Genomic DNA, 57671 nt, shown 5'->3' on the forward strand with positions numbered 1-57671 from the left:
CCAGAACACCGTGGGGGCGCCGTCCAAGCCCACCCACTGCCGCCGGCCGATCACCGATACCTCCCCGCCCGTGCGCAACAGGCTCGCCGCCGGGTTGATGACCGTGCGTAGCTGCCCGTGCTGGGTATGCGTGAGCGGCTGCTGGCCATGGGCCGTAATCGATGCCGCTGTCAGGAATACAACGGCAAATATTAATCTTCTCTTCATAAACGCTATACCTTCCATTTGACAATTGACAATTAACAATTAACGATTGACCACTAAAACTAGTACCTAAGCACAAAATACCCCTTCTTGTGCTCCCACTTCCCGCCTACCTTCACCTCAACGATGTAGAAGTACGTCCCTGCCGGCAATTGCTGCTGCCCCGTGCTGATGCCACGGAACACCACCCGGTCGTTGTCGTAACCGCTGGCCTCCCACAGCACCGTGCCGTTACGGCTGATGATGGTCACACGGTTGTCTGCGTAGTCCCGAATACCCTCAATCATCAAGAACTCGTTGATGCCGTCGCCGTTCGGCGACACCGCCTGGTGCACACGGATGGGGAAGCCCGACGACGGGTCCGTCACACGCACGGTCACCGTAACCGGTTCCGCTGCTTCGTGGTTGCCGTCGCCCGTCTGCGTGGCTGTGATCGTTACCGTGCCCAGCCGAAGGATGTTGAGTGTATTGCCGCTTACCGTGGCCACCTGTTCGTCGTCAATGCTTAGTGTTACCGGTAAGCCGCTGCTGGCCGATACATCCAGCTGGATGCTGCCCGCATTGCGGTTCACTTCCGCAGGGGCGTTCAGTGTGATGGATTGGTCTGCTTTCGTAATGGTCAGCGTAGCCGGTTCGTAGGTGAATGCGTAGTTAGACGATACTCCGCCGCTTACCGTGACCGCATAGCTGCCCGGGGCAGCGGTTACCGTAGCTTCCGTTGCCGCGGTGGGCCGGGTATCCAATGCCGAGGCATCATCGCCGGCAACGAAACCATCGTATGAGATGCCAAACGCTGGGTTCTCCTCTCCGTAAGCACGCGTGGCGTCCGATGTGCGCACCGCAAGTGGTGCTTTCGCGATGTGCAGGGTTCTGCTCACCGGTGCTGCCGCCGAGTAATCCGCATTGCCCGCCTGCGTAGCCGTGATAAGGATATCGCCCGCGCCACGGATGGTCAGTCTGTTGTTGTTTGCCAGGGTTACGATGTCCGTCGGCTTGCCGTCTGCATCCATAACCGTGTAAGTTACCGGCAATCCGCTCGTTGACTCCGCGTTAAGTATGACCGCATCATCGCCGTAGGTACGGTCAGCCAATGCACCCAGCTCCACCCACTGCGGCCTGCGGTCGACCAGTTCAAGCCCCACCGATACCGAACGCTCGCCGCCACCGCCGGCGACCACGCCGTTTGCCTGCAGCGTGTGCTGCCCCAGCTCAAGGTTTGCCGGGACCGGCAGCGAGCCGCCGAAGCGGCCGTCCGCACCAACCGGTAAATGACCGACCAGTTCCGGGGTGGAGAACAGGTAAACCGTTACCACCGTGCCCGGCTCGAAGCCGTTGCCGCTCACGTAAACCTGCGTGCCGTTGCCCTTGAGCAGCCGGATCACCGCATCGATCGCCGAAATCGGGATCCGTTCACCGTCCACGCCCAGCGAGGCAAGTTCCATCGCATAGCCGTCGCCGCTCAGCCGCAGGTATTCGCTGTCCACCACTTCCAGCATCACCGCTTCCACCTTGCCATCCGTGATGACCACCGGGATGCCCGGTTCAGGCTCCGGAAGGTTGCCTTCATCATCCGGCACCGGCTCGGTCGGGATGGCCTGCACCGTGCCGCTGGCCGATCCCGTGCCCACCCCGTTCACCGCCGAAACGCGGAACAGGTATGACCGGTTGTTCGTAAGGCCGATCACCAGCGACCGCGTCGCCGCAGAGGGCTCCCGGTCCGGAACAGTCCATGTTGTGCCTCCGTTGGCCGAGTATTCGATTACGTAATTAGTCACTGCGGGAATCACGTCCGCAGGCGCGTCCCATACCAGCATCACCTGCCGGTTGCCCGCTTCTGCATGCAATCCCGTGGGGGCACCCGCAAGGGTACCCACCGTGAAGCGTACCACCGTCTCGTTGCCCGCAGCGTCCGTAACGGTAAGGGTGTATTCGCCAGGCGTCGTGATGGGCGTGCCCGAAGTGTACGGCGCACCGTTCAGTGTGGCTGTACCCTCGGTGAAGGATGCCGAAGCCGCTCCGGCATAAAGCCCGCCGTCCGCAACACCGGTGATAGCCGGTGCGGTCAGATCAATCCTGAAACGGACCGTATCCGCATTGTTGAGGCTGTCCGCCACAACCAGCGTGTACATGCCTTCTCCGGTAACCGGTGTGCCTGACACAAACGCATCCCCGTTCAGCATAGCCGTGCCCTCGGTGAATACCGGGGTAACCTCGTGGTTATACAACCCTCCGTCCTCCACGCCGCTCACCGCCGGAGGCGTGGTGTCCGGGGCGGCCTTATCGATGGTAAAACTGATCGCCGTCTCGTTGCCCGCGGCATCCGTGACCAGCAATGTATAATCGCCCTCTTCGGTTATGGGCGTGCCCGAAGTGAATGCCTCGCCGTTCAATGTAGCCGTGCCTTCATTGAATGCCGGGGTAACCGGGCCGTTGTGAACTCCGCCGTCCGCAACACCGGTGATGACCGGTGCCGTCAGGTCGATCCTGAAACGGATCGCATCGGCGTTGTTGAGGCTGTCCGCCACAACCAGCGTGTACATGCCTTCTCCGGCAACCGGTGTGCCTGACTCAAACGCATCGCCGTTCAGCATAGCCGTGCCCTCGGTGAACACCGGGGTAACCTGATGGTTATACAACCCTCCGTCCTCCACGCCGCTCACCGCCGGAGGCGTGGTATCCGGGGCGGTCTTATCGACGGTGAAGCTGATCGTCGTCTCATTGCCCGCGGCATCCGTGACCAGCAATGTATAATCGCCCTCTTCGGTTATGGGCGTGCCCGAAGTGAATGCCTCGCCGTTCAATGTAGCCGTGCCTTCGTTGAAGATCGGGGTAACATCCGTATTATAAGACGCACCATCTTCCACACCCGTGATCTCGGGCACGGTCTTGTCAACCACGAAATTAACCGTGTCGGCATTGCCAGCAGCATCCGTAACAACAAGCGTATAATTATCCTCATCGGTAATCACCGTGCCTGAAGTGAATGTCTCGCCGTTCAATGTAGCCGTGCCTTCATTGAATACCGGGGTTACGTCCGTATTATGAGACGCACCGTCATCAACACCCGTGATCTCGGGCACGGTCTTGTCAACCACGAAATTAACCGTGTCGGCATTGCCAGCGGCATCCGTAACAACAAGCGTATAATTATCCTCATCCGTAATCACCGTACCCGAAGTGAATGCCTCGCCGTTCAACGTGGCCGTACCTTCGTTGAATGCCGGGGTCACGTCCGTGTTGTATGAAGCCCCGTCTTCCACGCCCGTGATTTCGGGCAGGGTTTTGTCAACCACGAAATTAACCGTGTCGGCATTGCCAGCAGCATCCGTAACAACAAGCGTATAATTATCCTCATCGGTAATCACCGTACCTGAAGTGAATGCCGCGCCGTTCAGCATGGCTGTGCCCTCGTTGAACGTCGGGGTCACATCCGTATTATAAGACGCACCGTCTTCCACGCCCGTGATTTCGGGCAGGGTTTTGTCAACCACGAAATTAACCGTGTCCGCGTTGCCAGCGGCATCCGTAACGATGAGTATATACGCATCCTCATCGGTAATCACCGTGCCTGAAGTGAATGCCGCGCCGTTAAGCGGGCCGTGCCTTCGTTGAAGGCTGGGGTCACGTCCGTGTTATATGAAGCACCGTCTTCCACATCGGTGATCTCGGGCACGGTCTTGTCAACCACGAAATTAACCGTGTCCGCGTTGCCCGCAGCGTCCGTTACCACCAGTGTATATTCATCCTCATCGGCAATCACCGTGCCCGAAGTAAACGCCTCGCCGTTCAATGTGGCCGTGCCTTCATTGAACGTGGGCGTTACATCCTCGTTATAGTATTCACCGTTCTCAACGCCTTCCACCTCAGGCACCGCCTGATCAAGCATCGAAGCATCCGTCACCGCAATGGCACTGTTTCCCGCAACATCCGTGACCGTCACCGACAGCGTCAACGTACCATCCCGAAGGCCGCTCACATCGATGCCGCTGACCGGATCGGTGGTTGTCATAAGCGTACCGGTACCCGTAACCGGTGTGCCGCCGCCACTGCTCGTAATCGCGTAGCTGTAGACCGCACCCGCTTCCGCTTCGCTGAAGGTGAAGCCGATTGAAGCAGCCTCCGTTGCATTGATGACATCGTCGTCAACGCTCACGCTATGGCCGGCAGGGGCCGTGGTATCTATCACGACCATCAACGCATCGGAATATACGCTGGTATTACCTGCCGTGTCGGCGGCTGTAATCTGCAGTTGGTGGGTACCTTCCATCAGGCCCGATACATCCAGGCTCCAGCTGCCGTCGGCATTGGCCGTGGTGTTGGTGAGGCCGCCCTCCAGGTCAGACCGGGCGTGCACCCGTGCATTGGCCTCCACCGAGCCGGCAGCGCCCTGCAAGGTCAGGTCGGTCAGGTTCGTAATGTTGTCCGTATCGCTTTCGCCCGTATCCGAGGCCGCCGCCAGATCCGGCACGGCAGGTTTCGCATGCGGGGTGGTGTCTATGGTGATTTCCAGCGCAGCGGACGCTGCGGAAGTATTCCCCGCCGCATCCGTGGCCGTGGCCGTCAGGTTATGCATGCCTTCCGTCAGCGGCGTGCCGGGCGTATAGCTCCAGTTACCGCTGCCGTCCGCTATGGCGGTACCCAGCTCGCCGTCTACATCGGAGGTGACCGTCAGGGTCGCGTTGGCTTCGGCCATCCCGGTCAGGGTCGGCGTATTATCGTTCGTGATGCCGTCGTCACCTTCGCCCGAATCGGACGCAGGATCCAGCGCAAGGCCCTCGGGTGCGTTCGGCGCCTCCCGGTCTACGACATGGGGTCCGCCGCCGGTAAACGCCGGTACATAGCCGTTGGTACCGTTGCCGTTGCCAAACGCATCGGTGATGCCCGAGTTCGCCTTCACATCCAGCCGCAACGTACCCGCACCGGTGATTCCATCGATGGTAACGGTAACCGTATTACCCGTAGACAACGAGGCATCGGCAATGTTTCCGCCCGGCGAGCCCGTTCGGGTAAGCGTGAAATCATCCACGGTAACGTTATCCGGGGCTTCATTGAAGGTCACCGTAAACTGGATCTCTTCCGCGGATGCCGAAGGTGTGCCGTTCACTGCGACAGCCGTTACCGTGGGCGGCGTCACATCGGCAACCGTGAAATTCCAGGTGGTCAGGTCCGAAATACCGGCATAGGCATTGCCTGCCAGATCGGTAACCGCTCCGCTTGCTACCTGGATATAGTAGCTATTGAGCTCGTTCAGGTCGGCCGCCGGATTGATCGTCAATTGGTTATCCGTAATCGACAGCTGGCCGCCGTGTGCTGCTGCATCGATGATGGCTACCGGGCTATACAACGCGCCGTAGATCACGATATTGCCGGAACCCAACGCGATATTTTCGCTGAAAGTCATCCTGAAATCAGCACCGGGCACGACTGTAGTTGATCCGTCTGCCGGACTGAGGCTTTGCAGGTTGGGGGCAACGGCATCCACGAGCACACCCGTGGTCGCCCCTACACCGTTGAGCGCCCCCGTCAGGAAATTGTTCTCGGCATCGCGCAGGGTTCCCCCATTTGGTTCTACGGCCGCAGCCACCTCAATGCCGTCGTTATCGAGATTACCGGACACAACGGTATAGGCGAAAACGAGTTCCGAACTGCCGCTGCCCGATTGGTAGCTAGCATATACCGTCTCCTCACCCACCGTGAGTGCGATACGCGGCGTACCCCCGCCTGTATCGACCGTGACCGCTTCGTTGGTGTTTACGGTAAAAGAAAGTGTTCCACCCGCCACGTACCAGCCATCCGCAGGCACACTGACACTGCTTACAACGGGCGGCACATCATCGGTTACGGTAATGGTAAAACTCTTCCTGAAGTCCGCCTCGCCGTCGGAGGTCTGCACACAGATGTTATACGTGCCGGGGAGCAGCGGCCCCGCTGTTTCCAATACATTGCCGTTGAGCTGGAAGCTGCTGTTACCGCTGTCGTCCGTACAGGTACCCCCTGCCGTACCGGTGGTGTTGAGTGTATATGTAAAAACCTCACCATCATCCACATCGGTGGTAGACAACGTGCCTACTTCGGTTCCTGCTGCCGTTGCGCTTTGCAGGATGGTGCCGGCACTTAATGTGATATCGGTAGGCGCATCATTCACCGGGGTAACCTGCAACGTAACCGTTTCAGTCGCCGACTGGGCTCCACCGGTTCCCGTATTGCCGCCATCATTGATGGCTACTGTAAGCGTTACATCGGTGGTCGCATTCAGTGCCGTGGTGTAGGTCACGATGCTTGCAGCGATAAACTCATTAACATCTTCTATCGATCCGGTCAATGTAAGGGCACTGCTGGTCCCCCCTACGGTAACATCGGCTCCGCCGGTCGCCGACAGCGACCCGCTCGTAACCGATAAGGTCGCGGTTACCGCAGCTGATCCCGCATCCACATCAGCAAAGCTGATGCCCGTCAGTGCCGATTCAACGTCTTCGGTCACGGCGATAGTGGCCGGTGCCGTTATCACAGGCGCATCGTTCACCGCGGTAACCAGCAGCGTAACCGTTTCGGAATCCTGTTGAGCCTCACCGGTTCCCGTGTTGCCGTTGTCATTGATCGACACGGTCAACGTTACATTGCTGGTCGCATTCAACGCAGTGGTGTACGTCACGTTGCTCGCAGCGATAAACGTATTGACATCCGCTATCGTTCCCGTCAATGTCCGCGCACTGGCGGTGCCCCCGACCGTAACACCGGCCCCCGTAGTCGCTGACAGCGAACCGCTCGCAACCGCTAAGGTCACGGTTACGTTTCCTGATCCCGCGTCCACATCGACAAAGCTAATGCCGATGAGTGCCGCCTCAATATCCTCAGTCACGGCGATGGTGGCCGGTGCCGTTATCACAGGCGCATCATTCACCGGGGTAACCGTAAAGCTAATGGTGCCATCGGCAGGTCCGGTGTCTGCTGCATCACGTATACGGGTGGTTATCGTGAAGTTCTGGTCGTTATCGGCCGATGGCGTGAAAGCCACGGCCGCCAGCGCTCCATTGACATCGGCAACAGAACCGGTTACCGTCCATACTCCGGAAGCAAAGGTTGATGTTGCCGAACCGTAAGTCCCTGTGCCAAGCGAACCTGCCGCCACATTGCTTAATGTTAATGTTGCCGTAATGGTTTCGCCTGTATCAGGGTCGGTGACTACCATATCATCCAACGCCACGGCGCTGCCGCCTTCTGTTGCACTTTTGCTTTGGGTAAGATTGGTGGCTGTTGGGGCATCGTTTACAGCAGTAACACTTATGGAGATTGTTCCATCTGCCGGACCTGTATCCGTTGCATCGCGTATACGGGCAGTTATTGTAAAGTCTTGGTCGAAATTGGCCGCAGGGCTAAAAGCTACAGCAGCCAATGCTACATTTACATCGGCGACAGAACCGCTTACCGTCCATACGCCAGAAGCAAAGGTTGACGTTGCCGAACCGTAAGTTCCTGTGCTAAGCGAACCTGCCGCCACATTGCTTAATGTTAATGTTGCTGCAATGGTTTCGCCCGCATCAGGGTCGGTTACTACAATATCATCTAATGCGACAGCGCTGCCATCATCTTCTGTAAAGCTTTTGCTTTGGGTAAGATTAGTGGCTGATGGAGCGGTGTTTACCGGAGCAGAACCCGCCTCAATTTCAACTTCAAAGATGAGGTCTTTATCATCATGAGCCACACTGCCAACATACATACGACCACCTGGGTAAAAGCTCTCAAATGCAGACTGCAATATCCATTTACCGAAATTGAGCTGAGCCCGATTGTCATCGACTCCTTCAAAACTAAATGTATAAAACTGGCCATTGCTAATTGCGATATTCTGACTGGATACATCTACAACAGTAAAATTTGTACCAGATATATCCTCTACAATAGTGCTCTGAGGTATTGTAACCGTCCCCAATACATCTCCAGACAAGCCATTTCCCTGTCTGATAGTAAGTGTTAGATCTTGAGGGTAGAGACTCCCATTATATCTACTTAGGAACTTTATTTTGGATAACGTACCATTCCCACAAGCTGTAAAACTTTGCCCAAAATGGGCTAAATCATTTGTCATCTCGTTTGCTGCATCTGCTATTGTTGCAGAAATTATGCAATCATCGCTTGCCGCAGTAACACTAACCATTTTGGTTGCGGCAGTACTGTTATCGGTACCATCATTTACTACAAAAGAAACAGTGCGGTTAGCCGTATTAGGATTATCTGACGTATTGTTATAAGTTATAGACCTTAAAGCCGTCTGCCATTGTGCCAATGTTGCTGTGGCGCCGGCAGAAGTTAGTGTAAGTACGCCCGCATTATTACTACTTATTGTAATATTGCCCATAGTAGCGGGATTGCTGGTAAATACCAATACATCCTGCCCGCTTTGAAAATTGCCACTAATACTTACCGTTGCAGAAGCTAAAGTTGTATTGTCTGTATCTGTTACCGTTAACGCGTTATCTATGGCAATGGCAGTGCCTTCTATAAAGGCTGTGGTGCCAGCGCTGGCGGTTAGGGTTGGGGCGGTATTTACTGGTGTTGCTGTTGCTGCGCCTATCTCAATATCGTCAATCCTGAAATTCTGAAAAGAAGTGCCCGTTGCAGCAAACTCTATTCTGATTTCATCCACATTTCCAAAAGCAGGTATAGAAGTGAACTCATCTGTGTACATTACCCCTGTACTCATATCATTCCTACTGAGGCTTGCCCCTGACACGAGTACCCCGTCTTTATATCCGTTATATACGATATCCCAGTCAGTAAAGTTTCCAAACGGTTGGACTTTTATAGACCTAAATGAAAATTCGCTTCCGTCATTGGATTTGATGATAGCCCGAGCCAGATTCGCATTGGGACTGGTTCCTACTCCCTGGATAATAAGCAATTCATTACCGCTGATTGAGGTTCCTACTACCCGAGCTGTATGGCTTGGATTCAACGTCTCTGAGGTAATGTCAAAGCACTGAACCGTAGCAGTAGCTGATCCCGTACCCGAATTTAATTCGGTAATCGAACTATATAACCCCTCAAAATCAGTGACACCTATAGAAGGTGCGCATGCAGTTGGTGCTGCTGTTGCCGTTCCTAAATCATCTACCTGTAACTGGTCAAATCTTAAGTACGTTTTTCCTGCTCCCTCTCCCGTACTGCCGGGATTGCTCGCAACATTACCATCTATATTTCCGGTAATTATCAGCTTTGTGGCAACCGGCAGGCCACTGATATCAAGATTAGCTATACCTGCTGCAGATTGTTTAGGAACATCATATACTGTAACTAAACCACCGTTATCCGTAGTGATAAAGATATCCTGCGTATGAGAAGTTGTCAAATTCCATAAGCTAATAGATTTAGGTTTAAAAGGTGCATTTCCTGAAAAACTAAATGTTGTTTTGGTTTCTATATAAGTATTTCCACCTTCATTATATAAGTAATCCCAGATTACGTTGCCGGTATAACCGCTTTCTCCATCCGCAGTCAGCACATAATCAGTTCCATTGGCATATACATTAAATTGGGCATTGGATGATGAATTATAAATACCACTTGTAGGTGCACCGCTTCCAGTTATATAATTAGATTGGTCAAATATAATGGTAGTTGTCTGTAGCACCTCCGTAAAATCCTTCATCGCTACAGAATTCGCCAGCGGCTTCGCTTCTATATCTCCTTTTTGTATTTCTAAATCCCAATCGCCGTTAAAAGCTGCATTTCCCGTCCGGTTATCCGAAGCAGCCACATCCGCATGGGTATTGCTTTTGATGATTTCCAGAAACTCATCCCCGGCTTCGCCTTTGCCCAGTTCGCAACCATATAACAGGAAGTCGCCCCCCGTTTTGATCGCCCCGTTTACCACCCGCGCAAACTCCGGGTGGCTTTTGAGCGTGCCCCCATCTACCGGTGTGTTGCCCAGCAGCAGTTCGCCGGCACGGGCATGCGAGAAGAGGTGCACCGCATGCAGGTTTTCATAGTGTTCCAGCGTTTCTAATAGGTATACCAGGCCGTCCGTACCCTGCGGTATTTCCACCAACTCCACGCCCGGTTTCACCAAACGGCTAAACTGCCGATAGTCTTTGATGTTCCGGTCGACAACCAGCAGTTCCTTTACCGGAGATTTGCGGATAACCAGCTCGTCCCCGCTTACCAACGGCTGTGCCGGAGCATTCCCCGCATGGACCTTGCTGTAATTAAACGCACTTTTTGGCAGGCCGACCAACGCCGGATCAACGAGGTAGGTTTTATTGCTCCCCGAGCCATAAGCCCCCCGCCGGCCACTGTAATACGCCGAGGCTGCTGCACTGAGCGAAAGCGGACTGGCCACCATGGCCAGTTGTATCAAAGCTGTACTGAATTTCTTGCTTTTCATTGTACGATTGGTCAAACTCATCGTCGTAAGTTTCGTCTATCCGGTTGTTTGTTGTAGGTTATTTCCTTTCGGTGCGATTCCGAAATCGTTCTCGTGTGCGTATTGGATCTTCCACCCAGTGAAACCTAATACCTGGTAAATCGATATTCTTCACATGGAGGATACAGCAGAAACTGGTGGGTAGATGTTACATGCATAAACTAGGCGGATGTATGTTTGTTTACTTCATTAATTGTTCCGTTGAGCCACCACTCCGGCTACCCCTCAGTATGATTATCTGGCGATTTGGGATAGGTGACTTTTCTATTACAATTATCAGAAAACTTTTTTTAATAATTGGAAATTTTTTTTTTCAAAATGATGCATAGGTTTCACCACGTCTGACCGCGACAGTGATGTCAAAACAACCGGCCAGCCCTTTCGAAGTCTTCGACCGCTGATAGGGAAATTTTGACGGAAAAGTCGGGGTGCGTGGTATTAATTGGAGATTTCGGAGCTTATGACCGCCGGATTCGTCAAAATCCCCAGCGTCATTTCTGGCAAAGCGTCCTATGGCACAGTGCACTCTCCGAAGCCAGTTAGGACTCCATTTCATTACTCATGCTGCTAAGATAGCGTTTTTTACAGCAATCCCTGTTTCCCACCGAACCGGTAACGCAGCCCGATTTCGTGGGTGGTGTTGCTGATACGCCGGTCTAGCGGCTCGTTTCTTTCGGTGCGATTACATTCGCATCGCTCCCTGCCGTATCTTTCCAGAATGCCATTTCGCTGTACTTTTGGAATAAATCCGGCGGCAGGATAGACCGCCGCTGCTTAAATTCCACTTTGCGGGCCACGGTGTGCAGCCCTTTTACGCCCAAGGTATAGTCAAATTCGTCGTGCGAATAGTCGATGTTATCGAAATCATGCTGATATGGCTCCATCCCCGTAAACCCATAAATCAGTTTCATCGTCCGTTCGGGAAAACGGGCTAGCAGCTCATAATCCACCAACAGCAGCCGATCCGCATACTCGCCGTAGAAGGCTTCCTTAAGTGCAGTGAGCGCGATGCCCACCACCCCATTCAGCAGGCTCTCGCAGCGGGTGTATACCGTAGCCCGGTTGCCCGCGGAAAACATCCGGCTGTAATCGAAGGGGTTCTTGCGGTAGATTTTCTCGAAGCTGTCCATGATCCATGCCGGATCGCGCACGAGACAGATGATTTTAAAATCGTCAAACAGCTCGACCAACTGATGCATGCGGGCTGTCCACAGGCGGTTGGTATCGAAAATGACGTCCTTCGGATTATCCTGGTAATAGGCATTGAATAGCGCTGAACAGATGGCTTTCCGCTTCTGCTCGTCGAAAAACGAGTAAAATTCGCTGCCGGCGCCGATCTGCTCCAGGCAGCCGTTGATAAGTGAGGCTACCGGACTGCTCATCGCAGCATGTACACCGGGATTCTGGGTGAGTATACCCGATAGCAATGTCGATCCCGAGCGCGGCAAGCCCGAGATAAAATGTAGCTGTTTCATGTAGGTAGCGTTTCTGTAAGCAGCCGGCTTGCCGGGTTGCTATTCAATAATGAGGTTAAATAGGAGGCCAATTGAGCCGCGGAATTTTCGAGCGCGTCCGTTCCGGTATCGATGACCAAGTCGGCATCGATGGGTTCTTCATACGGGTCATTTACTCCGGTGAGGTTGGCCAACCGATCCGGATGGCCCGCCGGCAGTGCTGCCCGCGCGTAAAGCCCTTTGGTATCCCGTTGCCGAAGCACGTCCAATGCACACCGGAGCCATACCAAACGGGCGCCACAGTTTTCGCTGAAATAAGCACGAGTAGCTCTATAAGGGTTGATAACAGCCAGGAGTACCACATCGGCATCGGTTTCATTGGCTAGGTGCGCCAGTCGCCGCAGGTGCTCCAGCCGGTCGGCTTTGCTGAACCCGAGGTCGGCGGAAAGCGTTTTCCGCAGGTCGTCACCATCCAATACAACAACCTTGTAACCTAACGCAATCAATTTTTCACTGGCAAGCGCTGCCAATGTCGTTTTACCAACACCTGAAAGTCCAGTAAACTGAACTATATGTTGCATGCGCTTGAAACGGTTGTTGATTTACACCCGCTGGCAATCGTGGTAAATGTAAGATACATAGCCGTAGCTTTCGTGTTTCATCTTAGTATTGGCAGTTCCGATTAAGCCATCATCTACCAGCTTCCGCCTCCCAATATCACAGCCATCTCTTCTTGGATTCGGTATAGGTGACTTTCTGATCGCAATGATGGTAATTTTTTCTAATATTTCGAAATTTTTTCAAGGGAAATTGATTGGAATGGGCGGGCACCGGGTTTGGCACCGGCAGTGCTCCGGCCTGTCGCGCGGGTAAGGTTGGGCGCGGCGCGGTACGCGGGTTATCCAATCTGCGCGGACTTTCTTGACGAGTAAAACAAAATGAACGCGAATTACCGCTAGGTAAAACCTGCTACTGACCCAAATTCACAAAAAACTGGACCGATTCACAAAATCCATTAACATATGGAAAATATTCGCTAAAAATCACTCAATGTATCGTTAGTGCATTATTTTGCTTAAAATAAGTTTGCTATCTTGGCCTTAGCAGTACACGCCACGCTACCCATCGGAACAGCGTCTCGGAGCGTGCCTTTTGCTTTTACAAGGGCCCGAATGATTGTCATCACCACCAAAAAGAGCGTACGAAAACCAGCGGATTCCTTCGTGAACCTCTCAGGGATGGACCATGAGTTGGCGTGCAATATCTTAGGGTTGCCGGATGAAACGGGGCTTGATGAAGAACGAACACCCAATTAAAGAAATGGAAGAACTGAAATCATATTTGAGAAAATTAATCAACTTCACGGATGAAGAAATGGAAATGTTTAAATCGTTGTTTTCTGAAGCCCAACTTAAAAAACACGATTATTTTGCACGGGAAGGAGAATACTCCTCAAAATTGGCTTTTCTTTCCAAGGGTGTAATGCGGGCGTTTTTCCGAAGCAATTTAGGAAACGAATACAATAAAACATTCTTTACACCTCCTACTTTTGTAGCTGCTTATTCTTCTGTTACGACAAAACAAAAAAATCTCATTAATATTCAGTGCCTAACAGAATGTTCGATATTGGTAGCCGATTTTGACAAAATAACTTCGCTTTACAAAGATTTCCCTAAAATTGAAAGTCTTGCCAGAGTATTGGCGGAATACAAGTTCGCCATAAAAGAAAAAAGAGAAATTGAACTTGTAACGCTCGAAGCAAAAGAACGCTACAACATTTTCAGGCAAGAACATCCTGATTTAGAAAATCAAATCAGTCAGTATCATATCGCTTCATACTTGGGAATCTCACCAACACAATTGAGCCGGATAAGGGCTAAAAAGTAAAATCTTTACATATGTAAATGTTTTTCGCTTTTCTTCTTGTGAACTTTGCAGAATGATATTAAGCGGAAATAAAATGACTATTAGCATACTTGCCATCATATTTCTTTTGACCAATGCGGTATATGCACAAAGCAATAAAATTTTATTTGTAATGAGCGCAGCAGATACCATTGAGTTGAACAACGGAGAAAAGCTCAGACAGACAGGGGTGTTTTTGAATGAATTTTATCTTGCATGTAAATCAATGATTGATGCCGGATATACCGTAGATTTTGCTACCCCAAATGGAATTGTTGCAACCATTGATGAAGAAAGCATTGATGATAAATATTGGAAGAAAAACTTAGAATTAAAGGATGAAGCACTGACCTTTATTAAAACTAATGACTTATTCAACCACCCAAAAACACTTGAAGAAGCTATTGATGCAAAATCAGATTACATTGGTTTGATAATTCCGGGAGGACAAGGCTTAATGGTGGATTTGATGGCAGACAAAAACACACCGATCCTTTTAAAATACTTCGCAAAAGAAAACAAGCCAGTAGGGCTTATTTGTCATGCCCCAAGTCTTATTTTAACGATACCAAAAGATGAAAATCCATACGTTGGTTTCAAAGTCAATTCAGTTTCATCGTTTGAGGAATTCGTTATTGAGCGTTTTATAATGAAGGGGAAACCTGAAAACAGGAAAATAGCAAAAAAACTGAAAAAGTTAGGGTTAAAGTACAGAAGCGGTCTGCCGAAGTCAGACTTCGCAATAAGAGATAGAAATTTAGTAACAAGCCAAAATCCATTTTCCGGACGTTCATTTAATAAATTATTTTTAGAAGCACTGACTGATTATTTAAGCAAAGAATAGCCTGGGCTCATTCGCTGACCAGGCAATCAGATTCAATAAACGTTTGCAACAACTCGACGTACCAACGGTAACGTACAACCAAAACCCTTGTGAGCTGGGCCTGAAGGCTGATCTTGCATATCGCCACTTCGTTTATATTTTCCTTTGATTTTGACTTAAATTCGAATACCTTTGGGTATCCAATTGGCCCGTAGGTCGACTTGCCGGTCCAACTGAAATGATGCGAACAGAAAACCATGTTGCCGAAGAAACCTTGATCCGACTACGTGCCGGCTCGCGGGTGGATTTCATGGTTGTGTACGACCAATTCCAGAAAGGGCTGTTTACCTTCGCATACCATTACCTCCGGGATAAAGACCTCGCCGAAGACGTTACGCAGAGCGTGTTTATGAAAATATGGGAAACCCGGCATCGCATCAACCCGGCGCTTTCCTTTGCCGGTTACTTGTACCGCATCACGCGGAATGAGGTGTTCAATGAACTCAAGGCCATCGCCAACCGTGAAAAGGCAAAGGCCGGCATGGCTATGGCCACGCCGGAACCCCTGGCGCTTTCCGTGGATACGATCGTTGAGCAACGGGAATACGAGGAGCTGCTGGAGGAAGCCGTTCGGGCGCTCCCCCCACAGCGGCAACGGATTTTCAGGCTTTGCCGCCAGGAGGGGCTGACCTACCAAGAGGCCGCTTCGCAACTAGGCATCTCGTATTACACGGTGAAGGAACACATGACGCTCGCCATGCAGGCAATCAAAAACCACCTCGGCCGCAATGCGGTGTTCATATTCTTTCTGGCCACCGTCTACGGCTCCACCTGAATGGTTTCGCCCGGCCGGAATGTGTATGATCGGAACGGCGTTCCTCCACGCAGTAGGTTAGCGGTCAGTTGGGATCCAGACCGTTCGATGTGGATATCAAACGGCCGTACCCCGAACGCGCCCACATTCTGGAGTTGCATGTGATCCCAGTCATCGGGCAACTGTGGTGTCATCGAAAACCGGTGGAAACCCGTGGGCCGTATCCCGAAGATACCTTCGGTAAAGATGCGGCAATACAGGGCGCTCTCTGCCGATAGGTGGCGCTGGCTACCTTCGGGCCACGCTTCGATGGGATAGGGCACGTGATCGCCCAACAGCCTCGTGGTCGAATAGTGATTGAGGTAGGTCATCGCCTTTTCGATTTCGCCGGCAGCGAAGATACCCCGGAGGGCGTATAGCGTTGATCGGTCCCAAAAGGTTTCGGTACCAGCCTGCGTCAGCAACCCGTCGGTCGTCCACAGCCGCGGCGAAAGCAGCGCATCGATGGTTTCCGGTGCGCGGTCATAGATGCCTACGGTAAGCGGGATGCTTATCCACGAACGCAGCACATCGTTACCGGCATAATAGCGGTACGTATCGAACCCTTCTACCGTGGCACCGAAATGTTGCTCGATGGCAGTACGGATGCGCTTGGCTTGCCGTCGATAATTGGTAGCAACCCGGCGCGGTAGTCGTAACTCCTCGGCCAGGTAAGCGGCGGAAATCAACGCGTCGTAGTAAAGCGATGAGGTGCACAGGTTAGCATCGCCCGCCGGAAAACGGCCTTCCAGCTCGTCGCTGTCGGAGGCGACCACACCATCTGCATTGATTTTCCGCTTTGAAAACTCCAGGCACCATTCGATCAAAGGCCACAACTGCTCAGCTTCTTCCCTATCGGCCCGTGCCAGGGCGTATCGCGCTGCGCCGTAGGCGATCATCGCCGCATCACCGCGGTCGCCGGCGCCGCCCCACACGTCGTCGCCCTCGGCGATGATGGAGCTGGGTATGGGCTTGTACTCGGGGTTCATGAACCGCGCAAAATGGCGGAAGGCGTTCAGCGCCGAGGCATTGCCGATGTCGTAGTGCAGGAACGGGAAAAAAGGGTTGATGTATTCGGCTTGATCATTGGCCCAAATGGCCGCGTAGTACGACTCGCCGCCGGGGCCGTGCATATAGCCCCCTTTGGTGTTGAAAATACTTTCGGCTGCTCGGATCTTGGCAAAGGCAAATGCGGTATTCAACGTCTCATCGGGCGAATGGAACACCAGCTTGGACCACATCTCGGCAACAAAGGCTGCGCGTACCTGTTGTGCCGCGTCAACGTTGGGTACAATGGCTTGCTGGTCGTCGCTATGGGCCTGGATGGAAGCGTCGAACATACAAACCTCGCCGGGTTTAAGGTAATGCACCCCGCCCGACGGGATATGGAGCTGGGCAAGGAGCGTGTAGCTGCCGGACACCCCTTTTTCGGGGTCCGTATGATAGATGGTGTGCTGAACAGGCACGGTCACCTCGATGACACGATCGGTAATGTTTTTCAACGTATAGCGTTCGTAAAAAACCGGTTGGTCCATCGCCGGGAAATAGGTGCGGGTGAGCGCCACGAGCGCCGGGCCCCGGTCGGTGGGCTCATCGCCGGCCCCCAGCTCGCTCTCTACGGTGAGCAGGCCATTGAGGCGCATGGACTTGACGGTCTCGCGGTTGAGCGACCGGCCATTGACCTGCAACTGCGACACGAAGTCGATGCCAAACCGACGCATGAGGCTGGCGTGGGTATTGTTGGGGATGGTGCGCAACATGGGCCATACGAGCGACCGCTCCAGGCTGAAAGACCCATCGGCATTGACGCCGTAGCGCAGCACCGCCGACAGGTACTGGCCGCTCATTTCGATGTGGTCGTAATGCGGAATGCGGCCATCCACGTTCCATCGGATGCCGCCGTCGATATCGATTTGCCAACGTTGCTGCGCGGTAAGCCCCTCGGGCATGCTGCAGGTTCCTAAGAAAATTAAAAGATAAGCGATTGGGTTCTTCATTACTGTTTATTGTCGTTGATGATTACAGGAAGTGGGCCGTTGCCCCGCACCGTGACGTCGGTGCTGTGTTCTACCAGCACGGCACGGTCGCTGCCGCTGACGGCGTTGTGGGTTACCGATGCACCATCCGTGCCCGATACGTAGATGGCCTGCGCTCCGGTGGCTTGGATGACGTTGTTGCGGATGACAATGTTTTTGTTGAGCGGCGGTGGTGGACCGTCGATGCCCGACACGGCGATGTTGATGGCCGTGCCGGTCTGCCTGCCGTGGCCGTAGCCGCAATCCACGATCCAGTTGTTTTCGATAACGACGTCGGCCACCGGCCCGCTTTCGCGCCAGCCACTTTCGGCGCCAAGCTGGATGGCTGTACCACTGCTCTGCTGGATGGTATTGCCGACGATACGTACCCGGTTGGTTTTGATGAGGTACGCCCGCGCCAGGTGGCTCCGCACGGTGTTGTTGGTGATTTCCGCCGCCGGCCTACGGGTTTCATTGGTGAGGTAGTGGCTGGCAGCGTCGCCCGAAAGGGGCCCGTCGAGTTGCACCGACACCCGCCACTCGCGGTGGCTTGTGTCTACGCCACGTACTGTATAGGTGGCTACCGGTTCCAACGATCCGCGCGCCACCAGCGACAATGTATCGCCCACATCCGGGAAATCCAGCGACAGCGCATGGAGGTCGGCCTGCGCTACCGCGATGTCTACCCAGCCTTGGCGTGTGGCATTCGGGTACAGCGTATAGTAATAATTGTGGATGTTGGTGCAGTCGTCGCCCTGCCCACCAAACTTGCAGGCGTCAAGCACAATGCGCCCCTTGCAGCTGGTAAAGTGCGTGGCATCGGTGTTGGTAGACACCACGCTGCCCGGTTCGGGGATGACCTGCAGGTTGCGCAGGAAGATGTCTTCGCTGCGGTGGCCCACCACACCCATACCGGGCTGGCTATGGATCGTCACATCGGTCAGGGCGATGTTCTTGGATTCCTTGATAAGGATTCCCGGCCGGTAGTGCGCCGAGTGCCGCAAGATACACAGGTCGCCCGGCTGCGGTTTCGCCCCTGAAAAAACCCGGATGGTGGTGTCATCGAGCCATTCCTTTTTATCGTGCCAAGCACCGGTATACACGCGTGCTTTTGCCACATCGTAGAAATGGATACGGCCGGTCACCGCGCTGTCGAGCATCGTGTAGCGGCCGGTGTCTACCTGCATGTCGAAATAGCTGTCGGTCACGGCGCCGATAACCCCGATGGTGTGGGGAGGCCGCTTATACGTAAGTGTAAGCCCGTTGATGCGCAGGTTTTCGGCACCGGTGATGGAAACGGCCTCATACCACCCTTCCAGCACCAGGGTTGCCCCCGCGGCTTCTACGGTCACCTCCCGGCTACCGGCGAGGTCTAAAGCGATGACGTAAGGAGCATCGGGCTTGAATAAGTGACCTTGCACATCTTCGCCATATTGGCCGCTGATAGCCTCGTACTCGATGCGACGTGCCTCAGCATCGCTAAACCGGTACACACCCGGCGGGAAGTAGACCGTTGCGCCGGGCTGACTCCGGGCAGCAGCCATTGCCTTCCGGAGCGCAGTGGCATCGTTTTGGCCATCGTCTGGATAGGCGCCGTATGCGGTGACGTCTATCCGGCTTGCGGTGATGCCGTTCGCGCAAGAAATATGCGGGCCGGATAGGGCTAACGCCAGCCCCAGCATGCTTATGTGAATTGTGGTCATCGTTTTTAATTCATATGCGTTTGGATGAATGCCAGTTCGCCGGACGGGTACGTGCCCCGTACGTCGACCTCGGTATAGCTTTGCAATTTAGTTAAAAAGAAATCAAACCGCTCCCAGTCTGAACTAAGCGAGTGTTCGTGGGTATGCAGCCACCGGAAGGTCTGCCTGAAAGGCTCCCAGCCGATTGCCTCCTGGATACGGATGAGCGTATACATGAGCGCGTCGTGGGTGAAGCGCCCTTGCAGGAATGCGTTTTCGTATGAATCGCCGCCGTCCGACCGGTAATAGGATTTGGCCTCCGTGCCGGTGTACAGCTTGTCGCCTTGCACGAACGAGCCGTTGAGCTGATCCAGAGCATAGTACATGCGGAAGTTGGCAAACAGTTCATCGTTCCAGTTCCAATAGGCGGTGGTGCCGGGATAACGGTCGCCGCCGGCGCAAAAATCGTGAGCGATCTCGTGCATGATGCCGAATTCCCAGTCGCTGCGCTGGGCCACACTACGCAGGGATGCCGGCACGTGCACGCGGTGCCAGATGATGGGATTGCCGGCGTAAGCCCACGAACGGGGGTTCTGATCGACTGCCAGAATGGTGATGGGCTCGCCGCCGTAGGGCTCACCGCCGATGAGTTCGGTATATGCCCCATACACGCGGTCGAGTTTGGCCAGCCAGTCGGTGAGTGCCTCCTCGCTCACGACAGCAGCATCTTCGGGCCGGAGCCGAAGGCGCAGGTGTTGGCTCGACAGGGTGAAAAAATCCTGCTTTTCTAGTTTCAGGTTCTTGAAATAGGCCGTACCGCTGGACCTGTTGCTGTTCAGGCCCAAACTGAGGCATAATGACACGCGGCCATCTGCCGGTGTCTGGAAGACCATAGACCGGGGCTTGAAATCGGCCGTGCCCACCAAGTCTTGCGAGGTCATGAACCACTCATCGACAATGGTGATGGTGGCGCCGTTTGCGCCTGTAACGTTTCCGACTTTGACATCGGCCGAAAACCGATAGATGGCATCGGCATCTAGCGCAAGCGGTAAATAGGTGCGGGTAACCACCTCATCGGTGGCCTGAACACGGAGGGTCAGCCCTTCGGGCGTTGCATCTGTGTTGGACCAAGCGAAGTCGGCCTGGCCGTGATAGGTATTATTTTTCCAATCGGCAGCATCATAAATCCACAAGAGGCCGGGGTAGTCGGCAGGATCTAGCTGCTTTTCATCCGGCTTCGGAGCAATGGGGCCAGGGCCGTCTTTATCGTCCGCTCTGGGTTTGGTGCACGACCATGTTCCGGCAGAAGCCAGGTAAAGCAACGTGATGGCTATGATTCTCATACGCTAAATCTAAAGTAAACCGGGCGGCCGCGGCCGCCCGGTGTAATGCATATATTAGAAGGCCTCCACTTCGGCGATACACGTGTGGTTGGAACCGGTGAACGAGCGGTTGACCACGATTTTGATGTAGCGCCCATCGATGGTTTTCTGGCCATTGTCGATAAAGGATACCTCATTTTCGGCCACGTCGCCATCCAATGCGTACGCGCCGGCAGCGATCCAATTTACCTCATCGTCGCTCACCAGTATCTCGATATCCAACGGGCGGCCCGGTGCCCAGCTGCTGCGGCCAAATATCCGTAGGCCATGCAAGGCCTGCGTGCTCCCCAGGTCAATGACCAGGTAGTGGGGATGCGCCGGATTGGCATCGCGGTACTGGGTATGCCAGAAGGTGTCCGGGTTGCCATCGATGGCGTGTTTGGCGTGGCCGTTGTCGGGACCTTCGCCTACTGTTTCTTCGGAGCTGAAGCTGGCGACCTCCCACGAGGTCTTGGACAGCTCGGTGTAGGCCGTACGCACCACGAAGTATGTAACACGGAGTTGCTCGTTGACGGGGTATTGGCCACCCTCGGCCGCAGCCAGCCGCACCGGTAGCATGTACTGCTTACGGGCGTCGATGCTTTCATGCTCCGTATGCACATCGATGCGCAGCACATCGGAGCTGAGCTCTCCCTTCTTAAGTACGGCTTCCAGGCTTTCCACTGTATAGCTCGCCTCGGGCAGCAGTTCGTAGGTCGTGAAGTTGGCCGCGTTGTAGGTTGTTACCAAATCAGGCGCGATTTCAAACCGGCAACGGACGTCTTGCGACGGGTAGTTGACCCCTCCGAAGGACGCACCGAAATAGAGTGGCTGGGCATCGGATTCAATGGCCAGGTTCTTGATATTGGGCAGGTCGTACGCCTGAGTCATGTATACTTGGGCGAAACGGTCGGGATTTTCGAAACCTGTGTCTTTGCCGCATGCCAGCGTCAGTAACGCCAAGCCCAAGCCGATGGATATATTCTTGATGTTGTTCATTTTATTGTCTGATTAAGTTACCAACCGGGATTTTGCACGAGATTGCTGTTGCGGTCCATTTCCGACTGCGGGATGGGGAACAGGTAGTATTCCTTGCGGAATACCCGCCGTTCGAAGACGGTCCGTTGGTAATAAGCGGGGTCGTGCAGCGACGTACCGGCGCCGGTATTCATGCCCCAGAATTCGCCGCCATCGGTCTGATCGGCGATTTTCCACCGCCGTGTGTCCGACCAACGCAGGTTTTCGATGGCCAGCTCGATGCGGCGCTCGTGGCGGATACGCTCACGCATTTCGGATTGGCCCAGGCTCTGAGGCACGCCCGGAAGGCCGGCCCGCTCGCGAATGGCGTTGAGGTAGGTGGCGATATCGGGATGCCCCGGCGACGATTCGTTGAGGGCTTCTACGTAGCTCAGCAACACTTCCGCATAGCGGTAGAGGACATACGGCCGGGAGATGAATTGCGAATTACGCACATCTGAGTTGGGCGAGATGTTCTTGCCCACGATGTAGCCCGTGTGGGGGTAGTCGCGCGCGCCGTCGCGCCCCGACGAGCCGGTACGGAAGAACTCCATCCGCTGGTCGCCGTTGACGCGCGACGGGTAGTAAGACCCATTGTACAGCACCGTGACATAAAACCGGGGCTCCCGGTTGACGTACATCATGTACGTGCCCGCTTCGGTATAGGTACCGTCGGCTTGTGAGAAGCCGTTTTCGACGTAGTCGGTGCCGGGTTCGTCAATGCGCTTGCCGGATGCGGTCTCGTAGGCATCCACCAGCTGCTGCGTAATCGAGTAGCTGGGCCACCCGCCGATGGGGCGGGGGGCGGTATGCTTCTCGTAAGGCCAGCCGAGGTCGCTGCTCTTGCGGGCGAAGAGGACTTCGTTGTTCCAGGGGGTAAGGAAGATATCCCGGTAGGAACGGTAGGGGTCGATGTTGCCGTCGTCGCCGGCCACTTTATACAGGCCCAAGATATCGAGGTCGATCAGGTCTTTAGCGGCCTTCGCCGCCCGCTCCCATTTGGTGGCATTGTACTGGGTGTTGAACAAAGGCGTACCATCGGGATTGACCACGTCGACATATTCGGTATTGCCATTGAACTGCGGACTGGCAGCATAAAGCAGGAGGCGGCTCTTCACGGCCATGCAGGCTATTTTGGTGGCGCGGCCGTAGTCGCGTTCGCTCTGCGCCGTGAAGTGCAACGGCAGGTCTGTGGCGGCTAGGTCGAGTTCGCTGACGATGTAGTCCACGCATGCGTCATACGGTGTGCGGGGCAGGTTCATCTTGGGGTCATTGCCGTCCAGGTCGCTTTCGATGATCTCATCGCCGATGAGGATGACGGGACCGTATTGCCGCAGCAGATTGAAATAGAAGAAGGCGCGCAGGAACCGCGCTTCGGCTTTGTACTGTTTAATCAGCTGGGGGCCACCAGCCATGCCTTGCAGCTCGCGGTTCTCGTCGATGTGCAGAATGAAATAGGTGGCTTGGCGGATGCCCCGGTAATAGTCCTGCCAAAAATTGTAATTGCCCGAAGCGGCGTTCCAGTTGCCGATATTCAAGGGATAGGCGGGCGACTCGCTGTACGGTACATCGAAATCGTCCGAAAGCGGATCGAACGGCACGCCGCCTTTGCGGTCGGCTTCATCGCGCACGTAACTGTAGGCATGGGCCAGGAACTCTTCGGAATATTGCTTGCTCTGAAACACCAGGTCCAGCGTCAACTGGTCGTCGGGCATCTGATCGAAAAAGCTGTTGCACGCCTGCAGGAGCAACAACGAAAAGGTAGTCAATAAGAGATATATGCGTTTCATTCGTTATTCTTCGTTGATGGTTCTTAAAAATTCAGGGTTGCGCCGAAGCTATACGTTGCTACATTGGGGTACGTAGACCCCCGGCCGTTGCCCAATTCGACGTCCCATAGTTTGAACTCCGACAGGGTAAGCAGGTTGATGCCCGAAAAGAAGATGTTTGCGCCCCGCAGGCCCGCCTTAGCCACAAAGGCTTTGGGTAGGTCGTACGCAAACTGCAACGATTTCAGGCGGAGGTACCGGCCGTTTTGCAACCAATGCGTGCTGGTCACGTTGTTGGCATTGAGCTCGCCGATACTGAGGCGGGGGTAAAACGCATCCGGGTTGGGATTCGCTTCGGTCCACCGGTCGCCGATGTTGCTCATCAGATTGCCGTTGTTGGTGCTGAACCGGAAGGGAAAGACGCCTTCGCCGTTGACGAGGATATCCACGTTACTGATGCCCTGGAAGAGTGCCGATAGGGTGAACGCCTTGTAGCCGAACGTGAAGCCTGTGCCATAGACGATCTCGGGGATGTCGCCGTAACCGATGGGCACCTCGTCGTTGCTGTCAATTTTCCCGTCGCCGTTGATGTCTTTGTAGCGGATGTCGCCGGGCCGTACGGTGCCGGTATGGAAGGGGGCGTTGGCAATCTCGGCTTCATCCTTGAAGTAGCCGAGGGCTATACGCCCGAAGTTCTGGCCGACCTTGCGCCCCGTGCGGTATTGCCATTCGTATGGCCAGGGGCGGTCGTCTTCCACCACTTCGTTGCGGTTGAAGGTGAAGTTGCCCAATACTTGCAGACGGACGTCGCCCCACACCTTCTGGAAGGTGAGCTGCCCTTCGATGCCTTGGTTGTCTACCTTGCCGATGTTGCCATAGGGAGCGTTGCGCACGCCGAGGTAGCCGGGCAAGCCCTGCCGACGCAGGAAGATGTCTTCGCGCTGCTCTTTGAACAGGTCGGCTTGGATATTCAGCATGCTGTTGAAAAACCACGCCTCTATACCCAGGTTGTATTTGGTGGAAGTTTCCCACCCCACGTTGACCCCGATTTCGTTTTGCGCCTTGCCGTTATACCCGTAGCTCTGGTCTTTGCCGAACTGGTAACCGTCTACATTCTCGTATACCGTATTGAGGTAGGCAAAGCGGCGGCCGCCGATATTGCTGTTGCCCACCTTACCCCAGGTGGCGCGGAATTTCAGAAAGTTCATCACCGGCTTGACGCCTTCGAAGAAAGGCTCTTCAGAGACCACCCATCCGAGGCCCACCGACGGGAAAAAGCCGTACCGCTTTTCGGGCGCGAAGTTTTCAGACCCGTTATAGCCGAAGTTGACCTCACCCAGGTATTTATTCTGGTAAGAATACGTACCCCTACCCGCGATACCGAGGCTGCGGTAGGGCAGGGAAGACTCCAGGTTGTCTGCCTGCGAGTTGGACTGGTCGCTGAGGTTGAAGAGGAACATACCCGTAACGTTGTGGTCGCCCACCGTTTTAACGTAGTTCAGTGCGGACTCGACGTACAGCTGCCGCGATCCGGCCGCCTCTTTGTTATAACTCAGGAAGCGTGAGCCGGTGTATTTCTGGATGAACTCCAGCTCGCCCTCGGCGTTGCGTCGCTCGGCATGCCACGTGTCGGATGCTTTCGTGCGGTTCTGTTTGTTGTAGTTGGATGCATCGAACGAAGCCATGGCCGTAAACGACAGGCCGTCGAGCACGAAGGGTAGCTGCTGGGTGATGCGCAGGTTGGACATCACGTTGTTGTCCCAATAAGTGGAATACCCAGTTTGGGTGAGAAGGGCATAGGGACTGGTGAGACCGCTGGTGCTGAGGTCGCCAATGCGCCCGTCGGGGTACCGTGCGGGGAATGATATGGGCGTACGCTCATAGGCGGCCCCGAAGATGGTGCCCTCGCCCCTACCGGGCGAATTGCCCACCATAAGGTACCCCTGGACCCCCAGCTGGATATCGGTGGTGACCGTAGGCTTGAAGGTGAGGTTGGTGGTGACGTTGAACCGCTTGGCTTTCGACTGGAAGTCGTAGTCGATAGTCTCCACGTCGCGGTACTGCCCTTCCTCCTGGTAGTAGCCAAGGCCAACGTAGTAGGTGGCGCGGTCGAAACCGCCATCGATATTGGCGTTCATGGAACGCATGCGGCCAAAATCGCGGAATAGCTCATCGAACCAGTCGACGTTGGGCGACAGGTACGGGTCGGTACCGTCGCGCGTTTCCGCTATTTTCTCCTGTGAGTAGGTGGGCGTCTGCCCCATGTTGATGTTTGCTTCGTTGACCATCTCCATGAAGGTGGGACCATCGGCAAACTCGGGAAGTTTCACGAACCGGGTGATACCCTCGTTGTAGCGCACGTTGAAGCGCGGTTTGCCGGGCGACCCCTTCTTGGTGGTGAGAATGATGACACCGTTGGCACCACGCACACCGTATACGGCCGTAGCTGAGGCGTCTTTGAGCACGGAGAAGCTCTCAATATCCTCGGGATCGATGTTACTCAAGCTGCGCGGTACACCATCGACGAGGATCAGTGGTCGGCTCAGGGCGGCGTCGAGCGTAGCGATGCCGCGTATCCAAATATCTGAGCCATCATACCCGGGTTCACCTTTGCGCTGCACGGCAATGATGCCGGGGATGCGGCCAATGATGGAGTTCGACAGGTTGCGCACGGGCAGCTTCAGTTCTTCCGGCTTGATGGTGGCTTGCGAACCCACCACACTGATTTTCTTCTGCTGGCCGAAGCCCACCACCACGACCTCGTCGAGGCTCGACTCCTCGGCGGCCCGAAGCACCACGGTGAGTGTGCGCTGGGCGCCCAGCGTGATTCGCTGTTCCACATAGCCGAGGTAGGTGAATACCAGGGTCGCGTCCGGCGGTGCGGCGAGCACGAAGCGACCGTTGATGTCGGTAGCCGATCCGATCTGGGGGCTACCCGCCACGTAAACCGTTACGCCGGTGAGGAAGTTGCCCACCGTATCTTGCACGGTACCGGTAATCTCGATGGGCTGTTGGACCGTGCTAGGCGCTGCTACCGTGCGGATAGGCTTTGATTGCGGCTTCAGCAGCACGAAGCCATCCTTAACCTCGTAAGTGAGGTCATAGTTGGCCAATACATCGGCCAGTATCATCTTTACTTTCTTATGGGCGGAGTAGGTCACTTCCGGTGCCTTCGGCAACGCCGATGACTGATAGGCCAGCGGCACACCCGTTTGCCGTTGCAACTGCTCCAGCGCCTTGGCCAGGGATAGGCCATTGAACCGCACGTTCGCTTTTTTCTCCAGCTCGTATTGTGAATATCCCGGATTGGCCGCCAGCACCAATCCGACCGTCATGCTTGCCACGCAAGCAAACACCGATAAACGCATAATGAATTTAGATGATATACAACTTCTTAAACATATATTTTTTTGCATATTTGCATAACTGAATAGGGTAAACAATTCGTAATGACTCAGGTAGCCGCAACAAGTTTCTCAGGCTTTCCGTTGCGGATACCATTCAGTAAAGGAGTCGGTGAAACGTGGTTTTGCCGACTTTTTGCTTTGGGCTATCGGGTTTATTCGGGTGCTTTTTTCTTTTTCATCATCAGGTTGGTTAGTAAACATTCATCGGTATCAGCAGCCTTTGCCCCGGAGGAGCCATGTTTGCTGTGTTTTCACTGCGGTGCCCTGACGCAGGCGGGCCAGCGTGTGCAGTACCTGTTCGAGCGACTTGTTCATGGCCGGCAGGGTTACCTCGCAGCCCTTTATAGCCTCATCCACCTCGATCTGCTCGCCATAGTAGCGATTGAGCTGTAGGGCTATCTGTTCTATACGCGTGTTGTAAAAAGCAAGTTCACCGGTTCGCCAATTGGGCGCGCTGCCTTGGCCGAGCGCCAAGCCGCCCGATACGGTATCAACCGATAGGTATTGATTGGCCGTGAGGATGGCTTCCTTGCGTGCCGTATCGGCAGACCAAGCGTCGTCTACCCGAGCAGGTCGCTGTAGGCCCAACGTTGACCACCAGGATGTCGGCTGATCCACGATCTGCCGCACGCGCTCTTGGGCAACGCTCACCACCTGCACCTTTCCCTCGGCCACGGCAATCCCGGGGGCCAGATCGGTATCTACGTTGAACGCCGTGCCCAACACCTTGGTGGTAAAATCTTTGCCAACCACGAAAAACGGACGCTTTGGATTGTGGGAAACCTCAAAAAATGCTTCGCCACTCAACTGCACCACACGTTGTGCTCCCTGGAATTGCGAGGGGTAGGAAAGCGTGGACTTTCCATTGAGATAAACGACCGTACTGTCGGGCAGTACGATACGTTGTTGTTCACCGGCTGCAGTAGCCAGCTCCTGCCAAACTTCGGTATCCGCGGCACGCTTTTGCAAGAGATAGGCTGCACCCGCCACACACAAGAGTGCAGCAGCGGCCGGAATAAGCCACCGGCGCAGGGGCCTGATCTTCTTTCTTGGTCTAACTTGCTGCCAGATTTCCTGCCGCATACGCGCTGCCCGTTGTCTGTCCAGCAGCAATTCATCGGGTTCGGCGGCAAGAAACGATTGCTGCATATCGTGGAGCAACGCCTTCAGCGTCTCCTCCTCTGCATGTGCGAGCAATTCAGCCCCTTCTGCTTCCGAAATTGCGCCCGACCGATACTTCCGAATCAGCGCTTCCAACCGTGACGCCCTGCTTTCCATGATGCCTTTTCTATAGAATACGGAAAAAGGATGTCTATGGGGGGGTGCCTATTACATTTTTTTGACAAGATGATTCGTTTTCTATAACTGCTGAAACGATACGGAAAAGGAAATGAACAAGAAAGCCCCGAAACGGGGAGGATCGGGGCTTTACTAACTAACCAATTATAAACCTAAATTATGAAAAGACAATGTTATAAATTTTACTAACTGTCTATATAACGCACAGCTCGCCGTTTTGTTGCTATTAATTTGTTAAGAGATGTTAAATAACATTAACCCGGGTCGATACGGGCCTGGATTTGGTCAATTAAAACCCGGTTGGGGTTTAAATTGAGGTAAGAGTCGGACGCCTCGGCTTCTACCAACACGCAGGGCTCTTCACTGGCGTCAATGAATAGCTGGTCGGAATCTGTCAATTGGACGATACCGTTGTGTAAATCGATAATAATATTGCTTTTGAATAAGGTGTTTCGGAAAACTAAATGGCATTGCAGGACAATCTTCTCGTCATCTGCCGAAAGGAGTTTCAGTGGTGGGATGACGAGGTTATTTTTCAACTTTTCAAACAACGCCCTTTCCGCTGGTTGGATATCTTCCCGCCAGGGGATTTCCTTGGCATCGTTCAGCAGATAGAATTTGCCGTGCCGGCCCACCGCATTGTCAAAAAAGAAGAGGGCGTAGTTGATGGCCGAATGCCGGTCCAGCTGCAGGTCTGTTTCTCCCAAATCATAAATGACTGTATTGTCAGTACCTAGAAATATGGCACTGTGCTCACTGATTAAGACGTGCTTATAGACATTTGATTGAGACGAACGGATCTTTATTTTGCATAGATCGTATGTTTTATAAAAAGGCAGCTCAATGATGCTGATGTCAAACTCGCTCAGGGCGGTTGGCAAACTCGTTACCGGCTTCAGCAGCTTCACGATGCGCTCTTTTTCGGCGGCATCATTTATTTCCCGGACGGGCAAACCAAACGTTCTTACCTCGGTGCGCAGGCTTCTGAGGCGCAAGCACTCGCTTCGCTTGTTGATCAGTGTTTCGGCTTCATCCAATCGGTCTTGCTGTATCAGTAGTTCGTAGGCCAGCATCATCCCGCGAAGTAAAGACGGATGGTGCATACCGAACTTGTTGATGGTTGTATCCAAGTGGTCAACAAATGCCCGGATGATTTTTTGTCCAAATTCTGCCCTTAGTTTTTGTTCAGACGGAAGGCCCTTGAGGTGATCGTAGCATTTGACGTCTAGATCTGAAATAAGGGAATACGCTTCACCGAAATGCTGGGTGAAAATGGCCACCGCTTTGTGGTAATAACCCAGCCACGTGCCTACCCCTTCGCCTTTGTTGATAGCAAAGGTAACTTTATGTGCATAGTAGTAGCCGAAGGATGATTGCTCCTCATTGTGATTTGCCTTGTAATATTCGTAAACTTTGACCAGCAGCTCGTCTGCCGCGGGGATGTGCTCGCTGCCACTCATTAATAAATAGGTTGCGGCCAGGTTCATAATGCAGACCGCTACATTCTCGTGATTGACGTCTTCACGCAGGTGCAGTAGGCTGACGGCGCGGTTGTGGAAATAAACCGCTTCTTCAAATCGCTCCTGTTTCCTGAATAGCTTCGCCAACTCGTGTGCCGCAATGGAAGTGTACTGGAGGTTTAATTCCGCTTGCTCTAATTCGGCGGCAGCCAGTTCGCTGAAATGATATACGCCACTGCTATTTTTGATTCGCGGGTTTTTCGCTTCGTTCTCGTCAAGTATTGAAAACAGCTTGCTTTTTAGCTGCTTGTACATATTGAAGAAAAAGGCCTCCGCTTCCCGCTCACGGCCTATTTTTGCGAAGTACCGGTTGTAGGAAAAGTAGTCGAACCATACATAAGGTGGCGGGTCACTAGATAGGGTCGATGTAAATAATTGCATGATTCGGTAGGCCGTGCCGAAATAATGTTCGCAGCCTGTCAAATCTTCCAGATCAAGTTTGATATTAGCCATCAACTGGAGTGGCATATGATAGTAATTGAGGATGGTTGTCTTTTCTTCCGTGGTGAGTTCGTCTTCATACGTTTTCAGGTATGCTTTGTCCTTGTCGTCATTTCGGTAGGCACGCTTCTTTTCAAGATAGTTGTTCAGCTCCTTGATTGTGCGCATATGTTCGAAGTAGCCCAGGGAAATGGCGGTATACTTTTCTCTCTCGGTGGTGTTGGGGTGGTGTTCTCCCATGGCATAGAAGAAAAGCGCCAATATCTCTTTCGCTTCGTCGGTTAGTTCCGCTACGTTGGTCGATTCAAATACCGACTTTAGATTTTCATGGATGCTCAGGTAATAGTTGAACTGGGTAGTGGGGGCCACGTTAGCGGCCGATCGGATTAGCGACAGCGTCTCCGCGCCCAGCGAAAGGCCCTTTTTCTTTTTAACGATATCTTGGATGAGGGGCGACATCTTGTAGAGCGCCATCCTGTTTTCGCGTTGCTTTTCGAGCCATCCGCTTTTGTATAGGTAATTTATGTCTTCGCCGAAGTCGCCCAGGTGTACAAGCAGTTGCTTTAAGACGGGATATGGGATGCTTTCGGCAGGTAGGATGGAAAACACATGCAGTATCTCCGTTTGCCTGTTGCTCAAGTCACTTATTTCATACATGGCCATAATGATGTCTTCTACGGTTCCTTCCACGTCTGATTCGACGACGGTTTGGCTCCCCAACCCCAACACGCCTTTCTGCCGCAGGTTTTCCAGTAGTTTGGAGAGGGGGTACACTTCTTCGTCCCGGTTTTCGATGTGCAGTCTTTTGGATAACAATTCGATAATTTTAGTGTTTCCGTGTGCCAGCCTGAATATATCAAAGAACAATTCGTCGTCTTCGGGTAGATGGAAGGGGTAGTGGCATTTAAACAGTTCGAGCCCTTTCTCTTTGGTCAATTCCGGTAGGTGGTACACATGCATCGTCTCAAATTCTTTGATCCGGGTGGTGATGAGGATGTGGAAATTGCTTAAGCGGCCCAGCAGGGCCCTCACCTGCTTCAGGTCATCGATGCGGTCAATATTATCCATGACCAGCAGGCATGGGCGGGCCAGGTTTTCCAGTTTGCTGACCAGCGCCCTCAACTTCACTTCATCGGGCAAATTGCCTGCGATCGGCAAATGGAGCATGTCTGCATGTGCCAGGAGTGCCTCCTTGAAATGGCTTTTCCCCACCGCCCACATTACGTGGCTGTATGCCGAGTGGAACGAATGGAAATACTGGCTGGCGATCGAGCTCTTGCCCATCCCGCCGAATCCGGAAATCAGCAGGATAGCGGCCCGGTGCTGGTCGAAAAAGGCACGTATGTTGTTTAAATCGTGCTCCCTGCCGATGAACACTTCGGGTTTGGGTGGCGACGAGAGCTTGTGTACGACGGGCTTATTCTCGTGGAGTACATCGAGTTTATCAACCAAGTCTGCCAGCCTGGAGTCAATGCCGCTGATACCCGTATTCAACACATGGATGCTGCTGTGTATCTCGTTCAACTTATGGTCAATGGCGTCAAACCGGCTATGCATCTGGCTGGTTATCTCCGAAAATACCGCTTTAATGCCCTGCAGGTTCGACTCAGCAATCGCATAGACTTCATCGGTCCATCGTTGCCATTCCTTTTCTTGCTTCTTTTTGTCGAGAAAGCTACCCCCGTTTTTCAGCTCCCCGATAGCCTGTGCGATTTCCTGCAGCGCGGCGGCGTTGTCGGCGTTTTGGGCCCTCAAGTCTTCCAATATCCAGATTTGGAATGCCTTGAAGCCAACCTCGTGGTGTTTCAACGACTCTTTGAATGCCAGTTCAAAACAATAGGGAAGATGTGCCGTAAAAAACGACCTCAAGGATTCGATCGTTGCCGCGTCCAAGGCGGTATCGGCCTGCGAGAAAAAGATGTCTACAATGGCACCCAGAAATTTTTCGGGATGCTTTACATCTTCCTTGTTTATGTCGATGGCGCCGCCCTCGATAATTTCCTTCCGTATCTGCTCGATGTTTGCGTCAAAAAAACGATCGATCTGTTTGAGCAACTTCTGCCGTTCGTTGTCTTTTCGCGGAGTAAACTTACTCTTTATCACCCGGAAGAAGTTTTCCTCATCGCCGAAGCCTTTCAGGTACGACGATCGGATGTATTCCAACGCCGCAATGCTCGACTTCTTAAATAGGTTTTCGAGGTCGTGGTTGATTTTGTCGGGGTCCGTCCCCTTGTTATTGATTCGTTTCAGTAGGTGGTCAAAACCGTGGTTGCCCAGTTTGGCAATATGGTTGGAGGCAATGTTGGCCGAAATCGATTCGCAGAGTTTCGCAACGAGGGGAGAGAAAGGGAGCGACAAGCCGCCGGTGCCCGATGCCAAAAGTATATTTGCCCCGCCGCTTAGCAGCAAGCCACCGATGGCTTTTACGTGGTTTGAATCAATTTTCATCATCATTATTCTTTATTGGCCGATGAGCGCTTGACATGGCCAAGCCTCCCCGGAGGCGTTACTCCCGACCCAATCAACTATAAGCGCATGAGACATAGGTTTACTGCAAGTCTGTGGATGGCGGCGTACGATCCATGCCGGACCACCCACTTAGCAAATATACTGCAAGTACCCGATGGTTGAAATACTCAACAATGAGTATTTTAAGAATATCATGCGGTGACCAAAAAAAACCCGTCTCGTTTTAAACCAGACGGGTCCGCCCCAATGGGGTTAGGGGCTATCAACCTAAACCTGTACTTATAACGGAGAAACGGAGCGTTTGTTTTGTGGGGAGTAAAAAAAAACGTGACCATCCTTGTTTTTGAGATAGACGGCTACAGGGTGGAAATGCGCGGTATCAAAGTGGGGCGGTTCAAGCTGGAGGGATTTCGGGGCATCTTTTCCTGCCTGAAAGAAGTAAGCCTTCGTCATGCTGCCGTAATCGTTGTGGGGTAATAGCTCACCGCACCCCAGGTAATCAGCATCAAGGGTGTCGGCCACGCTGAAAGCATATATTCGCACGATACCGCCCTTGTTCTGCTCGTTGCGGACAAATGCGATTTCTTCGAACCCCCCTTTCAAATCGGCCGGTCCCCGGCGTTGCAGGAAGTCCTGAACCAGCAACGCGCCAAAGGCGGCAACCACCAACCCGATAAGTAACTTACGGTACCGCTTAACCATGATGACACAAAATTACGAAATACTTACTTGGGTTATTCTACCGATTCGAACGTTTTGGTTTTTACGAGTTTTAGGAGCGTCGTGTCGCCTATGTTTTTAAATAACGGAAAGCCTTTTTCCCATGCGCGGTCGTGATCCTCATGAAACACTATCCCGCTGCTTTTACCTTAGCCAGCTCCGTGACCAGGTCGGCCGGCCGGAACGGTTTATTCAGGATACCCAGAATATTCATTTTGGCAAACTTCAGCCTGGTGTCGGCCATGATGTCTGCGGTAAGGATGATGATCTGGATATCGGGGTATTCCCGGCAGATGATCTCTGACAACACGAAGCCATCCATCTTGGGCATGTGCAGATCAACCAAGGCAACTGCATACGATCCGCCCATCAAATAACGGAGGGCTTCCTCCCCATCCGCCGCGCAATCGGGTACAATATCCAGCTCTTCCAGCTGCTTCTTGATAACCGTGGTACTGATGGGGTTATCTTCTACGAGCAATACTTTCATGCTTCCGAATTTTCCTTGGCAAGCAGCAGAACCGACCAGAACCACCCCGGAAGCGGTCGAGGTGTCCTCCACCGGAAGCGTAAAACGGAGGTCAAAGCAAAATTCAGCCCCGCTTCCGGGGGAACTCCGGAGCCGGATATGACTATCGTGCAACTCAATAAGCCGTTTAGTAATGGTAAGCCCCAGCCCAAACCCTGCATAAGGTTGATTGGGCTGCTGGATCAACTGCCTAAAATCCTTAAATATTTCCTCATGATAGACTTCCGGGATACCGGACCCTGTATCTTGTACCGAAAAATGCAGCGTGACGGAATTGTCCGATTGCGCCAATTTCCGCACAGCGATGGTAACCGATCCTATATCCGTATGTTTGATGGCATTACTCACCAGATTGTAAAGAATCTGGCTGAGACGCGTCGGATCGCCCGTAATCCGGGCCGGGACAGCCACATCGATCTGTGCCACCAACGCAATGCCCTTCGCCTCGGCCATGGCTTGAAACTGGTTCCTGATATTGTCAACCAATTCCAACAGATTGATCTCCGCCTGGATCAGCCGCAACTGCCCGCTTTCCATTTTATTGAAATCGAGAACATCATTGACAAGCCGAAGCAGGTGTTCTGACGAGAACAGCAAGTTATTGATCGTTTCTTCCTGCTCGGGCAAGCGAATCTGGTTGAGCTGGTTGCTCGAGCCGATGATGCCAACGAGTGGCGTCCGAATCTCGTGGCTCATCACCGACAGGAAGTCCGATTTGACCTGAGCAGCACGCTCGGCTATTTCTTTGGCCCTCAGCAATTCGATGGCTTCCAACTTCTCTTTGGTGATATCCCTCAGCGCGCCAATCAATTTGACAACTTGGTTATTCTCCACTACGGGTACGGCCCGTACACGCACCCATTTGGCTTCGTGCTGCGGGGTGTTTACTTGCAGCTCCATGGTATAGGGCTGCAAGTCTACTTTGCATTTTTCGAGCGACCGAATCACCACTTCCTGGTCAGGCTCGGTATAAAGGGAAACATTCGTATCAAAATTGACTATATCGGTATCCTCCGGCAGACCGAATATAACGTACATCTGACTTGTCCAGGATACCTCACCAGATAACAAGTCGTATTCCCAGCCGCCTGTTTGACTAAGCTGTTGGCTGATATTCAGCAACTCGTTACTCCGCTCAATTTTGACTTGGGTTTCCCGCAACGCGCGTTCCCGTTGAACCTCTTCGGTGATCTCCCGGACAGCTAATGCGAATCGCTGATCTTCGGGCCCGCCGTGTAGTACGACCGGTACAACCTTCAGCTGGTACCATTTTTCGATTGCCGCATCGATATGTGGGTATTCGATGGTCGTCTGTTTACCGGTGCGGATCGTCCGGGCAACGGGACCCGCAAAGATGGGTGCACGCTCTTCGCCGAGGGCATGTGTGATCGTTTTGCCCAGAAAGTGCTCCTTCGGCATAAAGAGCTTCGATTCGTCCAAAACCCATACATTCTTGAATACGTGGTTGCCGTCTACTTCGAAAACAATGTCTTCGATCAGCGTCATCATATAATTGAGACGGCGCACTGACTCCCGGTCTTCTGACATATCCTGTATATACATCACGACGGGGCATGCTTCTTTTTGATTTTCAGTCGCCCGGCAGAGGTCAATGCAACAATAACGCGTGCCTAGCCGTGGATGCATGACAGCGATTTCGCAACGGCCTTTGGGCTTCTGACCCGCCTCGATTTCTTTCAGTATGTCCATAACCTGGCGCAGATGCGCTACAGATACGAACCCGGTCCATCCAAAACCATGCATGCTGCGGTCGGGAATCCCAAAAATAGAGCAACAGGCTTCGTTGGCAAACGTGCACCTACCTTCACCATCTGCCAGTAAAACACCGATAGGTGCATATTGGAACACTTCCCTCATAATCGTTTATGACCTTAGATTACCCCTATTCAATAGCTCCAAAAGTTACTTAGCTTATTGCTATTAGTCATATAAAGATAGTTATACTAATTCGAATTATATGGGTAGAAATTTTAAAAAAACATTTGATGCATCAACCCTATAGCGGAAACGGCCAGCGAACAGGAGCTTCTCTTAACGACCTGGGAAAGAGTGGCACAGCTCGTCCTTAAGCCTGGTAAACACTTTCAGTGAAAGCTGAAAAATGGGGCTCATGATAAACGTATAAAGAAAGGTAACAAGGAACACCGGCCCTCCCAGCACGTAACCCACGAGCAACACGGAGCACTCAACGACAATGCGCGCCTTGCTGACGGAAAGGCCCGTACGCTCTGCCATGGAAAGCATAAAGCCATCACGGGGCCCGGCACCTATTCCGCCCGATACGTACAGGCCGCCGCCAATGCCTACGATGACGATCCCTACCAACAACCACACGTAATCAGTCCAGGCAAAGCTGGCGGTTGGCAACACATCCAACCAAAGGAAGAAATCCATGATGGGGCCGATGAGTAGGGCATTCAGAAAGGTCCCGAGGTTGACATACTTTCGACCGACGAAAAGCGATACCGTTATCAACATAAAACCGATGATAACCGTCCATATGCCTATAGAGAGCCCGAAGCGCTCAAAAAGGGCAATATTCAGCACATCCCAGGGATGTACGCCCAAGTGCTGCATTTTTACGGAAATGGCAACCCCCAATGCGAAACACACCAACCCTGAAAAATAAAAACTGTAGCGAATCAGCCAATTTCTCAGGCTATCGTTCTTGATAACGGTTCCCATATACGGCGCAAAGATACTTATAAGTTGCCCAGTAGCATCCATGCGCTCGGCCTACAATTCTACCAATCGACTTTTTTTGGAGGGACGCTATGGCGTACGCCTTACCGTAGCAGACAGCAAGCGCCGCAATTCCCAAAAATCTTTGACATGTATTGTTTCTATTTTGACAACATACGCTACGTACGCTCCCCTTTCGGATAAAGATCATTTTTTACCCCGCTTTTAGTCAAAAAATACCCCTGTTTTTCAACCGTTCTTTTCAACTTTGTAGTGCTTGTTACATTGATTGCAATGACCAACTAGATGAGAACGACGATTTATAGCATTGCGCTCTGCTTAATACTGGGTAGCGCAGTTTACGCCAAGCAGCGGAACCACGCCGACGGGCCAACGGATGCTTACGTGAAGCATGCCGCCCAAATACTTAAAAGGCAAACCTTGCGGGAAGCCAAGCGTGCCTTACGGGAAACGCCGATTACCATTACGGCCTACCGGGCATCGAGAAGCGCCGGTGGCCTGCATGATTTTCATTCGGAAGGCGACTACTGGTGGCCAAACCCCCAGGACCCGGATGGTCCCTATATCCAGCGCGACGGCCTCAGCAACCCGGACAATTTCGTGGAACACCGCCTGGCATTGATCCGCTTCAGCGAAATTATCGGTACATTGGCATCCGCCTATAAGCTAACCGGAAATCAGAAGTATGTCCGCGCTGCGATTCCACACCTGAAAACATGGTTTATCGATGCTGAAACCCGCATGAACCCGTCGTTGCTGTATGCGCAGGCCATCAAAGGCCAATTTACCGGACGCGGTATCGGGATCATCGATACCATACACCTGATGGAGGTGGCCCAGGGAATCCGGGTCATGCAGGCGCACATCGAGCCCAATGAATTGGAACTCCTCAAAGCGTGGTTTGCAGCCTATTTAGATTGGTTGATGACCCATCCGTATGGTGAGGCGGAGATGAATGCCAAAAATAACCACGGCACCTGTTTTGTGATGCAAGTAGCTGCCTTTGCCGCGCTCACCAACGACGAAAACCGGTTGTCATTCTGCAAGGAAAGGTTCAAGCAGGTATTGCTACCCGATCAAATGGCGGCCGACGGCAGCTTCCCCCGCGAAATAAACAGGACCAAACCCTATGGCTATTCGCTGTTCAACCTGGATGCCATGGCCATGATTTGCCAGATACTTTCATCAGAAGAAGACAATCTGTGGCAATACACCACCCCCGATGGCAAATCCATGGAGAAGGGGATTCGCTACTTATTCCCATACGTTCGCAACAAAGGTACATGGCCTTTTCCAAAGGACGTAATGTATTGGGATAACTGGCCCGTGGCGCAGCCTTTTCTATTCTTTGGGGCACGTGCCTTCGGCATGGATGAGTGGTTTGAAACGTGGAGCCGTCTTGACCATCGCCCCGAAATGGGCGAAGTGGTGCGGAATTTACCGATACGGCACCCCCTCATTTGGATAAATTGAACTGACGGAAATTTTGCAAATCGGCTTATCCTTGTTGATGGTCGGGGATGGATTTACATATCCAACCGGAGCTTTTCCTCGCCCTTTACATCAAGCACTCGAAGCGTCATCTTTTCCCCCGTTTTCTCAAGCACCATCATCGTAGCGCTTTGCGGGTTGTTCCCCCCTCCCACTACTACCGGGAAATTGTTGCCGGCGGTATGCTTCGGGTGGTAGGCGAACCGATGGGTATGGCCGTTCAGCGCAACATCAAACGGGGCATCTTTGAGGATATCCCCCCATTCTTCCAAGCTCGGGTTGTAACTCCCTTCGCGCTGGCCATAGATGGGAATATGGTGCACCAACACCCTCTTTTCCGCGTTTTTGAACGCATCACTACCCAGTTCACCCTGCAAGAAACCAGCCTGGTCTTTCCGTAGGCCCGTGAAATCGTTCAACCCGTAATATACCCAGTGTCCATCGTCTTTATCCTCGCCACAGTCAAGCATCACAATCCGGGTATCGCCCCAATTGAATGCGCCATAGGTTTTGTCGCCCACGTAATCCAACAGGTCGCGGAGCCCGATGGAATAGGCGTTCCGGATTTCGTGGTTGCCACGCATGTAGAAAACCGGAACCGTTTCAGCGCCGAAATGCTCATTCATATACGACATGGACGCGACAGCCTGTGCTTCATCCCTCGGATCGTCGATCACATCTCCGTTTAAGATGACAAAATCATAATCAACATCCTTGATCAGTTCCGAGAACATGTCCACAAGCTCCCGGCGCTGATGCAGGTCGTTGAAAACAATGGCCGTAAAATCGGTGTCATCCGCTGAAGGCAACCTAAAGGTATATGTCTCAGAAATAGCCGTGTCCCCAAACGCTTTACGGTACGCCTCATAAACGGCAATCTCCCGGGAGCATACCCGGTAACTGTACGTTTTGCCCGGCTCGAGATTTTCCAGCCGGAACTTATGGTGGTAGTTGTTGCAAAGCATTTGCCCATCCACATAAAGCTGGAGTGTTTGGTCCAAATTACCATCGGTGCCATATTCCACCCAGCTGTGTACCGGCACGTTGGTAAGCCACGAGATGGTCATCCCATTTTCGGTAGGGTTTTGCAGGTAGGGCTTGGTACGGAAAATGTTACCCTTCGCAGCATGCAACCGGATCTCGGCATAAAGCGGGCGGTGGTCCGATGCGACTTCTTCTGCAATCACTCCCCTATTCGTCAATCTCGACCAGTTTTCCGCACCCTTATAGCCATAGATATAGTCGATACAGGTATTGGGATCGGTTGCCGGATAGGTGTTTTCCTTGGGCGAGGTCAGCGCGGTAAAGGATTCCGCCATCGCTTCCTGTTCCGGCGAGTCTGGCGTTGCGTTCATGTCTCCGGCCAGAAAAAATGGCTTATCCAGCTTCTCCGCTTCCCGTTTGATGATTTCAACCGCTTTCAGGCGATCTTCGGCGTTCAGGGAAAAATGTGTGCAACCAAAATAATAGGTTTCAAGTTCGACGATAAGGAGCATTCGCGCCTCTTCACGTCCGGGCAGCCCCATCCGCCGTACGCTTAATGGTTTTTCCTTGGAAAGCACCCCTATCCCGTACTTTCCGCCGTCGAAATCGATCGAAGCCGCATAAGTGGGGAACATCAGCGTATTTCTGGAAAGCACATCAAGGACATCAACCCCGGCACTCCTGTTTGTTACGCTGTCTAGCTCCTGGATGGCAATGATATCCGGCTTGGCCCCATTGATCACATCCGCTATCCGTTGATAGTCGGTGATGTTGTCCATTCCCCTCGCGTTGCGAACGTTATACGACATCAGCCTGATGGAGTTTTCCTCCTGCACCGGCAGTTCGCCTGCGAATGACGATACAAAAAAGATAAATCCGCAAAACAGTACGATGGTTCTCTTCATAACACTAAATTTCATCGGGATAGGGACTGGGTTTTCCATTTTCTTTAAAGGTAGGCATTTGGGCCTTTACAGCCTTGAGATACCTTCCCAGCTTTTTCGATAGTTTATCAACCCTGCCAGTCTCTGATGGAGCAAGGTCGTTATTTTCACCGATATCTTTAACTACATTATACAGCTCCTTTTTCCCATCCTTATGCCAATAAATAAGCTTCCAATCATCCTCGCGGATGGTACTTGTAGCCCCTATTCCGGGGCCTGTCGGCCCCCAGCTATTCGGGAAGTGCCAAACCAACGGCATCTTTCTGTCTGCTCTATTATTATCGAGCAACACGTCCTTGAATGATAGCCCATCTATCGGTTGTATGGTTTTGCAATCCGTTATGCCTGCTATATCCAGCACGGTGGGAAATACATCTTCGATGAGTACGGGAAGGGCTGAATTACTATTTCCGTGGATATTATTTGGCCATTTTACTATCATGGGTATGCGAATCCCGCCCTCATATGCCGAGCCTTTACCGCTTTTCAATGGTGCGTTCCATTGATGAATTGCCTCTTTTCGCCCCCGATCGTCTATCGCAAAACCACCGTTATCCGAAAGAAAAAAGACGATGGTATTTTCAGCTATTTTGTTCCGATCTAAAAAGTCCATGATATCACCCAGGCTTTTATCCATGCCTTCAACCATTGAGGCATATTGTGCTTCTTTTTTGGTAAGCCCCCGATCCAAATACGGCTGTATAAACCGATCGTCTCCGTAAAAAGGAACATGCACCGCATAGTGTGCCATGTATAAAAAAAATGGCTTATCCAGCATTATCGCATCGTCCATACACCCTATTGCTTTTTGGGTTAGCGCTTCTGTAAGGAATATATCCTCGCCGTGAAAAGCCGAAAGGCCGGGGACGCCCCATGGCGCCTTATAACTCCCATCCGCGTTATTGCCAAAATTTTCAGTACCGAGATAACTTCCCGGTCCGCCGGCCGCATGCCCGGCAATATTCACATCAAACCCTATGTTTAAGGGGTTTTCAGCAGGTGTTCCCATGGCACCGAAATGTGCTTTGCCCACATGAATGGTATGGTAGCCTGCGCCTTGCAGTAACATGGGCAATGTGGTCGCTTGAACAGAAAATTCGATATCGCTCCCGGGCTGTAACCCATTGATATTCCATTTCGGGTAATTTAACACCGTATCCGCGGCATCTACGCTTTGATTCCGTTGCAACGTCCAGTTCGTTACCCGATGCCTTGCTGCATTCATTCCGCTCATCAGGCTTACGCGTGTTGGCGAACAAACACTACTTGCATACGCCTGCGTAAACTTCATGCCCGCGTTAGCCAATCGCTCCATATTCGGGGTAGCGTACATTTCATTCAATGGCGTACGTTCGGTCCAAAAAGGAACGGAAGTATCCTGCCACCCCATATCATCCACTAAAAACACAATGATATTAGGCTTTTCCTGGCCTTGCGCCCCTACCACAATAAAACTTAATACCAATGCAAAAACGATGCTTTTCATACCAGAAACATGATCCGTCATTCAAAAAAATCAAGTTCAGCGATAGACAAGGAGTTGCCTCCACCCGCTATCACGGTAGATTCAACACGTATATACCGCGTGATGAACTTTTCCTTGAAACGATGCGTCCGCGTAGTTGGGTCGTTAATTAAATTTCCGAATTCAAACGATGCCATCGTTCTCCACCGCTTGCCATCCTCACTGATCTTTATCACTCCTTTTTCCATCATCCCTTTATCTGTTTTATGCTGGGGCGTATATGAAAAGGATGAAAGCGCATAGGACTCTCCCAAATCCATCGCTATAAATTGTACGGGGCCCGTTTCGTCAGACTGCCAAAAACTTTCCGGTACTGCATCGATGGCCATCGCCGCTCCATGACTTCCAATGGCACTACTTGCTGCCAAAATCTTCCAATCCTTTTTTATAATACCGAAAACCTCGTTTGCTTCGGCCCCCACGTGATCTCCGGATATAGCTACGGCCCTTACGTTGCCCGTTTTGACAACCATCGGCTTGTCATAAATAGGTGATTGCGCGTTGACTTCACTTCCGTCTAACGTATAATGGATTTGATAATTTACATGTAGGTTTTCCAAAATGTCTTCTCCGTGAGGCTTCCAGCTAAATCCATCCTTCAAAGGCTCGATGGACACCATTCCATCCACATTTCTTCGAAAGGCCAACTGGGGAGGTCGGGTCGGCGCGTAGTGGGCACTTACCGTACCAATAGCCGGCCTCGCTCTGCTACTCAGGATACGTAGTCTAAAGCGATCGGATGATACGTCGGGGAAACGAAGAATACGTTTATAACCTACGTTTGTTGCGCTGGCAATTTCTTTCCATCCGCCATTTGACCAAACATCAAGTGCATGAATTTCAATACGTTCACCGTGTACTCGAATAGCTTCTTGGATGACAAATCGATTGATATTGATCGGTTTCGCTGTCGAGAAAACGAGTTCATTTTGCCCCTCTTTTAGTAGCGTGTAGGTTTCTGGCTCCCCATCAAGTGTTTCTTTAGGGCCCTTCGCGCCTTTCAATAGATTTTGCCCGTAAGTCGCTTCTATCCGTGCCCCTACTTCATGCAGTGTCCTTACATCTGCTGCAGAAAACCTTCCATCCCTGTTGGGTGGGATATTCAGTAAGAACGTAGAATTGCCTCCTACGGACCGCTCGTAAATATCGAACACATCGTCCGCACTTCTCACCTTTTGGTACGTGTCGTCCCTGTAGAACCATCCCTCACGTATCGACGTATTGGTTTCAGCTTGTTGATAATGTAAATAGTTGGCCTCCCATAATTTATCGCGGCTTCCTAAATCCTCTTTTGTCAAATCCGGGAAATTATTCATGTTTGATGGGTCATCTTGATAAGGGATGACGTTCCACTCTGTATCACGGGTCCCGCCGGCTTCATTTCCACACCATCTGACATCCTCTTTCCCAAATATCACCGCCTCAGGTGCTAACGTTCTGATCAACGCTTTCCATGCTGCATAATTATATCGCTGCCCTCCCTTTGTCTTAGGATGAGCGCCATCAAACCAGACCTCATGGATAGGCCCATATTCCGTAAGGAGTTCAAATAATTGATTCAGGAAATACTCGTTGTAATCGTCTACCTCAAATTCAAAAGTCGTTTTATTGGCAAAGGGACTTCCGGGTACGTCGCGCGGAATGACCCTTTTCGTATAATTGCTCAAGTTGCCATACAGACCTTCCGGGTTTTCGATCTGGTATAAATCTGCGGGCGATAGATAGACACCGAGCTTCAACCCGTATCGTTGGCAGGATGCCGATAGGTCTCTTAAGACATCGCCCTGGCCATCCCTGAAATCGGTAGACATGATACCATGGTTGGTGTAACGGCTTTGCCACAGCACAAAACCGTCGTGGTGTTTTACCGTAAGGATAACCATTTTCATTCCGGCAGCTTTCAGTGTGCGGCACCATTGGTCGGTATCCAACTCCTTGAGGTCGAAAACGCTGGGGTCTTCCATCCCGTTGCCCCATTCCATCCGTGTAAACGTATTTGGACCAAAATGGATGAACGCAATAAACTCGTTCCGTAAGGCACTTAGCTGGTTTATGGAAGGCACCACATGCGCGGCTTTTTCGATAATGGTCTCTTTGCTATCCCCTTCATCAATCCGGATGGTGTTCTGGGGCAGCATGGTGTTATTTTGTGCGTGAACGCAAAACAGGAATGCCATGTTGAAGCATCCGATAAGGAAGTTTCTCTTTTGTTTTATCATCATATCTTATTCAAGATCCTATTTTTTTTCCTTTTACCAAGCTCATAGAAACGTACCCAGTCGATTTCCATTTCCACGGGCAGCTCTTTGGGGTGAACAGGGCCCACCCAAGATCCACCTAGCTGCATGTCAAGGAGTAGGTAATAGGTGTGGTTACCGAATGGGAATTGCCCTTCTTTGTCTGTTTCAATGCGTGGATAGGAAAAGGTTTTTTCATCGTTGATGTAGTATACGAGACTGTCGGGATACAACTCAACGGCATAGGTATTGAAATCATCGGGGGCTATTTTCCCTGTAGCACCTGGCTTTGGATCTTTGATATTTAAACGATACGTATAATGCGTATGTACGGTTTGGTACGCAATGGAATCATGATTTAAACGTTCCATGATATCGATTTCGCCGCCGTCCGGCCATTTACCATCCTGTGGAAGCAGCCAGAAGGCCGGCCAAGCCCCTCTGGCACCGTTGAGTTTAGCCCTTATTTCCCATCGCCCAAAACCAAAACTCACCTTGTCTTTTGTATAGACCCCGCCGGTCAGGAAACGGGCTGTGTCGTTGGGTAGGCTATGGTTTACCAATCCTTTGAGTACCAATTTTCCGTCGCGCCAGGCATAACAGGAATCATAATCGCTCATGTAGTTGTTCCAGTCTGATGTGCCTCGAGGTATCTTTGTCCAGTAGCGCGGGGAGAACGTTGTCTGCCCATCGAAACGCTCTTCCCATATCAGGTGCTTCCGGGGAAGCTTAGAAGTCATTGAACAGGAGCTCAAAAGCACGAACATGAAAAATAAAATCCTCAAAGGTAGTTTGGTATACATACGAAAGGCGGTTTAAAGATATCGTCAGTTCCTCTATAACGCGTGAACCAAATTTACGGCAATAAATCTAAAACAATAGGTAAGTGATCGGAACTCTCTTCTCCGTACATTACGAATGCATTTTTCACTTTCCATTGGTGGTTCCTTCGATAAAGGACATAATCAATTTGACGTTCAGGTTCCATCGAATTGATGGTTTTGTATGGACCGCCATGTTGGTAATTCACCCATCCAACGCTTCCAAGCTTTTTAAGCACATCACTATCCGGTATAGCGTTCAAATCGCCCGTTAAAATGGCTGGAATAGTGAGATTTTGGAGAAAAGCTTGTTCGATAACATCAACAGCCGCCAACCTGGCGTATTCAGACCCAATCGTAGACAGCCAATCAAAATGCGTATTGATGAATCGAACCATGCCAAGCTTTGATGATTTGCCTGAAAAATCAATGTCTATCGCCATAGCTTGATAGCGACTAGAACTCGCGCTAGGTATCGATTCATTTCCTACCCACTTAAATGGATATTTACTAAGTATGGCGTCACCATATCCGTCCATCTTACCTAAAGATGGGCCAAAAACGACATTCATCCCTGTTAACCTTCCGAGCTCGGCCGCCATTAACGAATCTCCAATCTCCTGCAACCCAACCAAATCCGGGTTGGCCTTCTTAATCACCGCGGCAATATTATCCAAGCTGTATATCCCGTCCATTCCGATTCCGTAGTGGATATTATAACTCATCACGCGAATGTGGTCATTGATAATGGAATCTAAAGCCTTCCCTTTGCCGGCCAGAAGCAGCGTCAATAACGACATCAAAAAACTGCGTAAAATCGCTTTTTTCATAACATATAAATAGCTATGGACAGAAACGGGAGGATGCCGTGATGCGGCATCCTCCTTTTCCTCATTAATTGACCCATCCCGGGTTTTGCCCTAGCTGCGGATTCAGCGTCAATTGATTGGTCGGTATCGGGTATAGATAATCCCTATTGACATCGAATTTAAACCCCTGTGTACCCCCATTTAAGGTGTTTTTAAAGATTTTGATATATCCATCGGCATCCACTTCAAGCTGCGCAACCCGTTCAGCAAATGTATTCTGGCGGGAGAGGTCCGGTTGTGCCTCGGGCAAATAGTCTGAAAAATTAAAGTTTACAAACTGTGCCTTCTTGGCTCCAAGCGGTATTTTCCCTACAATCAGCTCATCTGCCGCCGCCCATCGCATGATATCATCCACCCGGAAACCCTCGCAGGCCAATTCCACTTTGCGTTCGCGACGAACGGCTTGGATGATAGGCGATAAGTTGGCGAACTCGAAATTAGGGTCAATCGGTACGTTCGCAGCCAAGTCGGCCATACCGCCTCCGGCGCGCTCCCGCAACTTATTGATACTTTTATCCAAGTCGGCCTGCGTCATATTGCCAAGCTCTGCTTTGGCCTCGGCATAGATAAGCAATACTTCGCCGAAGCGGAAATAGATCAACGCCTGTAGGCCTTGGCCCGCAGCACGGGCATCGGCATACCGGAAGTTGTGGCCTTTGTAAATTTGGTAGCCCGTTGGGCAGGATTCTTCCGAGTCCCAACCATCGAAAGCCGGCGCGATAAAATACACCGACGGGCTGGCTTGTTGCCACCGGTAATGCTCCATATCGTTGATTTGGATGGTCTGTGTTAAACGGGGGTCGCGGTCCGCAGCCACTTTAAGCAGTGTTGCGTCGTCATAATTGGGTGCAACCGGAGTACCATCGAGTTTCAGGTAGGAGTCGACCAAGTTCTTGGTTGCTCCCCTTCCCGATCCGTTTGCGGAGTAGCGGTCCCATATCGAGTTGATGGCACCCGCTTCGTATTTCCTCCAAAAGAGGACTTCTTTACTGCCTGCATAATTTTCTTGATTGAACAGATCCCTGTAGCCAAATTCCTCGCCTACATTATCCAATGCCGGATAACCGGACGATTCAGACATGGCGATAAGCTCTCCGGCTACCGCAGCGGCCTTTTCAAGGAATTTTTGGCTCTCGTTGGTCGCAGGTGCAAAGGGGGTGCCGGCATGGTATTTTTCCCACGTGCCTTCATAAAGTGCAATCCTTGCCTGCAAGGCCATGGCGGTCTCTTTGGTCAAGCGCCCTGTCCAACCCCCGGCGCCACTTGGCAGATATTCGACAGCGTTATCCAGATCGACCATGATATTACTAACCACCTCGTTTCGCGGCAAACGCCCTGCATATAGTAGTTCCGAATCCATCGTTACGGTAGTGGCCGCCCAAGGGAGATCTCCATACCGTCGCAGCTTGCTGAAATAAAATACGGACCGGAAAAACAACGCTTCGCCTACGTATTGTTTTACGGCATCGAACGATGTCAGCTCTTCTACGACCTTATAGTTGTCTAAAAAATAATTGATGCTGCGCAGGGCTGCCCAATCGCCCGTACCCCACCCATCGCCATCGGCACTGATGGTCTTTTCACCATTCATACGGGTATTGTACAGGTACCGCACTTCGGTGTCACTCCCATCGTCGGCATCCCAACCGTAGGGTCCTATAGAGCCCCATCCGTCTTCCCTCGTCAATAGGTCGGTACGGTCATACAGACTATTGGTATACAGTTTCAGATCGTTGGGCGTTTTCCAAAAATTCGCATCGCTTATCTGGTCGAGCGGGCTTCTTTCCAGAAAATCATCCTTACAGGATACCGCTAGCGAAAACAAAGTCAATAGGGCTATTAAGTTTCTTATGGTTTTCATTTTCGTCAAGTTTTAAAATGTAACATTCAGGCCAAAGGCCCATGTTCTTTGCACCGGATAAACCTTCGCGTTTGAGTTTACGATCTCCGGATCCACAATCTTCATCAAGTTTGTGAAAGTCGCCAAGTTTTCGACGTTCACGAACAACCGTGCCCGTTTGAAATTAACCTTGTCTAACATATACTGCGGCAACGTGTACCCCAATTGCACGTTCTTCACACGTAGGTAGGCAGCATTCTGCAAGTACCGCGTCTGTGCCCGCCTGTTCTTATCCGTTGTAAAATAAGCCCGGGGGAAATATCCATTGGGGTTGTCTGGCGTCCACCGATCGGTATGGACGGTAAAGTAAGAGGATTGCCATTCATTGCTCACAAATCCCCAGAAAAAGTTTGCTCCGGGATCGAACATGATATCGCGTTTTCCCACGCCTTGGAGAAACGCGGTGATATCAAAGCCCTTCCATGCCGCGTTCAGGTTCAATCCGAACGAATAACGCGGGGTAGTATTCCCGATAATTCTCCGATCGCCCGGATTATCGACGGTATTGTTTCCAATGTTTATTTCGTTATTGTCGTCCAAATCCCTATAATGAACGTCTCCTACGAACCAATTTGCATTGATGAAAGACTGGTCGATGGTACTGATTTCGTCCTCACTTTTGAACAAACCTTCCGTCTCAAATCCCCATATCTCCCCCATCGTCATCCCATCGTACCACAAGCGATCGAGGAGTTTCGTCGGATTGTTGACCTTAACGACCTTGCCGGTATAATCACCGAGTACCAAATCGGCTCCATACGAAAATTCATTGACCCTATCTTTCCAGCCCACCGTGATTTCGAGGCCCCTTGTTTCGGTCTCGGCATCGTTTATCCGGGGGGCGCTGGTTCCTAGGATCGCCGGAAGCGCATCACCGGGGATGGCAAAGTCTTTGGCTTGCCGCCTATACCAATCGAAGCTCACGTTGAGCCGGTTGCTGAGGAAATCTGCATCCACACCGAAGCCCAAGGTATTGGTAGTGATCCAGGTGAGGTCATAGTTGATGAGCCCTGGGTTTGCGACCGACGATCCCCGTCCGCCGTTGAATAGCCAGCGGGTATCTGTTGGCGCCCGGGTGATCAGATTCGGATAGAACGGATAGCGGCTGTTCGTAAACGCTTGATCGCCCAGACTGGCATACGAGCCCCTCAGCTTGAACTGGTTTACATACGGGAGGAGGGGCTCCCAAAACGACTCTTTGGAAAGTACCCAGGCGGCGGATATACCCGGATAGAACTTGTAGCGTACATCTTGCAGGAATCGGGAGGTCCCGTCGTACCTGCCGTTAAGTTCCACCAAGTATTTTTCTTGGTAGTTATAGTTTAAACGTCCGAATCCACCGCGGATGGCCAATTGGGAAGCGTAGTCCGCCGCATTGCGATTGACACCATAGGTAACCGAGATCATCGGCACTTCATCCGAATATAGGTTGTCATTGGATCCGTTCAACCTAAGGTCGTCATAAAGTTCTTGCGTATAACCCAGTATAGCGTTGAAATTGTGATCTCCGAATGCTTTTTGGTAAGACGTAAAGGCGTTGATCGTATGGTGCTGGTTTCTGTACATATTACGCCCAATATAGTTGGGGGAACTTCCGCCACGCGGCTGTTGTTCGCCGCTGGGTTTCACAATGTAAAATGTTTTCCGGTGGTTGCTGTCCTCGATATACGTCCCGTCGTAGGTATAGTTGGCCGTAAAATCCCATCCCGGCAGCAAGTTTACCACAAATTCACCGGTAAGCATGGCATTGTCCCTGCTTGACTTGGCACGGCCACCGTCGGTGAATATGCCTACTCCGCTACCCTCTGACCAGTATCCGTCGGGATTCCTCAAGGGCACCGTAGGGTATGTACGCCCTAATTGGTGGAAGTAATCGTAAGAGTAGCTACTGCCCCCGCTGATATTCCCATAGATGGTAGGGTTGTCTGTTTCGGCACGGGAAAATGCACCCCGGAAATTGAACTTGAGCCATGACGTTAGGCTGGACGACAGGTTTGCCCGTCCGTTATAACGCTTGTAGGAATCGTTGGCAAAGTTGTACAGACCGTCTTGCTGATTGTACCCCAACCCTACATAATAGCTTGAGTTTTCCGTACCGCCCGATACGCCGACATTGTGCTGCTGGCTGAAGCTGGCATTCTTGAAATAAATATCGAACCAGTCGTTGTTGGCATTGGCTCCGTTCCAACCCAACCAGTTATCCGAACTGGGGTTTTTTATGGTCTCTTCGGTGAGCGTACCCGCTTGGTAATCTTTTATCCGTTGTATAACATCGCTTGTGAACAGCTCTGCGGTATAGAACGAGTTTTCGCCCACCTCGTTAAAAGCCAACGCAAAATCCAGGGAGTTGACATACTGCGGCAGGTTGGTGGGTGCCGAGAAACCAAAGTTATTGTTGTAGGTGATGAGAGGTTTGCCCGCTTTGCCTTTTTTGGTGGTGATGATGATCACACCGAACGGAGCACTCGACCCGTAGATCGCTGCCGAAGCCGCGTCTTTAAGTACCGACACGCTCTCCACGTCATTCATGTTGATGGTGCTCAGGTCTCCGCCCTGTACACCGTCAATGACAATCAGCGGTGCCCCAGACACATTGGATCTATTGCCGTTGTCGTCGATATTGATGCCTGTAAATCCACGGATGTTTACATTCTGCCGGGTTCCGGGAGCACCGTTTGGCGTTGAGATGTTCAGGTTGGCAACCGTTCCCTGCAATGCCTGCGTCAGCGTAGGTACGGAGCGGTTCTCCAAACGTTCACCACTGATGGAAGCCACTGCTCCCGTTAGATTGGCTTTCTTCTGCGTAGCGTAACCGACCACCACCACTTCATCGATGCTGCCCAGGTCATCTTCCAGCACAATGTTCATCGGAGCGGATTGAGCGGGCTGCTCTTGGCTGACGTATCCGATCGACGTAAAGACAAGCGTGGCGGGCGATTGGGTTAACGTTAATGAAAATGCGCCATTTTCGCTTGTCACCGTGCCATTATTCGTGCCTTCTTCCCGCACACTGATACCCGCAAGCGGGTTGCCATGTGTATTGGTAACGGTACCCGAAACACGCATTTGTGCCGCTTCGGTCAATGGTTTGCTTGGAACGTACGTCTTTTTGTCACGTACGATGATTGTTTCGTTGTCCAGCGCGTAATCCACCGGCTGGTCCGAAAAAATGGCGTCGAGCACTTCCGCTAACGGCCGGTTCTTCACATGGATGGTCACCGGTTTTGTCTTGTTGATCTGACTGGTCTTAAAGATGAAATCCACGTCGCTCTGCCTACGGATTTCCCGCAGCACTTTCTGCATGGATGCATCCTTTTCGGACAACGTCACTTGTTGCGCAAGTACAGAAGCCCCTGCCTGCATGCAGGTGATCAAGATGAAGAGGGCGATTAGTTTCATCTGCAAAATTACTTTTGAATAGTGGAACATGCGGGTAGCATGATAGCTATCACTGCAAAGATTAAAATACATATCTTTGTGAAGTTTGGGGTTAATAATTAATTTGATTCGTAAAGTTGGATTAAACGTTTCCCAACGACCCCGGAGATGCTGGCGGGCATTTCCGGTTTTTTATTTGATTAGCTTGGTCTTCTTTTTCTCATCATGTGAATGGTTAAGTTATCATTCCAGTTAGTTACCTAGTCTTTTACGGTCGATAAATACACGGTCCGGTTTTCTATCCTCGCTTCCAATGCGCCGGATAATTTGAGAATGTGTAGTACTTCCGAAAGGTTCTTTGACCTAGCGATGAGCCCGCTGTATCTTTCCGTGGGCATATCCTTTTCGTAAACAACATCAACATCATACCACCGGGCAATTTTTAACATGATGCTTTTCAGGCTTTCGTCGGCAAACAGGAAGTCGCCGTTCTTCCAATCGACAGCAGATTCCACATCTACCGTGGCAACCGTAACCGTCTCATGGCCTACCTTCGATTGCTGGCCGGGCTTCAGTACGATAGACTGTTCGGCTGCTATAATCCGCACGCTTCCTTCCAGGAGCGTTGTATTACATGTTCCTTCGTCGGCATAATCATTCACATTGAAATGCGTTCCCAGCACTTCAATCCGTTGGGATGCGGTTTCTACGATAAACGGAACCCGATGGCCACCGCGCTGCTGTGTAGATACTTCGAAATAACCTTCTCCCGATAGGCTAACCTTACGTTCCTTCTCATCAAACACCGTTGGGAACGTCAGTGATGAGGATGCATTGAGCCAAACTTTCGTGCCATCCGGAAGTAATACCTGGAACTGGCCGCCCCGCGGGGTGCTAACCGTATTCAGCATCGGTTCCGCCACTTTCTCACCATCAACATGGTACACGAGCTGCCCCGTTGCCGTCTTTTGGATGGTGATACCTTCTTTAGCCACTAGGTTGCCAATGGTGTGGTCATCCAGGGATAGTATGGCCCCATCTGATAGGGTTAAGGTCGCTTTATTACCACCGGCCGCAATATCATTGTGTACGGTGTAGCCCGCTTCGTCATTGCTTTTGATGTACTGTAGGGACAAATAAGATAAGGTAATCAGTATACAGGCGGCAGCCGCAAAGAGATAGGTCTTTCTCCCTTTCTTTTTAGGCATGGGTTCCAACCGGAGTTTGTCAAACACATTTTTTACGGCATCTTCAACGGCTGGGTTCAGTTCAGCATGTTCATCTTGCAGCTGCTGCTCGATCAAGTGCTCCAAGTAATCCCGTTTTTCACCGGATTGCATGAACTGCCACAGTTCTTGCGCCTCTGCTGGCGTACAGGAATTGTTCAGGTACTTTTGAAATAATTGACGTATATGTTCGCTATGATTCACTTGCCGCTTTATAGTAATACGGATTTGGCGGCTATGTCCTCTGCTCCCCTACGATTTTTTTTTACGGACCGTTCGTTATATCGTGCTAGGGTATAAATATAAAGGCTAGCAACATCGAAACGACATGCACTCCCTGGTAATGAAGTTTGAGCGACTTCGTGGCTTTGACTATATGATCGCTGATGGTCGATGTGGATATACCCAGGATTTTGCCCGCCTCTTCATAACTCTTCCCCTCGATTTTGCACAGTGTATAGACTTTTCTTCGTTGTAGTGGAAGCTGGTCAATTGCCTTGGAGAGGATGGATTCAGATTCTTTATAAGCCAGTTCTTCGTCGATATGCTGGTATAATTCGCTGGACGTGACGACCAGGTATGCCTCGATATCCCGTCGTTTGGTCTGCTGATAAAAAAAGTCGCAGACAAGGTGCTTAGCAATGGTGAATAGAAAAGATTTGAATGATTTATCTACATCAATACGTGTCCGCCTTTCCCATACGCGCTGAAAAACCTCTTGTAAAATTTCTTCTGCCACCTCGGCGGACTTCACCATCTTCCATATATTGCCGTACAGTCTTTTGCTATAAGCGAAATAAAGCTGTTCAAAGGCTTTCACATTTCCCTCCCGCAATTGCATCAACAATCGACGTTCTCTCAGTTGGTCCTCACCATTCATCACCCGTTTAAATCAATTGGTTCACCTATTTGAGTTATGGATTTTCCCAAATTCCAATCAATAATACGCGGTAAGATTTAATTTTGCAAGAGGTTCACGAACGCAAACGATTGTTCAATTTTCGCCGTTGCCCCGGCCCTCGTCTTAAAACAGATCGGCCCAAGATTGCTTTAGCAACACACCGTGCGACCAGCGAAGGCTCCCATTGAGTGCGGCTACTACAACGATTTAATGTACAGCACCAGCGATTCGATATCGCTCTTGGAAAGGACACCTAAATAGGAAGGCATCTCGGCACCATAGCCTTGAACAACCCTTTTGGACGGTTCCAAAACGGATTCCCTGATATACCCTTCGTCCGCTCGTTGCGACGTGCCGTCTTCAAATGGGCGGTTGGACCCATAAATGCCCTTGAGCGGTGGGCCGTAAAACCCGTCTGTTTCTGTACCGGACGAATGGCAACCAGAACAGGCCGAAGCCACGAAAAGTTGCGCCCCGTTTTCTATGGAGGGACGCAGTTCGACAGTAGCTGCTGAAAAGCCTGTGGAGGGAGCCACGGACCAGTCTATCGGTGTATTGAACCCGGCACCTGCCAAATCGATTTCTTCCACCTCATTCACCGTAAACCAAAAGCCGTCGTGCAAGGTCGCTCCCGCTTCTGACCGCAGGTTATATAACAGTTCCATCTGCATGACCTCCGTCATGTCCCGAACAACCACCAACACCGCCTTCCGGTCTGCTGAGATGTGCGACGACCATACGGGCATCACCTCCTCACCCGGTGTGCCATCGAGCTTGTAATGGCCTGAGCCATATTCCCGTGTACGTTTATAGTTCCATCTTTTAACTTGGAAATTCGTTGGATTTACGGCCCATGCGGAATCCAGCGCTACACCAAACCGCAGTACGATGCCCTGCTGGCCTGCCTTGAATTGGCCGGGCAAATAAAAGGGCTGTCTGGTATACCGCAAACGCACAAATGCCGATACGCCCGGCGAGCTTGACCCCCACAGGTTGAAGCCAGTGACGTAAAGCTGGCCATCACGCGGATTGATGGCCCCTTTTTGAGTTGGGGCCGGGTAGTTTGCCCTTATGAACGACACACCGCCCTGTACCGCGTTTGACGTACTGTCTATCAGCACCTTGAACAGACCCGGGCGGGCAAACGAGAAATGGATCATCTGTTCATCCAGCGGTCCCATCTTCCCTCCGGTGATCCAACGCTGGCTATTGCCCGACCGGTCGACACGGTGGGGAATCCAGGTGAGGGGTTCTTTGATGGTAGCATGGTGATCTTCCGGCGAGGTGGGAAAACCGAAATAATCGCCCTTCCCTACCAGGAGGACGGGCGTGGAAGGCACGTAGTTACCCTGCTGGTCGGAGGCCGACAGCATCCCTTTTGTGGGGTGGATACCGATATACGGTCCACGGAGCCCGGTGGCAATAGTTTCCACATGCCGCCCATCGGCAGCTATCTTCATCACCGTACCCCGCTGCGACGAGCCGCCGATACCGCCTTTTGCGATGTAAAACCCACCGCCGGGTGCCGCCACCATATCCCCTGCCCATTCGCGCGAATGCAGCGACTGCTCCATCTGATTGCAGAAATTCTCGTAGTAATCCGCCACGCCGTCCTCGTTCAGATCATGCAGCCGCACCACCCCTTCCTTCCCGAAAACATACACCATCCCATCCACGATTTCGATGCTCATCGGTTCATACAGACCCGACGCAAACCGGCGCCATTCCAGCCGCTTCAGGCTGCGATCGATTCCGTCTACGATCCATACATCGCCCGAGAAGGTAACCACGGCGGCGCGCTGGCCGTTAAAAAAAGCAACGTCGGCTACCCGCACATTCCGTTTCCATGGGTTCGGGACCGGGAGGGTCAATATATCGGTAACGTATGCAGCCGTATCCGGAGATAACTGGCCCCGCGTATAAACGGTTTCCTTCCAATAAGCTGGCCCGCCACGGCCAAAATCGGGCATATCGACCTTGGTTCTGCCAACCATATCCAAGAAAGCATCCCGCTTTGCGATAGGTCCGCGCCATAGCACCACTTTCGCTTCCACACGTTTGTCTGTTTGCGGGAAACAAACCGTAACGTACCGGTGGTCTATGGCGGCGGGTACCAAGCCGCCTTCGTGATCTGCCACCACCCCGATCGCGGTAACGGTGTCACAGGTTTCGCCATGGTAGATATAAAGTACGGAGCCAGCCGTTTCCGTGCGGGAACCATCCGTAACCTCGGCAACATGGAGATACAGCCCTTGCTCCAGCCCGTCCAACCGGAAGGTCCGCGAAAAAGCGGCTTCTTCCCCGAAACGCGTACTACCGGGATGTTCCATGATGTCTGTCGTACCGATGGTATAGGAAAGCCCAACGTCATCGCCTTTTAAATACACACCATTCCACCGGCCGATGCGTTCAGGGAGCGGTCCGTACCGATGCCGCCCCGTGCCGTCCGACAGATCCCTCGGATCCTGGAAACTCGGCATGCCGATGCTCCAACCTGCATATTCGCCCGTCGCTAGTTTGGGTGTGCCCAAGATCGCCGGGATTTGGTCGCCTTTATTGAAAAAATCATCGTACGAAATCTGGGCCATCGTTACCATGGGCAGGAACGCACCTTCCCAAGCCACCGACCACCGCAGCAAGTCCATATCGAACCCCACGTAGGCGCTATCCCCGAGGTTGATAGCCAGTGTACGCGCAGCGCTGTTGCGCTGCGGGAATCCCGGACCTAGTTTATTTGAATTCAAAGGCCCCGTGATGAAGGGGAACCCCGGTTCCACGAAGGGGCCTATTTCAGCCGTTTCAAAATCGTTGGCCGTTACCACCGTATGCCGCCCTTCGCAGCCTACCCATATGGAAAACGCCACAAGCCAAAAGAACCACTTTATTAGCAACATCCCTCAGTTAACTGTGAAGACACCTCGCATAATCTGCCAGTGGCCAGGGAATGTGCAGATAAATGGGTAATTGCCCGGTGTATCGGGTGCCACGAAATCGAGCTGGTAGGTTTCACCCGCATTGACCAGCGGGGTGGCGAACAGCACTTCGGGTATATCGGGGATGAACTGCCTTTCGTAGGCATCTGGCAAGCTGGCCATCGCATCAGCGGCGGCACCGACCTTCTCCAGGCTCCCCGGCTTGGCTACCACGATGTTGTGGGGCATTTGGTCGCTATTGTCAAACAGCAGCGATACCGATTTACCATGGGGCACGGTAAGGGTCACTTGGTCGAAAGCCATTTTGCCAGGCAGTGCCTTGAGGCGGATGACAACCTCGCCCAGCTCCTTCCCGGATACTGCAGCAACTGCTGATGCCGGGGCGGCGGGTTCCAGGATATCGCGGTGGTCTTCGCGGAATCGTTCCACGGCCACCACGCCCGCCAGCTGTTCGAAGTCGGCCGCAGAAAGCGGTTCCACACCATATTTGGGATAGGCCGGGTCGTCCATGATGAAGCCCGGCACCTGCAGCTCCTGCGCCGAAGCCAACGGCCTAAGCAATGCGTAAGCCTTTTCGGGTTCGTTGGCAAGGAACTGCTTGTCTTTCTCGAACATCTCCATCCATACCGGCTTAAGGTGCTTGAACGATTCGACCAGCGCGTAGCCGATGTAATCATCCACGGGTTTTTCGGTGGCTGCCAGCAGCGCCTGCACAGTCCTTTCGGACTTGAAGTGGCTCAGTGCTACGATTGCTTCCAAGCGTACCCGTGGCGACGGATCGGCAGAAAGGGCGATAAGCCTATCGAACGCCCCCTTGATCCGGTCGGACCAGTAGAACAGCACCCGTGTGGACGCCGTACGGATAGCCTGGTCTCCGCTGGCCAGCAGTGCTTCAAGAAGCCGCTCGTTGGCAACATTTAATTGTTGGTATACCCATAGTGCTTCCAAACGGTGCCGCTCCACCTCCGGGTCTGTGGCGTCAAGCCGAGCTACCCAATTCTCCACGGCGGGAAGCACCTGACCAACAGGAAATTCACGGAGTTGCCGCCTCGCACGGTAGCGCGTACGATCTTCGGGAACCTTGAGCTGGTTTAGCAACCCGTCGATATCCATATGGCTCAGATCGACCGGCTGTAGTGTAGGCTTATCCCGGTGCGTAATCCGCCAGATACGACCCCGTGCGTGGTCGCGCATCGGGTCGCGGAAGGCCTGCTCCCCGTGCTGGATGATGGGGTCGTACCAATCAACCACGTACAGGGCACCATCCGGACCAAACTGCAGGTCGACCGGGCGGAAATTGGGGTCTTTGGACTGCAACAATGGAACGGTCTCATGCCCAACGATACCACTCCCCGATTCGGATACCTTGTGCTGCCGGATACCCTGAAAGCCGATGAACGTATTGAAAAGTACGTTACCCTGCACGCTATCGGGAAATGCCCGGCTCGACACGATTTCCAAACCACAGGTCTTCGGTTTAGACGGCGAGGTGAGGAAATCTTTCATGCCAACGTGCTTCTTAGGGTAGTCTATGGCCACCGTGAGCGGCGGGGCGAAGTAGTTCATCCCCGTGGATACATCGGCAATAAGGTGCGTGCCGTCCCGGGTGAAAACACTGCCCCAAGGATTGGCATAAGGATATGAGATGTACTCGTCGAATTTCATGGTGCGCGGCTCATACCGCCACGTGTTGCCATAAGCGCCCCGACGCGGTCCATAAGGGGTTTCTACTTGGGTATGCAGGAATGTGCCCATGTGCATATACAGCGCCCCGTCGGGACCCCATTCATAGGTATTGAGCGTGTGGTGCGAATCTTCGGTACCGAACCCCGAGAGCAGTACCTGCCGGA

At 52.1% G+C, this 57671-nt stretch carries 32 protein-coding genes (1 of these 32 running past the window's edge); 5 read left to right on the top strand and 27 right to left on the bottom strand.

Translation table 11 applies throughout. The annotated features are described in order from the left end of the window. From ACEVG1_RS16950 to cysC, 5 genes are all read right to left on the bottom strand, one after another. A partial coding sequence (locus ACEVG1_RS16950) for a type IX secretion system membrane protein PorP/SprF (protein ID WP_374744911.1) occupies nt 1-207 on the bottom strand: 207 nt, incomplete at its 3' end. Nucleotides 208-266: 59 nt separating this feature from the next. Next, entirely contained in the window at nt 267-3767 is a 3501-nt protein-coding gene (locus ACEVG1_RS16955; protein WP_374744912.1) for a gliding motility-associated C-terminal domain-containing protein, read from the bottom strand. Then, entirely contained in the window at nt 3764-10585 is a 6822-nt protein-coding gene (locus tag ACEVG1_RS16960) for a DUF4347 domain-containing protein (protein WP_374744913.1), read from the bottom strand. The genes ACEVG1_RS16955 and ACEVG1_RS16960 overlap by 4 nt, the downstream gene beginning before the upstream one ends. Nucleotides 10586-11280: 695 nt before the next feature. Continuing rightward, nucleotides 11281-12099 carry a sulfotransferase gene (locus tag ACEVG1_RS16965; protein ID WP_374744914.1) on the bottom strand — a complete coding sequence of 273 codons (819 nt, stop codon included), beginning with the start codon at nt 12097-12099 and terminating at the stop codon, nt 11281-11283. Continuing rightward, nucleotides 12096-12659, bottom strand: coding sequence for an adenylyl-sulfate kinase (gene cysC, locus ACEVG1_RS16970; protein WP_374744915.1), 564 nt, complete (start codon nt 12657-12659; stop codon nt 12096-12098). Before cysC ends, ACEVG1_RS16965 begins: the two co-directional genes overlap by 4 nt. A gap of 591 nt (nt 12660-13250) precedes the next feature. Here cysC and ACEVG1_RS16975 point away from each other — a divergent pair. The 4 genes from ACEVG1_RS16975 to ACEVG1_RS16990 all read left to right on the top strand — a co-directional run bounded on the left by ACEVG1_RS16975 (nt 13251) and on the right by ACEVG1_RS16990 (nt 15641). Then, nucleotides 13251-13394 (top strand): hypothetical protein, encoded by a 144-nt coding sequence (locus ACEVG1_RS16975; protein WP_374744916.1) that lies wholly within the window; start codon nt 13251-13253, stop codon nt 13392-13394. Then, nucleotides 13372-13965, top strand: a complete 594-nt coding sequence (locus tag ACEVG1_RS16980; RefSeq protein ID WP_374744917.1) for a Crp/Fnr family transcriptional regulator — start codon at nt 13372-13374, stop codon at nt 13963-13965. Before ACEVG1_RS16975 ends, ACEVG1_RS16980 begins: the two co-directional genes overlap by 23 nt. A 73-nt stretch (nt 13966-14038) precedes the next feature. Beyond that, nucleotides 14039-14827, top strand: coding sequence for a DJ-1/PfpI family protein (locus tag ACEVG1_RS16985; protein ID WP_374744918.1), 789 nt, complete (start codon nt 14039-14041; stop codon nt 14825-14827). Nucleotides 14828-15044: 217 nt separating this feature from the next. Beyond that, a complete protein-coding gene (locus tag ACEVG1_RS16990) occupies nt 15045-15641 on the top strand; it encodes an RNA polymerase sigma-70 factor (protein ID WP_374744919.1) in 597 nt (198 codons plus the stop codon). Here the strand turns inward: ACEVG1_RS16990 and ACEVG1_RS16995 are convergent. The 11 genes from ACEVG1_RS16995 to ACEVG1_RS17045 form a co-directional block, all read right to left on the bottom strand. Continuing rightward, nucleotides 15626-17656, bottom strand: a complete 2031-nt coding sequence (locus tag ACEVG1_RS16995) for a hypothetical protein (protein WP_374744920.1) — start codon at nt 17654-17656, stop codon at nt 15626-15628. The genes ACEVG1_RS16990 and ACEVG1_RS16995 overlap by 16 nt on opposite strands. After that, nucleotides 17656-19377: a right-handed parallel beta-helix repeat-containing protein gene (locus ACEVG1_RS17000; RefSeq protein ID WP_374744921.1), complete on the bottom strand. Its 1722-nt coding sequence runs from the start codon at nt 19375-19377 to the stop codon at nt 17656-17658. Before ACEVG1_RS17000 ends, ACEVG1_RS16995 begins: the two co-directional genes overlap by 1 nt. A 5-nt stretch (nt 19378-19382) precedes the next feature. Next, a complete protein-coding gene (locus tag ACEVG1_RS17005) occupies nt 19383-20699 on the bottom strand; it encodes a hypothetical protein (protein ID WP_374744922.1) in 1317 nt (438 codons plus the stop codon). A 54-nt stretch (nt 20700-20753) separates the two neighbouring features. Then, nucleotides 20754-21716 carry a BT_3987 domain-containing protein gene (locus ACEVG1_RS17010; protein ID WP_374744923.1) on the bottom strand — a complete coding sequence of 321 codons (963 nt, stop codon included), beginning with the start codon at nt 21714-21716 and terminating at the stop codon, nt 20754-20756. A 17-nt stretch (nt 21717-21733) separates the two neighbouring features. Then, nucleotides 21734-23524: a RagB/SusD family nutrient uptake outer membrane protein gene (locus ACEVG1_RS17015; protein WP_374744924.1), complete on the bottom strand. Its 1791-nt coding sequence runs from the start codon at nt 23522-23524 to the stop codon at nt 21734-21736. Between the two features lie 23 nt (nt 23525-23547). Next, nucleotides 23548-26871: a SusC/RagA family TonB-linked outer membrane protein gene (locus tag ACEVG1_RS17020; protein WP_374744925.1), complete on the bottom strand. Its 3324-nt coding sequence runs from the start codon at nt 26869-26871 to the stop codon at nt 23548-23550. A gap of 249 nt (nt 26872-27120) precedes the next feature. Next, nucleotides 27121-28188 (bottom strand): FecR domain-containing protein, encoded by a 1068-nt coding sequence (locus tag ACEVG1_RS17025; RefSeq protein ID WP_374744926.1) that lies wholly within the window; start codon nt 28186-28188, stop codon nt 27121-27123. 275 nt (nt 28189-28463) lie between these two features. Beyond that, on the bottom strand, nt 28464-32624 hold the full coding sequence (locus ACEVG1_RS17030; RefSeq protein WP_374744927.1) for an AAA family ATPase: 4161 nt from the start codon (nt 32622-32624) through the stop codon (nt 28464-28466). A gap of 294 nt (nt 32625-32918) precedes the next feature. Next, nucleotides 32919-33341, bottom strand: a complete 423-nt coding sequence (locus ACEVG1_RS17035; RefSeq protein ID WP_374744928.1) for a hypothetical protein — start codon at nt 33339-33341, stop codon at nt 32919-32921. Between the two features lie 148 nt (nt 33342-33489). Then, nucleotides 33490-35766, bottom strand: a complete 2277-nt coding sequence (locus ACEVG1_RS17040) for an ATP-binding protein (RefSeq protein WP_374744929.1) — start codon at nt 35764-35766, stop codon at nt 33490-33492. Nucleotides 35767-35940: 174 nt separating this feature from the next. Beyond that, complete coding sequence (locus ACEVG1_RS17045; protein ID WP_374744930.1) at nt 35941-36594, bottom strand: YitT family protein; 654 nt, start codon at nt 36592-36594, stop codon at nt 35941-35943. Between the two features lie 303 nt (nt 36595-36897). Here ACEVG1_RS17045 and ACEVG1_RS17050 point away from each other — a divergent pair, with 303 nt between their 5' ends. Beyond that, entirely contained in the window at nt 36898-38085 is a 1188-nt protein-coding gene (locus ACEVG1_RS17050) for an alginate lyase family protein (RefSeq protein ID WP_374744931.1), read from the top strand. Nucleotides 38086-38138: 53 nt separating this feature from the next. On the opposite strand, the gene ACEVG1_RS17055 is transcribed toward ACEVG1_RS17050, so the two are convergent. The 11 genes from ACEVG1_RS17055 to ACEVG1_RS17105 all read right to left on the bottom strand — a co-directional run. Then, nucleotides 38139-39992, bottom strand: a complete 1854-nt coding sequence (locus ACEVG1_RS17055) for an endonuclease/exonuclease/phosphatase family protein (protein ID WP_374744932.1) — start codon at nt 39990-39992, stop codon at nt 38139-38141. A gap of 4 nt (nt 39993-39996) precedes the next feature. Beyond that, entirely contained in the window at nt 39997-41517 is a 1521-nt protein-coding gene (locus ACEVG1_RS17060) for a sulfatase (protein ID WP_374744933.1), read from the bottom strand. Nucleotides 41518-41534: 17 nt separating this feature from the next. Continuing rightward, on the bottom strand, nt 41535-43778 hold the full coding sequence (locus ACEVG1_RS17065; RefSeq protein WP_374744934.1) for an alpha-L-fucosidase: 2244 nt from the start codon (nt 43776-43778) through the stop codon (nt 41535-41537). Continuing rightward, a complete protein-coding gene (locus ACEVG1_RS17070; RefSeq protein WP_374744935.1) occupies nt 43775-44533 on the bottom strand; it encodes a glycoside hydrolase family 16 protein in 759 nt (252 codons plus the stop codon). Before ACEVG1_RS17070 ends, ACEVG1_RS17065 begins: the two co-directional genes overlap by 4 nt. A gap of 116 nt (nt 44534-44649) precedes the next feature. Then, complete coding sequence (locus ACEVG1_RS17075) at nt 44650-45444, bottom strand: endonuclease/exonuclease/phosphatase family protein (RefSeq protein WP_374744936.1); 795 nt, start codon at nt 45442-45444, stop codon at nt 44650-44652. Between the two features lie 64 nt (nt 45445-45508). After that, nucleotides 45509-47344 carry a RagB/SusD family nutrient uptake outer membrane protein gene (locus ACEVG1_RS17080; protein WP_374744937.1) on the bottom strand — a complete coding sequence of 612 codons (1836 nt, stop codon included), beginning with the start codon at nt 47342-47344 and terminating at the stop codon, nt 45509-45511. A 12-nt stretch (nt 47345-47356) separates the two neighbouring features. Continuing rightward, on the bottom strand, nt 47357-50782 hold the full coding sequence (locus ACEVG1_RS17085; RefSeq protein WP_374744938.1) for a SusC/RagA family TonB-linked outer membrane protein: 3426 nt from the start codon (nt 50780-50782) through the stop codon (nt 47357-47359). Nucleotides 50783-51021: 239 nt separating this feature from the next. Next, entirely contained in the window at nt 51022-52191 is a 1170-nt protein-coding gene (locus tag ACEVG1_RS17090) for a FecR family protein (RefSeq protein WP_374744939.1), read from the bottom strand. A gap of 85 nt (nt 52192-52276) precedes the next feature. Then, complete coding sequence (locus ACEVG1_RS17095; RefSeq protein WP_374744940.1) at nt 52277-52867, bottom strand: RNA polymerase sigma factor; 591 nt, start codon at nt 52865-52867, stop codon at nt 52277-52279. A 218-nt stretch (nt 52868-53085) separates the two neighbouring features. Beyond that, nucleotides 53086-55752 carry a DUF6797 domain-containing protein gene (locus tag ACEVG1_RS17100; protein ID WP_374744941.1) on the bottom strand — a complete coding sequence of 889 codons (2667 nt, stop codon included), beginning with the start codon at nt 55750-55752 and terminating at the stop codon, nt 53086-53088. Nucleotides 55753-55785: 33 nt separating this feature from the next. After that, a protein-coding gene (locus tag ACEVG1_RS17105; protein WP_374744942.1) for a PVC-type heme-binding CxxCH protein crosses the window boundary here: on the bottom strand, nt 55786-57671 show its 3' portion. The gene runs 1369 nt beyond the window's last position; the window shows 1886 of its 3255 coding nt (coding positions 1370-3255); its start codon lies off the right edge, out of view; its stop codon occupies nt 55786-55788.

It is taken from the genome of Parapedobacter sp. 2B3, from assembly GCF_041925275.1.
In the GTDB taxonomy this organism is placed as follows: Bacteria; Bacteroidota; Bacteroidia; order Sphingobacteriales; family Sphingobacteriaceae; genus Parapedobacter; species Parapedobacter pyrenivorans_A.

Excerpts from the sequence above, each read along its gene's own strand:
- ACEVG1_RS17075 (WP_374744936.1), bottom strand. The coding sequence starts at position 45,444 with ATGAAAAAAGCGATTTTACGCAGTTTTTTGATGTCGTTATTGACGCTG.
- ACEVG1_RS17050 (WP_374744931.1), top strand. The coding sequence starts at position 36,898 with ATGAGAACGACGATTTATAGCATTGCGCTCTGCTTAATACTGGGTAGC.
- ACEVG1_RS16985 (WP_374744918.1), top strand. The coding sequence starts at position 14,039 with ATGACTATTAGCATACTTGCCATCATATTTCTTTTGACCAATGCGGTA.
- ACEVG1_RS17095 (WP_374744940.1), bottom strand. The coding sequence starts at position 52,867 with ATGAATGGTGAGGACCAACTGAGAGAACGTCGATTGTTGATGCAATTG.
- ACEVG1_RS17010 (WP_374744923.1), bottom strand. The coding sequence starts at position 21,716 with ATGAACAACATCAAGAATATATCCATCGGCTTGGGCTTGGCGTTACTG.
- ACEVG1_RS17020 (WP_374744925.1), bottom strand. The coding sequence starts at position 26,871 with ATGCGTTTATCGGTGTTTGCTTGCGTGGCAAGCATGACGGTCGGATTG.
- ACEVG1_RS16990 (WP_374744919.1), top strand. The coding sequence starts at position 15,045 with ATGATGCGAACAGAAAACCATGTTGCCGAAGAAACCTTGATCCGACTA.
- ACEVG1_RS17045 (WP_374744930.1), bottom strand. The coding sequence starts at position 36,594 with ATGGGAACCGTTATCAAGAACGATAGCCTGAGAAATTGGCTGATTCGC.
- ACEVG1_RS16965 (WP_374744914.1), bottom strand. The coding sequence starts at position 12,099 with ATGAAACAGCTACATTTTATCTCGGGCTTGCCGCGCTCGGGATCGACA.
- ACEVG1_RS17035 (WP_374744928.1), bottom strand. The coding sequence starts at position 33,341 with ATGGTTAAGCGGTACCGTAAGTTACTTATCGGGTTGGTGGTTGCCGCC.
- ACEVG1_RS17005 (WP_374744922.1), bottom strand. The coding sequence starts at position 20,699 with ATGAGAATCATAGCCATCACGTTGCTTTACCTGGCTTCTGCCGGAACA.
- ACEVG1_RS17085 (WP_374744938.1), bottom strand. The coding sequence starts at position 50,782 with ATGAAACTAATCGCCCTCTTCATCTTGATCACCTGCATGCAGGCAGGG.
- ACEVG1_RS16980 (WP_374744917.1), top strand. The coding sequence starts at position 13,372 with ATGAAGAACGAACACCCAATTAAAGAAATGGAAGAACTGAAATCATAT.
- ACEVG1_RS17080 (WP_374744937.1), bottom strand. The coding sequence starts at position 47,344 with ATGAAAACCATAAGAAACTTAATAGCCCTATTGACTTTGTTTTCGCTA.
- ACEVG1_RS17000 (WP_374744921.1), bottom strand. The coding sequence starts at position 19,377 with ATGACCACAATTCACATAAGCATGCTGGGGCTGGCGTTAGCCCTATCC.
- ACEVG1_RS17030 (WP_374744927.1), bottom strand. The coding sequence starts at position 32,624 with ATGATGATGAAAATTGATTCAAACCACGTAAAAGCCATCGGTGGCTTG.
- ACEVG1_RS17025 (WP_374744926.1), bottom strand. The coding sequence starts at position 28,188 with ATGGAAAGCAGGGCGTCACGGTTGGAAGCGCTGATTCGGAAGTATCGG.
- ACEVG1_RS17065 (WP_374744934.1), bottom strand. The coding sequence starts at position 43,778 with ATGATGATAAAACAAAAGAGAAACTTCCTTATCGGATGCTTCAACATG.
- ACEVG1_RS16975 (WP_374744916.1), top strand. The coding sequence starts at position 13,251 with ATGATTGTCATCACCACCAAAAAGAGCGTACGAAAACCAGCGGATTCC.
- ACEVG1_RS17015 (WP_374744924.1), bottom strand. The coding sequence starts at position 23,524 with ATGAAACGCATATATCTCTTATTGACTACCTTTTCGTTGTTGCTCCTG.
- ACEVG1_RS16960 (WP_374744913.1), bottom strand. The coding sequence starts at position 10,585 with ATGAAAAGCAAGAAATTCAGTACAGCTTTGATACAACTGGCCATGGTG.
- ACEVG1_RS17060 (WP_374744933.1), bottom strand. The coding sequence starts at position 41,517 with ATGAAAAGCATCGTTTTTGCATTGGTATTAAGTTTTATTGTGGTAGGG.
- ACEVG1_RS17055 (WP_374744932.1), bottom strand. The coding sequence starts at position 39,992 with ATGAAGAGAACCATCGTACTGTTTTGCGGATTTATCTTTTTTGTATCG.
- ACEVG1_RS16995 (WP_374744920.1), bottom strand. The coding sequence starts at position 17,656 with ATGAAGAACCCAATCGCTTATCTTTTAATTTTCTTAGGAACCTGCAGC.
- cysC (WP_374744915.1), bottom strand. The coding sequence starts at position 12,659 with ATGCAACATATAGTTCAGTTTACTGGACTTTCAGGTGTTGGTAAAACG.
- ACEVG1_RS17040 (WP_374744929.1), bottom strand. The coding sequence starts at position 35,766 with ATGAGGGAAGTGTTCCAATATGCACCTATCGGTGTTTTACTGGCAGAT.
- ACEVG1_RS17070 (WP_374744935.1), bottom strand. The coding sequence starts at position 44,533 with ATGACTTCTAAGCTTCCCCGGAAGCACCTGATATGGGAAGAGCGTTTC.